General features: G+C 72.0%; 49 protein-coding genes, 1 pseudogene and 2 riboswitches (2 of these 52 cut by a window edge). Of the genes and pseudogenes, 26 read left to right on the top strand and 24 right to left on the bottom strand.

All coding sequences use genetic code 11. The annotated features are described in order from the left end of the window. Both AC3WSN_RS07570 and ggt read left to right on the top strand, forming a co-directional pair. Positions 1-603 carry the 3' portion of a 1-aminocyclopropane-1-carboxylate deaminase gene (locus tag AC3WSN_RS07570; protein WP_020095545.1) on the top strand. It extends 408 nt beyond the left edge of the window, so 603 of the gene's 1,011 nt are visible here — the last part of the coding sequence; the start codon falls outside the window, past its left edge; it ends in the stop codon at positions 601-603. Positions 604-854: 251 nt separating this feature from the next. Continuing rightward, on the top strand, positions 855-2,624 hold the full coding sequence (gene ggt, locus AC3WSN_RS07565; RefSeq protein ID WP_492537039.1) for a gamma-glutamyltransferase: 1,770 nt from the start codon (positions 855-857) through the stop codon (positions 2,622-2,624). A gap of 175 nt (positions 2,625-2,799) precedes the next feature. Here ggt and purD read toward each other — a convergent pair whose 3' ends face one another. The 3 genes from purD to AC3WSN_RS07550 form a co-directional block, all read right to left on the bottom strand. Then, positions 2,800-4,074, bottom strand: coding sequence for a phosphoribosylamine--glycine ligase (gene purD, locus AC3WSN_RS07560; protein WP_192711324.1), 1,275 nt, complete (start codon positions 4,072-4,074; stop codon positions 2,800-2,802). Between the two features lie 96 nt (positions 4,075-4,170). After that, entirely contained in the window at positions 4,171-4,485 is a 315-nt protein-coding gene (locus tag AC3WSN_RS07555; RefSeq protein WP_192711323.1) for a hypothetical protein, read from the bottom strand. Between the two features lie 72 nt (positions 4,486-4,557). Continuing rightward, positions 4,558-5,781 carry an oxalate decarboxylase family bicupin gene (locus AC3WSN_RS07550; protein WP_492537037.1) on the bottom strand — a complete coding sequence of 408 codons (1,224 nt, stop codon included), beginning with the start codon at positions 5,779-5,781 and terminating at the stop codon, positions 4,558-4,560. A 198-nt stretch (positions 5,782-5,979) separates the two neighbouring features. Here AC3WSN_RS07550 and AC3WSN_RS07545 point away from each other — a divergent pair, with 198 nt between their 5' ends. Both AC3WSN_RS07545 and AC3WSN_RS07540 read left to right on the top strand, forming a co-directional pair. Continuing rightward, entirely contained in the window at positions 5,980-7,251 is a 1,272-nt protein-coding gene (locus AC3WSN_RS07545; RefSeq protein WP_492537035.1) for an efflux RND transporter periplasmic adaptor subunit, read from the top strand. 137 nt (positions 7,252-7,388) lie between these two features. Then, positions 7,389-9,818: a membrane-bound PQQ-dependent dehydrogenase, glucose/quinate/shikimate family gene (locus tag AC3WSN_RS07540; protein WP_492537033.1), complete on the top strand. Its 2,430-nt coding sequence runs from the start codon at positions 7,389-7,391 to the stop codon at positions 9,816-9,818. 96 nt (positions 9,819-9,914) lie between these two features. Here the strand turns inward: AC3WSN_RS07540 and AC3WSN_RS07535 are convergent, their stop codons facing one another. The 6 genes from AC3WSN_RS07535 to AC3WSN_RS07510 form a co-directional block, all read right to left on the bottom strand. Then, positions 9,915-10,850: a dihydrodipicolinate synthase family protein gene (locus tag AC3WSN_RS07535; protein WP_492537031.1), complete on the bottom strand. Its 936-nt coding sequence runs from the start codon at positions 10,848-10,850 to the stop codon at positions 9,915-9,917. Positions 10,851-10,965: 115 nt separating this feature from the next. Next, positions 10,966-13,242, bottom strand: a complete 2,277-nt coding sequence (locus tag AC3WSN_RS07530) for a xanthine dehydrogenase family protein molybdopterin-binding subunit (protein ID WP_492537029.1) — start codon at positions 13,240-13,242, stop codon at positions 10,966-10,968. 174 nt (positions 13,243-13,416) lie between these two features. Beyond that, positions 13,417-14,460, bottom strand: coding sequence for an FAD binding domain-containing protein (locus AC3WSN_RS07525; protein ID WP_192711317.1), 1,044 nt, complete (start codon positions 14,458-14,460; stop codon positions 13,417-13,419). Beyond that, positions 14,457-14,951, bottom strand: a complete 495-nt coding sequence (locus tag AC3WSN_RS07520; protein WP_042673359.1) for a (2Fe-2S)-binding protein — start codon at positions 14,949-14,951, stop codon at positions 14,457-14,459. The genes AC3WSN_RS07525 and AC3WSN_RS07520 overlap by 4 nt, the downstream gene beginning before the upstream one ends. 116 nt (positions 14,952-15,067) lie before the next feature. Next, entirely contained in the window at positions 15,068-15,298 is a 231-nt protein-coding gene (locus AC3WSN_RS07515) for a hypervirulence associated TUDOR domain-containing protein (protein WP_492537026.1), read from the bottom strand. Positions 15,299-15,430: 132 nt separating this feature from the next. Further along, positions 15,431-15,694 (bottom strand): hypothetical protein, encoded by a 264-nt coding sequence (locus tag AC3WSN_RS07510; RefSeq protein ID WP_492537024.1) that lies wholly within the window; start codon positions 15,692-15,694, stop codon positions 15,431-15,433. 146 nt (positions 15,695-15,840) lie between these two features. On the opposite strand from AC3WSN_RS07510, the gene AC3WSN_RS07505 reads away from it, so the two are divergent. Both AC3WSN_RS07505 and AC3WSN_RS07500 read left to right on the top strand, forming a co-directional pair. Next, entirely contained in the window at positions 15,841-17,085 is a 1,245-nt protein-coding gene (locus tag AC3WSN_RS07505) for a sensor histidine kinase (protein WP_492537022.1), read from the top strand. Positions 17,086-17,205: 120 nt separating this feature from the next. After that, complete coding sequence (locus tag AC3WSN_RS07500) at positions 17,206-18,321, top strand: hypothetical protein (RefSeq protein WP_210332068.1); 1,116 nt, start codon at positions 17,206-17,208, stop codon at positions 18,319-18,321. Positions 18,322-18,347: 26 nt separating this feature from the next. Here the strand turns inward: AC3WSN_RS07500 and AC3WSN_RS07495 are convergent, their stop codons facing one another. Next, on the bottom strand, positions 18,348-19,241 hold the full coding sequence (locus AC3WSN_RS07495; protein WP_492537019.1) for an AraC family transcriptional regulator: 894 nt from the start codon (positions 19,239-19,241) through the stop codon (positions 18,348-18,350). A 97-nt stretch (positions 19,242-19,338) separates the two neighbouring features. Here AC3WSN_RS07495 and AC3WSN_RS07490 point away from each other — a divergent pair, with 97 nt between their 5' ends. Then, positions 19,339-20,085, top strand: coding sequence for an SDR family oxidoreductase (locus AC3WSN_RS07490; protein ID WP_492537017.1), 747 nt, complete (start codon positions 19,339-19,341; stop codon positions 20,083-20,085). 709 nt (positions 20,086-20,794) lie between these two features. Here AC3WSN_RS07490 and AC3WSN_RS07485 read toward each other — a convergent pair. The 6 genes from AC3WSN_RS07485 to AC3WSN_RS07460 all read right to left on the bottom strand — a co-directional run bounded on the left by AC3WSN_RS07485 (position 20,795) and on the right by AC3WSN_RS07460 (position 28,219). After that, on the bottom strand, positions 20,795-22,504 hold the full coding sequence (locus tag AC3WSN_RS07485) for a DEAD/DEAH box helicase (protein ID WP_192711311.1): 1,710 nt from the start codon (positions 22,502-22,504) through the stop codon (positions 20,795-20,797). 9 nt (positions 22,505-22,513) lie between these two features. After that, a complete protein-coding gene (gene cobF / locus AC3WSN_RS07480) occupies positions 22,514-23,302 on the bottom strand; it encodes a precorrin-6A synthase (deacetylating) (RefSeq protein ID WP_192711310.1) in 789 nt (262 codons plus the stop codon). A 49-nt stretch (positions 23,303-23,351) separates the two neighbouring features. Continuing rightward, positions 23,352-24,290: an ornithine cyclodeaminase family protein gene (locus AC3WSN_RS07475; protein ID WP_492537014.1), complete on the bottom strand. Its 939-nt coding sequence runs from the start codon at positions 24,288-24,290 to the stop codon at positions 23,352-23,354. A gap of 141 nt (positions 24,291-24,431) precedes the next feature. After that, on the bottom strand, positions 24,432-25,553 hold the full coding sequence (locus AC3WSN_RS07470; protein ID WP_492537012.1) for a DSD1 family PLP-dependent enzyme: 1,122 nt from the start codon (positions 25,551-25,553) through the stop codon (positions 24,432-24,434). A 43-nt stretch (positions 25,554-25,596) separates the two neighbouring features. Beyond that, positions 25,597-26,736, bottom strand: a complete 1,140-nt coding sequence (locus AC3WSN_RS07465; RefSeq protein WP_492537010.1) for a pyridoxal-phosphate dependent enzyme — start codon at positions 26,734-26,736, stop codon at positions 25,597-25,599. 154 nt (positions 26,737-26,890) lie between these two features. Continuing rightward, positions 26,891-28,219, bottom strand: a complete 1,329-nt coding sequence (locus AC3WSN_RS07460) for a D-amino acid dehydrogenase (RefSeq protein ID WP_492537008.1) — start codon at positions 28,217-28,219, stop codon at positions 26,891-26,893. After that, a riboswitch (glycine riboswitch) is annotated at positions 28,218-28,327 on the bottom strand. It overlaps the preceding gene by 2 nt. Before the next feature lie 3 nt (positions 28,328-28,330). Then, positions 28,331-28,433, bottom strand: a riboswitch (glycine riboswitch). Positions 28,434-28,584: 151 nt separating this feature from the next. Between AC3WSN_RS07460 and AC3WSN_RS07455 the strand changes: the two genes are divergently transcribed. The 4 genes from AC3WSN_RS07455 to AC3WSN_RS07440 all read left to right on the top strand — a co-directional run bounded on the left by AC3WSN_RS07455 (position 28,585) and on the right by AC3WSN_RS07440 (position 30,875). Continuing rightward, positions 28,585-28,920 carry a hypothetical protein gene (locus AC3WSN_RS07455; RefSeq protein WP_492537006.1) on the top strand — a complete coding sequence of 112 codons (336 nt, stop codon included), beginning with the start codon at positions 28,585-28,587 and terminating at the stop codon, positions 28,918-28,920. 416 nt (positions 28,921-29,336) lie between these two features. Next, positions 29,337-29,744 (top strand): hypothetical protein, encoded by a 408-nt coding sequence (locus AC3WSN_RS07450; protein ID WP_492537004.1) that lies wholly within the window; start codon positions 29,337-29,339, stop codon positions 29,742-29,744. Positions 29,745-29,916: 172 nt separating this feature from the next. Then, positions 29,917-30,162 (top strand): hypothetical protein, encoded by a 246-nt coding sequence (locus AC3WSN_RS07445; protein ID WP_192711303.1) that lies wholly within the window; start codon positions 29,917-29,919, stop codon positions 30,160-30,162. Between the two features lie 107 nt (positions 30,163-30,269). After that, a complete protein-coding gene (locus tag AC3WSN_RS07440; RefSeq protein ID WP_492537002.1) occupies positions 30,270-30,875 on the top strand; it encodes a glutathione S-transferase in 606 nt (201 codons plus the stop codon). Between the two features lie 21 nt (positions 30,876-30,896). Here AC3WSN_RS07440 and AC3WSN_RS07435 read toward each other — a convergent pair whose 3' ends face one another. Together AC3WSN_RS07435 and argE are read right to left on the bottom strand one after the other, a co-directional pair. Continuing rightward, positions 30,897-31,370 carry a DoxX family membrane protein gene (locus AC3WSN_RS07435; protein ID WP_192711301.1) on the bottom strand — a complete coding sequence of 158 codons (474 nt, stop codon included), beginning with the start codon at positions 31,368-31,370 and terminating at the stop codon, positions 30,897-30,899. 97 nt (positions 31,371-31,467) lie between these two features. Continuing rightward, the gene (gene argE / locus AC3WSN_RS07430) at positions 31,468-32,682 is read right to left on the bottom strand and encodes an acetylornithine deacetylase (RefSeq protein WP_192711300.1); all 1,215 of its coding nucleotides are present in this window, start codon (positions 32,680-32,682) and stop codon (positions 31,468-31,470) included. 181 nt (positions 32,683-32,863) lie between these two features. Here argE and AC3WSN_RS07425 point away from each other — a divergent pair, with 181 nt between their 5' ends. The 7 genes from AC3WSN_RS07425 to AC3WSN_RS07395 all read left to right on the top strand — a co-directional run bounded on the left by AC3WSN_RS07425 (position 32,864) and on the right by AC3WSN_RS07395 (position 38,738). Continuing rightward, complete coding sequence (locus AC3WSN_RS07425; protein ID WP_492537000.1) at positions 32,864-33,178, top strand: hypothetical protein; 315 nt, start codon at positions 32,864-32,866, stop codon at positions 33,176-33,178. A gap of 72 nt (positions 33,179-33,250) precedes the next feature. Next, the gene (locus tag AC3WSN_RS07420) at positions 33,251-33,736 is read left to right on the top strand and encodes a GlcG/HbpS family heme-binding protein (RefSeq protein WP_492536998.1); all 486 of its coding nucleotides are present in this window, start codon (positions 33,251-33,253) and stop codon (positions 33,734-33,736) included. A 66-nt stretch (positions 33,737-33,802) separates the two neighbouring features. Beyond that, positions 33,803-34,669 (top strand): alpha/beta hydrolase, encoded by an 867-nt coding sequence (locus tag AC3WSN_RS07415; RefSeq protein ID WP_492536996.1) that lies wholly within the window; start codon positions 33,803-33,805, stop codon positions 34,667-34,669. Positions 34,670-35,015: 346 nt separating this feature from the next. Continuing rightward, entirely contained in the window at positions 35,016-36,788 is a 1,773-nt protein-coding gene (locus AC3WSN_RS07410) for a sensor histidine kinase (RefSeq protein ID WP_492536994.1), read from the top strand. Positions 36,789-37,135: 347 nt separating this feature from the next. Next, the gene (locus AC3WSN_RS07405) at positions 37,136-37,447 is read left to right on the top strand and encodes a hypothetical protein (protein ID WP_492536992.1); all 312 of its coding nucleotides are present in this window, start codon (positions 37,136-37,138) and stop codon (positions 37,445-37,447) included. Between the two features lie 159 nt (positions 37,448-37,606). Next, positions 37,607-38,284, top strand: coding sequence for a carbonic anhydrase (locus AC3WSN_RS07400; protein ID WP_492536990.1), 678 nt, complete (start codon positions 37,607-37,609; stop codon positions 38,282-38,284). Positions 38,285-38,417: 133 nt separating this feature from the next. Then, positions 38,418-38,738, top strand: coding sequence for a hypothetical protein (locus AC3WSN_RS07395; RefSeq protein WP_492536988.1), 321 nt, complete (start codon positions 38,418-38,420; stop codon positions 38,736-38,738). A gap of 32 nt (positions 38,739-38,770) precedes the next feature. On the opposite strand, the gene AC3WSN_RS07390 is transcribed toward AC3WSN_RS07395, so the two are convergent. The 3 genes from AC3WSN_RS07390 to AC3WSN_RS07380 form a co-directional block, all read right to left on the bottom strand. Further along, entirely contained in the window at positions 38,771-39,007 is a 237-nt protein-coding gene (locus AC3WSN_RS07390; protein ID WP_238198977.1) for a hypothetical protein, read from the bottom strand. A 178-nt stretch (positions 39,008-39,185) separates the two neighbouring features. Next, positions 39,186-39,899, bottom strand: a complete 714-nt coding sequence (locus AC3WSN_RS07385; RefSeq protein WP_492536986.1) for a winged helix-turn-helix domain-containing protein — start codon at positions 39,897-39,899, stop codon at positions 39,186-39,188. Between the two features lie 122 nt (positions 39,900-40,021). Next, on the bottom strand, positions 40,022-41,119 hold the full coding sequence (locus AC3WSN_RS07380; RefSeq protein WP_492536984.1) for a replication protein RepA: 1,098 nt from the start codon (positions 41,117-41,119) through the stop codon (positions 40,022-40,024). A gap of 739 nt (positions 41,120-41,858) precedes the next feature. On the opposite strand from AC3WSN_RS07380, the gene AC3WSN_RS07375 reads away from it, so the two are divergent. From AC3WSN_RS07375 to AC3WSN_RS07360, 4 genes are all read left to right on the top strand, one after another. After that, a complete protein-coding gene (locus tag AC3WSN_RS07375; RefSeq protein WP_492536982.1) occupies positions 41,859-42,713 on the top strand; it encodes a TrmH family RNA methyltransferase in 855 nt (284 codons plus the stop codon). A gap of 169 nt (positions 42,714-42,882) precedes the next feature. Continuing rightward, positions 42,883-43,137 carry a hypothetical protein gene (locus AC3WSN_RS07370; RefSeq protein WP_492536980.1) on the top strand — a complete coding sequence of 85 codons (255 nt, stop codon included), beginning with the start codon at positions 42,883-42,885 and terminating at the stop codon, positions 43,135-43,137. 199 nt (positions 43,138-43,336) lie between these two features. Beyond that, positions 43,337-44,767, top strand: coding sequence for an MFS transporter (locus AC3WSN_RS07365; RefSeq protein WP_492536978.1), 1,431 nt, complete (start codon positions 43,337-43,339; stop codon positions 44,765-44,767). Positions 44,768-45,004: 237 nt separating this feature from the next. Beyond that, complete coding sequence (locus AC3WSN_RS07360) at positions 45,005-45,862, top strand: amidohydrolase family protein (protein ID WP_492536976.1); 858 nt, start codon at positions 45,005-45,007, stop codon at positions 45,860-45,862. A gap of 106 nt (positions 45,863-45,968) precedes the next feature. Here the strand turns inward: AC3WSN_RS07360 and AC3WSN_RS07355 are convergent. Together AC3WSN_RS07355 and AC3WSN_RS07350 are read right to left on the bottom strand one after the other, a co-directional pair. Further along, positions 45,969-48,017, bottom strand: a pseudogene (locus AC3WSN_RS07355) (methyl-accepting chemotaxis protein). Between the two features lie 101 nt (positions 48,018-48,118). Next, entirely contained in the window at positions 48,119-48,478 is a 360-nt protein-coding gene (locus AC3WSN_RS07350; RefSeq protein ID WP_192711287.1) for a winged helix-turn-helix transcriptional regulator, read from the bottom strand. 110 nt (positions 48,479-48,588) lie between these two features. Between AC3WSN_RS07350 and AC3WSN_RS07345 the strand changes: the two genes are divergently transcribed. Then, positions 48,589-49,608 carry a zinc-binding alcohol dehydrogenase family protein gene (locus AC3WSN_RS07345; protein ID WP_492536974.1) on the top strand — a complete coding sequence of 340 codons (1,020 nt, stop codon included), beginning with the start codon at positions 48,589-48,591 and terminating at the stop codon, positions 49,606-49,608. Between the two features lie 11 nt (positions 49,609-49,619). Continuing rightward, the gene (locus AC3WSN_RS07340) at positions 49,620-50,045 is read left to right on the top strand and encodes a cupin domain-containing protein (protein WP_492536972.1); all 426 of its coding nucleotides are present in this window, start codon (positions 49,620-49,622) and stop codon (positions 50,043-50,045) included. A 3-nt stretch (positions 50,046-50,048) separates the two neighbouring features. Here the strand turns inward: AC3WSN_RS07340 and AC3WSN_RS07335 are convergent, their stop codons facing one another. Further along, positions 50,049-51,227, bottom strand: a complete 1,179-nt coding sequence (locus AC3WSN_RS07335) for an MFS transporter (RefSeq protein ID WP_492536970.1) — start codon at positions 51,225-51,227, stop codon at positions 50,049-50,051. Positions 51,228-51,647: 420 nt separating this feature from the next. On the opposite strand from AC3WSN_RS07335, the gene uvrA reads away from it, so the two are divergent. Together uvrA and AC3WSN_RS07325 are read left to right on the top strand one after the other, a co-directional pair. Further along, entirely contained in the window at positions 51,648-54,761 is a 3,114-nt protein-coding gene (uvrA, locus tag AC3WSN_RS07330; protein ID WP_492536969.1) for an excinuclease ABC subunit UvrA, read from the top strand. A gap of 534 nt (positions 54,762-55,295) precedes the next feature. Next, on the top strand, positions 55,296-55,964 hold the 5' portion of the coding sequence (locus tag AC3WSN_RS07325) for a transporter (protein WP_492536967.1). Its footprint extends 312 nt past the window's final position; the window shows 669 of its 981 coding nt (coding positions 1-669); the start codon lies at positions 55,296-55,298; its stop codon lies off the right edge, out of view.

Below are 55,964 nucleotides of genomic sequence, written 5' to 3'. Positions count from 1 at the left end.
CGCGATTCGTGGAAGCGGGCGCTCGCCGAGGTCGAGGCCGAGGGCGGCAAGCCCTACGCGATCCCGGCCGGCGCCTCGGTGCACAAGTACGGCGGGCTCGGCTATGTCGGCTTCGCCGAGGAGGTCCGCAAGCAGGAGGCCGAGATGGGCCTGCGCTTCGACTACGTGGTGGTCTGCACGGTGACGGGCTCGACCCATGCCGGCATGCTGGTGGGCTTCTCGGCCGACGGGCGCGCCCGCAACGTCATCGGCATCGACGCCTCCTGCACCCCGGCCCAGACCAAGGCCCAGGTCCTCGACATCGCCCAGAACACCGCCGCCCTGGTCGGCGCGGGCGACATCGTCGCCGACGACGTGGTGCTCAACGAGGATTACGCCTACCCGGTCTACGGCGTGCCTTCCAAGGAGACCGTGGAGGCGATCCGGCTCTCGGCCCGGCTCGAGGGAATGATCACCGACCCGGTCTACGAGGGGAAGTCGATGCAGGGCATGATCGACCTCGTGAAGAAGGGCTTCTTCCCGAAGGGCTCGAAGGTGCTCTACGCCCATCTCGGCGGCGCACCGGCGCTGAACGGCTACAGCTACACGTTCCGCAACGGCTGAGGCGGAAGCGGAAGGCCTGCCCGGCCTCTCCCACTCACCCGCCCTCTTCCAGAGGTGCGCGAAGCCGCCTTTCGGAGGCGCCCTCCAGGGATCGCGAGACGTCTGGAGCCCTCCTTCGAGGCCTGCGTGCGCTCCGGCGCCTCAGGATGAGGTCGCGCGTGGGAATGTCGGCAGGCGACCGCATCGTCCCGTTCGCCCTATATGGCGGCCTGCGCCAGCAACGGCGCGGGACCCGCACCGGAGAGGGCAGGATGATCGCACCGGCACGCGCGCTGCTCCTGACAGCCCTGCTCGCCCTCGGCAGCCCACCGGCCTGGGCCGCCTCGGGGCCGGCCGTCGAGGCCGAGAACGGGATGGTGGTCTCGTCCCAGCGCCTCGCCTCGCAGGTGGGCGCCGACATCCTGAAGGCCGGTGGCAACGCCGTCGACGCCGCGGTGGCGGTGGCCTACGCCGAGGCGGTGGTGAACCCGTGCTGCGGCAATCTCGGCGGCGGCGGCTTCCTGGTGCTCCACAGCGCCGACGGGCGCAGCCGCTTCGTCAATTTCCGCGAGACCGCCCCGGCGGCCGCCACCCGGGACATGTATCTCGACGCCGCCGGCACCGTCGTGAAGGGCGCGAGCCTGCGCGGCTGGAAGGCGGCCGGCGTGCCCGGGACGGTGCTCGGCCTCAACACCGCGCTCGCCGCGTACGGGACCCTGCCGCTGGCGCGGGTGATGGCGCCGGCGATCGCGCTCGCCCGGGACGGGTTCGTGCTGACCCGGGGCGACACCGACATCCTCGAATCCGGCACCAAGCTGTTCGCCGGGCAGCCGAACGTCGCCCGGATCTTCCTGCGCCCGGACGGCAGCCCGTGGCGGCCCGGGGACCGGCTGGTCCAGGCCGACCTCGCCCGCACCCTCCAGGCCATCGCCGAGCACGGCGCGGACGCGTTCTACAGGGGCGCGATCCCGGAGGCCGTGGAGGCGGCCTCCCGGGCGGGCGGCGGCCTGCTGACGGCGTCCGACTTCGCCGCCTACACGGTGACGCAGTCCGAGCCGCTGACCTGCCGCTACCGGGGCGCGACGATCCTGTCGGCGCCCCCGCCCTCGTCCGGCGGGACCACGCTCTGCGAGATCCTCAACATCCTCGACGGCTACGACCTGCGGGCCGCCGGGTTCAACTCGGCCCGGACCGTGCACCTGATGGTCGAGGCGATGCGGCGCGCCTACGCGGACCGCAACCTGCTGCTCGGCGACCCGGCCTTCGTGGAAAACCCGGTCGACCGTCTCCTGTCGCCGGCCTACGCGGAGACGCTCCGGGCCTCGATCCGCCCGGACCGGGCAACCCCGTCGGCGGAGATCCGGCCGGATCCCGGCCCGGAGACGCGGGAGCGGCCCGAGACCACCCACATCTCGGTGATGGACAGGGCCGGCAACGCGGTCTCGCTGACCTACACGATCAACGGCTATTTCGGCGCCGGGGTGATCGCCGGCGACACGGGGTTCTTCCTCAACGACGAGATGGACGACTTCACGGTCAAGATCGGGGTGCCGAACCTGTTCGGCCTCGTGCAGGGGACGAAGAACGCGATCCAGCCGGGCAAGCGCCCGCTCTCGTCCATGGCGCCGACGATCGTGCTGCGCGACGGTCAGGTCGCGATGGTGGCGGGCTCGCCGGGCGGCTCGCGGATCATCACGATCAACGCGCAGACGCTGATCAACATGCTCGATTTCGGCATGGAGCCGCAGGAGGCGGTCGACGCCCCGCGCATCCACCACCAGTGGCTGCCCGACACGATCTACGCCGAACCCTTCGCGCTCTCGGCGGACACGCAGGGCCTCCTGCGGGGCATGGGCCACACGATCGTCGAGCAGAAGCCCTGGGGCGCACAGGAACTCATCGCGGTCCGCGCCGCGGCGCCCGTGCTGCCGGAGGCCGCGTCGTCCGGCAACGACGCCTCGCGCACGGGGCGGATGCGGCCGGGCCTGCTCTACGGCGCCAACGACAACCGCAGGCCGGCCGGCGCGGCGGTGGGGGAGTAGGGGGCGGACGGCTCGACCGGGGCGAGCCCGTCACTCCAGGCCGCGGCGCGGCGCCCGCGATCCGACGTCCCCACCGGCGCCGGACCCGGATCGATCGGCGGATCTCGGTGTCGGGCTCGCCCGCGTCGTCGCGGGAGAGCGGGGTGGGGCCGAGGCACCCGTCACGGAACGCGGGTCAGCCCTCGCCCGCCTCCCGCGCCACGGCACGGAACCCGATGTCGCGCCGGCAAAAACCCTCCGGCCAATCGATCCGGGCCACCGCCGCGTAGGCGCGGGCCTTGGCGTCGGTGACGCTGTCGCCCAGAGCCGTGACCGCCAGCACCCGGCCGCCATCGGCGAGCAGCTGTCCGCCCTCGGCACGGGTGCCGGCCTGGAACACGTGGACCCCGTCGCCCTCGGCGGCGTCGACCCCGCGGATCACCGAGCCCCGCACCACGGCACCCGGATAGCCGGCCGCCGCCATCACCACGGTGAGCGCGGCCCGGTGGGGGTCGAATTCGAGCGTCACCCCGGACAGGTCGCCCTCGCAGGCCGAGAGCAGGGCCGGCACGAGGTCGGATGCGAGGCGCGGCATCAGCACCTGCGCCTCGGGATCGCCGAAGCGGGTGTTGTACTCGATCAGCTTGGGACCGTCCGCCGTGAGCATCAGCCCGGCATACAGGATGCCGGTGAACGGGCAGCCCCGCGCCCGCATGCCCGCGAGCGTCGGCGCGATAATCTCGGCCATGACCCGGGCCTCGATCTCCGGGGTCACGACCCGGGCCGGGGAATAGGCGCCCATGCCGCCGGTATTGGGGCCGCGGTCGCCGTCGAACACGCGCTTGTGGTCCTGAGCCGTGCCGAGTGGGATCGCGCGGGTCCCGTCGCACAGGGCGAAGAAGCTCGCTTCCTCGCCGAACAGGCATTCCTCGACCACCACCTCGGCACCCGGCTCCTCGAAGAGGGCGGTCAGCGCATCCTCGGCCTGGTCCAAGGTCTCGGCGACCGTGACGCCCTTGCCGGCGGCCAGCCCGTCGGCCTTCACGACGATCGGGGCGCCCTGCTGGCGGACATAGGCGAGGGCCGGCTCCAGGGCGGTGAAGCGCGCGAAAGCCGCGGTCGGGATCCCGCAGGCGGCGCACAGGTCCTTGGTGAAGCCCTTCGAGCCCTCGAGGCGGGCGGCGTCCCGGGTCGGCCCGAAGGCGCGGATCCCGGCCGCCTTCAGGTCGTCGACCAGCCCGGCGACCAGGGGTGCTTCGGGCCCGACCACGACGAGGCCGATCGATTCCGCGGCGCAGAACGCCGCCACTGCGGCATGGTCGGTGACCTTGAGGTCCGGCCGGTTCGTGCCGTGGCGGGCCGTGCCGGGATTGCCGGGGGCCGTGAACAGGCGGTTACAGAGCGGGCTCTGGGCCAGACGCCAGGCCAGAGCGTGCTCGCGGCCGCCCGAGCCGATCAGCAGGATGTTCATGCGCACGCCACCATGGGCCCAGCTTCTGGGCGAAGCCTGCCGGCGGGAAAAGGTTTTTTTCGGGCTTTCCCCGCTCTGCGCAGAGTTCCGGGCCTCTCAGCAGCCGATGCACACGCTCGTGTTGATGCCCCCGCCCCGCGGCACGATGCCGTGTCGGCCGATATGGCGACCGACATGGACGCCCCGGTAGGGCAGGTAGGGTCCATAGGGCTGGAACTGGGCGTTCCGCTGGATCGACTGGTTCAGCGTGTTGTAGTCCGTGACCCGCTGCTGGTTGAGGGTCCGGATCTGGCTCTGCAGGGCGAACGACGCGTTGGCGGCGTTCGGGTCGTTCTGCTGCACCTGCGCCCAGGCGGTGCCCGCTGGGAGAGCGAGCGCCAGAGCGAGGAGCGCGCGTGACGCGAGGCGCATGACTCTCTCCGTGACGGGAACTGGCCTATACCGTCGTCGACGCGCCAGGATCGGGCCGGGTTCCGGGGTGCGTCAACCCGGAACGACCGGTGATTTCGTCTCCGGAAGGGCTTCGACGAGCTTGGGATCCAGCCCGGTATGGGCCTGGACCAGAGGATGGGGCGTCAGCGCCAGCCACTGGGTCAGCGAGATGTCGGCGTAGCGCGGGCTCTTGAACATCTCCAGGAAGGTCAGCGTCGTGTCGCCGGTATTCTCGATGTAGTGGCCCATGGCGAAAGGCACGTAGCCGACGTCGCCGGCCTGGTAGTCGAAGGTGCGGGCCTTCGATTCCGAGCCGAACACCGTCATCCGGCCCTGGCCCGAGAGGTAGTACTGCCACTCGTCGCTGTTGGTGTGCCAGTGCAGCTCGCGCAGGCCCCCGGGCTCGACCTCGACCAGGGCCGCCGCGATGGTGACCGAGGCCGGGAACACCGTGGAATCGGTGATGCGCACGCTGCCACCCCTGGTGCGGACCGGCTCCTGCGCCAGCATGCGGTGGCTGAAGGTCTTCGGCACCGGCCCGGAGCCGCCCATCTTGTCGGCCGCGAGCGGGCCGGGCTTCGGACCGGGGAAGATGTAGAGCTCCTTCTCGGGAATCTTCGCGAAGGCGCTCTCGGGCAGGCCGAAATTCTTGGCGAGCACGTCCTTGGGCGTGTGCGCCAGCCAGTCGGTCAGCAGGAAGGTGGAATCCTCCGAGAAGCCGCCATCGTCGAACACGAGCAGGAACTCGCAGCCGTCGACCCCGTCGGACGCGAGGCCCTGGATCGAGTGCGGGATGCCGCCCGGGAAGTACCAGAGATCGCCCTCGCCGACATCGTCCGCGAAGGTGCGCCCGTCCTGATCGACCGCGGTGATCCGGGCCTTGCCCTTGATCATGTAGGCCCACTCGGACTCCTTGTGCCAGTGCATCTCGCGCACCACGCCGGCCTTGAGGCGCATGTTGACCCCGGCCATGGCGGTGGAGACCGGCAGTTCGCGGGTCGTGGTCTGGCGCGCCCAGCCGCCCTCCTCGAGGCGCATGTGGCTGTCGGAGAAGGACCATTTCAGGTTCGGCATCGTGCCGTGGTCGGTGGCGGGCGGGGCCAGGGTGAACGGCTCCTCGGCGGCCCGGGGCTGGTTCCGGGGACCGAGGATGTCGGCGCCCTTGCCGCCGCGCTCGGGGAGGGGCGCGGCCGGCCCGGAGGATTGCGCGGCAGCGGGAGCCGCCATCATCGCACCGCCGGCGGCGATGATGGCGCGCCTGGAGATCTCGGTCATCGCATCTCGGTCCCTGACTTCTGGCAGGGTAACCGAAGGGGAGCCGGGTGGATCCGCGGCGAGTCCCGATCGTGCACCGCGGCATCTCGCCCGGAGCCCGGGCACGGCCTATGTATGGACGACAGGGCCAGATGCGTCCCGGCCGGTCGGCGGGCGCCATGTTCGACATTTGATGCGCGGCGCGACCTGAGGGCGAGGATGTCGGACGGGGACAGTTCAGCCGCGGGCAGGGCCGGCCGTCCAGCGTCCCACGGCCGCCTCTGGCTGGCCCTGCTGGCGCTGGCGGGCACGGGCTTCGTCGGATACCGGTCCTGGCCGGACCAGTCCCGGGCGGCGAGCCCGCCGCGCACGGCCGAGGCGAGGCCGCCGACCGTGCGGGTCGCCACCGCGGCGCGGGCCGCCGGCGCCCTGAGCCTGACCCAGACCGGCACCACCCAGGCCTTCGACACCGCCAGCCTCTATCCGCGGGCGACCGGCTACATCGTCGAGCGCAAGGTCGATATCGGCTCGCACGTGAAGAAGGGCGACCTGCTGTTCCGGATCAGCGCGCCCGACCTCGACCAGCAGCTGGTCCAGGCGCAGTCGCAGGTGCTGCAGCTCCAGGCGGCGCTGATCCAGGCGCGGGCGATGGTCGATCAGGCCGAGGCCAACCGCCACCTCGCCGACGTGACCAACCGGCGGACCTCGACGCTGGCCGGCACCGGGGTCGAGACCCGGCAGAACGCCGACACGTCCCAGGCCGGGGTGCTGGCGCAGACCGCCAATGTCGACGCCGCCAGGGCCGCCGTGAAGGTCGCGGAGGCCAACATCGCCGCCCAGGAGGCGCAGGTCGCGCGCCTGAAGGTTCTGACCGGCTTCGAGGAGATCCGCGCGCCCTTCGACGGGGTGGTGACGGCCCGCAACAACGATGTCGGCGACGCGGTCACGGCGGACACGAATACCGGTCCGCCGCTCCTGACGCTGAACCGGGACGACGTGCTGCGCATGGCGGTGAACGTGCCGCTCTACGCCGCGGACGGCGTCCGCGACGGGTTGCCCGCCAAGGTCGAGGTCGCGCAGATCCCCGGCAAGGTCTTTCCCGGCACGGTCTCGCGCTCGTCGACGACGCTGCTCTCCGCCGCGCGCACGCTGGTCACGCAGGTCGACATCCCCAATCCCGACGGCGCGCTGCGGCCGGGCCTCTACATCACCATCACGCTGGAGATTCCGCGGGTCTCGCCCGCCGTGACGGTGCCGAACGACGCCCTGATCTTCGACCAGCACGGGACCCGCGTGGCGGTGGTCGAGCCGGCGGGCGACGGGAGCGGCGTGGTGCGGATGCGCCCGGTCACGATCTTCCGCCAGACCCGCACGCTGCTGGAGCTGCGCGACGGCCTGAGCGGCGGCGAGCGCGTCGTCGTGGGTCCGGCGGCCTCGCTGCGCGACGGCGACAGGGTCAGCCTGCGTCCGGAGGACCGGGCCGGGGCGTGAGCGGCGGCGCCCGGCAGCCTTGTCCAGCCTTGGGACAGCTACGGCGGCGATAAGCCGTCGGGCATGCGGCGGCGCCGTGGGGGTTCAGCTCCCGGCGCCGCCGTGACTGGCTGGCTCAGGAAGCGGATACCACCGCCGTGGCACTTGGAACGATAGCGCTGTCGATCGCGCTGCTTGGCCTCGCTCTCGCGATCTTCGGTCTGACACTGGCCCTCGCGGGCGGGTCCTGGTTCTACGTCGCCCTGGGCTTGGGCGTGCTGGCCTCCGGCGTCGAGCTGGTCCGGCGACGCCAGAACGGCCTCCGGATCTACGCCCTGGTGCTGGCGGCGGCCTTCGTGTGGACGCTCGGCGAGGTCGGATTCGACAAGTGGCAATGGATCCCGCGCGGGGCCCTGATCCTCCTCGTCGGATTCGTGCTCTGCCTGCCCTTCGTCGTGCGGCGGCTGCGCGACGCGCCCGAACGGCCCTGGAAGCTCAGCCTCCGGAACGGTCCGCTCGTTCTCAGGGCCGTCGTCCTGCTGATCGCGGCCTTGAGCGCTGCGGCTTGGTTCGTCGATCCGGTCGAGACGCGCGGCCGTCTGCCGAAGGTCGCGGAGGCGGGTCCCGCCGCCGTCGATCCGAGCGGCGTCCCCTTCCCGGCCGACGATTGGGTCGCCTATGGCGGCACCAATCTCGGCCAGCGCTACTCGGCGCTCGCCGACATCACCCCCGGCACTGTCCGGGGCCTCACGGTCGCCTGGGAGCACCACACGGGCGACCTGCGCGGCGACAGCCGGACGGATTCGAAGGAATTCACGTTCGAAGCCACGCCGATCAAGGTCAACGGGCTGCTCTACCTCTGCACCCCGCACAACATCGTCGAGGCCCTGGAGCCCGAGACCGGCAAGCGGGTCTGGGCGTTCGATCCGCAGATGGCGCGGGACAGCCAGTACCAGCACCAGACCTGCCGCGGCGTGTCCTACAACGACTCGGCCGCCTACGCGCCGCCGGCGGGGACGGATCCGGCGGCGGCCGGGGCGATCGCGGCCGCCATCGCCGAATGCCCGCGCCGGATCATCGCCGCCTCGGTGGATGCGCGGCTCTACGCGCTGAATGCCGAGACCGGCGCCCTGTGCAGGACCTTCGGGGCGAACGGGTTCGTCGACCTGAAGGCGCAGATGCCGAACCTCAGACGCGCCAGCTATCAGCAGACCTCGGCGCCGCTGGTCACCCGGAACCTCATCGTTCTCGGCAGCGCGATCGCCGACAACTACTACGCGGACAACCCCTCGGGCGTGATCCGCGCCTTCGACGTGCGGACCGGCGCGATCGTCTGGAAGTTCGATGCCGGCAGGCCCGGCGAGACCGCGCCGCTGCAGCCCGGCGCGCTCTACGAGCCCAATTCGGCGGTGGCGTGGACGCAATTCTCGGCCGACGAGGCTTTGGGGCTCGTCTACGTGCCGTTCGGAAACCGGGCGCCCGATCAGGTCGGCGTGTCCCGGTCGAAGGCGGACGAGGCCCTCGGCGACGCCCTGGCGGCGCTGGACCTGGAGACGGGCAAGCTGACCTGGGCGTTCCGGACCACCTATCATGACCTGTGGGACCGCGATAACCCGTCCCAGCCGGTCCTCCTGACCCTGCCGCAGGGCGAGGGAACGGTGCCGGCAATCCTGATCCCTACCAAGGTCGGCAACGTCTGGGTCCTCGATCGCCGCACCGGCGCCCCGATCCGGCCGGTCTCCGAGGTCTCGGTCTCGACCCGGACCGACATCCCGGGGGAGGCGCCGTCTCCGGTCCAGCCGATGTCGTCGCTCAGCTTCGCGCCCGCGGCGCTGACGGAGGCCGACATGTGGGGCGTCACGCCCTTCGACCAGATCCAGTGCCGCCTCGCCTTCCGGTCGAACCGCTACGACGGCAACCCGTTCACGCCGCCCCAGGATTCGGGCGGCGCGATCATCTGGCCCGGCAATATCGGGGTGTTCAACTGGGGCTCGGTGGCGGTCGATCCGGTCCATCACTGGATGATCGCGACGCCGCAATACCTGCCCTACCTCTACCGCCTGCTCCCGCGCCCGCCGGGCGACCCGGAGAAGCGCCTCGTCACCGCCGACCCGGATTCCACCCCGGGCAACGAGAATCTCGGCGGTCCCTACGCGGTTTCCATCGCCCACATGCGCTCGGCCCTCGGCGTCCCGTGCAACGCGCCGCCCTGGGGCGTGCGGGTGGGGGTGAACCTCGCGGACGGCACCACCGCCTGGAAGCACCGCAACGGCACCGTCGCGGGGCAGAAGATCGGCGGGGTCGCGGTCCCGATCCCGTTCGAGATGGGCATCCTCGCCCATGGCGGCACCCTGACCACGGCCGGCGGCGTCGCGTTCACGGCCGCCACGCTCGACGACCGCATCCGCGGCTACGACATGCAGACCGGGGAGATCCTGTGGACCAGGACGCTGCCGGCCGGCGGCCAGGCCACCCCGATGACCTATCGCGGCAAGGACGGCCGGCAATACGTGGTGATCGCGGCGGGTGGGCACGGTTCGCTCGGCACCACGCCGGGCGACTCGGTCATCGCCTTCCGGCTCGATTGAGCCGCCGCGCACCTGTCGCGAGCCCGGGGATCGCCGGCCTCGCGGCGGCGTGAACTCTGCGCAAGGCCCCGGCCGTCCGGCCGGGGCAGGGGTATCCTAACCCGCGAGCCGCGCCCGCGCGTCGGTGCGGGCGAGACGCGCCAGCAGGTACTCGACCTCGGCCTTCGCGGTGGCGGTCAGCGCCTGCGAGGGCTTGCGCTGCGCGTCGGAGGCGAAGATGCCCCGCCGCATGAAGACGTATTTGCGCACCGCGAGCCCCAGCGGGCCCTGCTGCTGCTCGTAGCGGAGATAGGGGAGGTGGGCGTCGAACAGGTCGTGGGCGGCGTCGCGCTCGCCGGCCCGGCCGAGGCGGACCACATCGACCAGCATTTCCGGGAAGGCGTAGCCGGTATTGGCCCCGTCGGCGCCGCGCTCGGTCTCGAAATCGAGGAACAGGCCGCCGTTGCCGACCAAGATCGAGATGTGGCGCATCGACCCGTCGCGCTCAAAGCCGCGCAGCGTCGAGATCTTCTCCAGCCCCGGCCAGTCCTCGTGCTTGAGCATCACGCAGGACGGGTTTTCCGACACGATCCGGCGGATCACGCCCGGCGTCATCTGCACCGAGAAAGTGAGGGGGTAATCCTGCAGGACGAAGGGCACGTCCGTCCCGATCGCCTCCACGGCGTTGCGGTAGTAGCCAACGACTTGATCGTCGGTGCGCAGGGTGTTGGGCGGCGCGATCATCACGCCGGCCGCGCCCAGCTCCATCACCTCCCGGGCCAGCGACCGCATGGCCGCGAAGCCCGGCGCCGTGACGCCGACGATCACCGGCAGCCGGGTGCGCCCAAGGACGCGCCGCGCCACCGCGATACCCTCCGCGTGGTCGAGCTTGCCGGCCTCGCCGAGCTGGCCGAGGATCGTCAGACCGTCGACGCCGGCCGACCCGAAGAAGTCGGTCATCCGGTCGAGGGAGACCTCGTCGATCCGGCCGTCCGGATGGAACGGCGTCGGTGCGATCGGTACGACGCCGCCGATATCACAGGTGAGGGGCATGCCGGTCTCCGCGCTGCTGCGGCGGCCGCCGGCCGCCGGGTGGCATGCCCCATACTAAAAAATCCCGGGCGACGCGATGCGTCCGGGACGGGCTCCAGGCGATCGATCCGTTCGCTCAGCCCAGCAGCTTGTCGAGGGTGATCGGCATCTCGCGGACCCGCACGCCGGTGGCGTGCCAGATCGCGTTGGCGATCGCCCCCACCGTGCCGGTGATGCCGATCTCGCCGACGCCCTTCACGCCGAGGTTGTTCACCACCGCGTCGTCCTCGTGGACCAGGATCGCCTCCATGGCGGGCACGTCGGCGTTCACCGGCACATGGTACTCGGCGAGGTTGTCGTTGAGGAAGCGGCCGGTGCGCGGGTCCATCTCGGCCCGCTCGTGGAGCGCGAAGGACAGGCCCCAGATCATCCCGCCGTAATACTGGCTCTGGACGAGGCGCGGGTTGATCACCCGGCCGGCCGCGAAGGCGCCGACGAGGCGGCTCACCCGGATCTGGCCGAGATCGGGATCGACCTTCACCTCGGCGAAGACCGCGCCGTGGGCGTGCATGGCGTACGACGCCTGTGCCGCCGGATCGGCGCCGGCCTTGCCCTGGCCCTCGATGCTGGCCCGGCCGGCCCGCCTGAGGATGTCGGTGACGGATTCGCCCCGGCTCGGGTCGTCGCGCCGAGTCAGGCGCCCGCCCGCGGCGCTCACGCCGGCATTGCCGGCGCCGTAGAGCGGGGAGGCGGGGTCGTTGGTGGCCAGTTCCGCGAGCTGCCGGATCACGTCGGCGGCCGCCGCGTGGATCGCGCCGCCCGCCGTGGCGGTGTGGCCAGAGCCGCCCGCGATGCCGGCATTCGGCAAGTCGGACGAGCCCATCCGGAAAGTGAGGGCGTCCATCCCGATCCCGAGCCCGTCGGCGGCGATCTGGGCCAGCGCCGTCCAGGATCCCTGGCCCATGTCGATCGCCCCGAGCTCCACCGTGCCGGTGCCGTCGGCGCGGATCTCGGCCCGGGCCATGCCTTCGAAGATCAGCGCCGGGAAGGTGGCGGTGCCCATGCCGGTGCCGACCAGGAACCCGTCCTTGTCGCGCGTCTGGCGGGGCTGGAGCGGGCGCCCGGCCCAGCCAAAAACCTCGGCGCCGCGGCGGTAGCATTCCCGCAGGGCCTTCGAGGAGAACGGCTTGCCGGTGAGCGGCTCGACCTCGGCGTAGTTGGCGAGGCGGAAGTCCAGCGGGTCCATGCCGAGCTCATGGGCCATCTCGTCCAGCGCGCTCTCCAGGGCGACGCTGCCGGTGGCCTCGCCGGGCGCCCGCATGAACAGCGGCGTGCCGGTGTCGAGGCGCACGGCCTCGTGCCGGATGGCGATGGCCGGGCTCGCGTAGAGAGTGCTGGTCGCCCGACCGGCCGGCTCGAAGAAATCGTCGAAGCTCGACGAGGCGGTGCGGATGTGGTGGTCGAGGGCCGTCAGCTTGCCGGACGCGTCGGCGCCGAGCCGGAGTGTCTGCCGGGTCGGTCCGCGATGGCCCATCGGGCCGTACATCTGGGTGCGGGTCGGCACGAGCTTCACCGGACGGCCCACGAGCTTCGCCGCCATGCAGGCGAGCACCTGCGGCCCGGCGGGGACGCCCTTCGAGCCGAAGCCGCCGCCGAGATAGGGGCTCTCGATGTGGATGTCGTCGGGGCTGATGCCGAATAGTCCGGCGAGCCGGGCCTGCGACATGGCGAGTGCCTGGGTCGGCATGAACAGCGTCAGCCGGTCCCCGTCCCAGCTGGCCACCGCCGCGTGCGGCTCCATGGCGTTGTGGTACTGGGCCGGCGTCTCGTAGGTGGCGGCGATCGTCTTCGACGCGGACGCGAGCCCGGCCTCGACATCGCCGTCCGTCTCGACCGGCGGCGCGCCGACGCCGACCGAATCCGGCGTGAAGGCCTCGCCGGAATCGAGCCCGATCCGCGGCGTCTCGGCCGCGTAGGTCGGGGCGAGCAGCCGGGCGCCCTCGGTCGCTGCTTCCAGGGTCTCGGCGATCACCACGGCGATGGGCTGGTTGGCGTAGCGGACGCGATCGTTCTGCAGGAGGTCGAGGCGGAAGGTGAACGGGCCGTCCTTGGCGTCCGGATCCTTGGCGAGCGTCGGGGCGTGCCCCGGCCGCATCACCGCGACGACGCCGGGATGCGCCTCGGCGGCGGCCACGTCGAGGCCGGTGACGCGCCCCTTCGCGATCCGGGCGACGCAGAGCGCCGCGTGGAGGGTTCCGGGCGGCAGGTTGTCGGCGGAGAAGCGGGCCTGGCCCGTCACCTTGAGGGGGCCGTCGCGCCGGGTCAGCGGCTGGCCGATGCTGGAGCCGTGCCGGATCGGGCCGGCGGGGAGGTTCGAGGCGGGCGTGTTCGATGGCGTGGAGGTCGCGGTCATGCGGGTCTCCTCAAGACGGGTTCCGGTTGAAGCCTTCGGTTGCGGTGACCCGCTCCGTCATCACGGGCGGCGCGAAGTGACCCAGGGCAGCGCGACATCGAAGGTCGCGGCGTCGCCTGGGCTGCTTCGCGCCGCTCGCAAAGACGGCGCCGGCGCCGTCGACCGGGGGCGGGGTCAGACGATGCCGAACGGGGAGGCGGGGAGCGCCGGGATCCGGGCGGGCGTGCCCGCGGCGGCCTGGCTCAGGGCGCGGATCGCCACCCGGCGGGCGAGTTCGATCTTGAAGGCGTTGGCCTCTCCGGTGGGCTTGGCGCCGGCGAGCGCCGCGTCGGCGGCCTTCGCGTAGGCCTCGGGGGAGGGCGCCTGTCCGGCGAGCGCGGCTTCAGCCTCCGCCACCCGCCAGGGCTTGAGCGCGAGCCCGCCCAGGGCGAGCCGGGCCTGCCCGATCCGGCCGCCGGCCTCCAGGGTCAGGGCGGCCGCCGCCGAGACCACCGCGAAGGCGTAGGAGGTGCGGTCGCGGACCTTGAGGTAGCGGGCGTTGGCCCGGAAGGACGCCGCCTCCGGAGGTAGCCGCAGGGCGATGATCAGCTCGCCGGGCCGCAGGGCGGTCTCTCGCTCCGGATGGTCGCCGGGCAGATGGTGGAAGTCCGTGAGCGGCACCTCCCGGGCGCCGTCCGGCCCGGCGATCTCGACCACCGCGTCCAGGGCGGCGAGCGGCACGCAGAAGTCGGACGGGTGGGTGGCGATGCAGTGCTCGCTCCAGCCCTGGACGGCGTGGATGCGGGTGGCGTGCCCCAGGGCCGCGCAGCCGGAGCCGGGCGCGCGCTTGTTGCAGGGCGAGACCGCATCGGTGAAATACTGGCAACGGGTGCGCTGCATCAGGTTGCCGCCGACCGTGGCGGCGTTGCGCAGCTGCGCCGAGGCGCCGGCCAGCAGGGCCTCGGCCACCATCGGGTAGGCCTTGGCGAAGGCCGGATCGTGGGCGAGATCGCTGTTGCGCACCAGGGCGCCGACCCGTGCGGTGCCGTCCGGCAGCCGCTCGATCGCCGAAAGGCCGGGGAGGCGGCTGATGTCGACGATCCGCTCCGGGGTGGCGACGCCGCCCTTCATCAGATCGACCAAGTTGGTGCCGGCGGCGAGATAGGCGGTGCCCGGCTGCTGGCCGGCCGCCACGGCCTCGGGCACGCTCGCGGGGCGGATGTAGTCGAAGGTCCTCACGCCGCGTCCTCCCGCTGCTCCGAGGTCCGGGCGGCCGCGTCCTGCACGGCGTCCAGGATGCCCGCGTAGGCGCCGCAGCGGCAGAGGTTGCCGCTCATGCCCTCGCGGATGCGCTCCGGATCGGTGCCGGCCTGGCCCTCGCGGATCAGACCGACCGCACTCATGATCTGGCCGGGGGTGCAGAAGCCGCACTGGAAGCCGTCATGGGCGATGAAGGCCGCCTGGACCGGGTGCAGCCGGTCGCCCTCGGCAAGCCCCTCGATGGTCAGGATCTCGGCGCCGTCGAGGCTCGCGGCGAGGGTCAGGCAGCTGTTGATCCGACGCCCGTCCACCAAGACCGTGCAGGCGCCGCACTGGCCGCGGTCGCAGCCCTTCTTGGCGCCCGTCAGACCGAGGCGCTCGCGCAGGAGATCGAGGAGGGTAACGCGCGGATCGTCGAGGGCGATCTCGCGCGGCTGCCCGTTCAGGGTGAGCCTGAGGGGAATGGTCATGCGGGGGTCCCGGCTTCCAAGGCTGGAACCGTTACAGATAGCCGCCGCCACGCTCCCGGCGAGACCTTAAGCAGAGAGCGATGTGCGCAAGATCACGGCAGGCGCAGGTTGCGGGCTTATGCTGACTTGACCGTGACTTCGGAGGCCGACTTCAGCACCGTCTTGCCCTTGGCGGTCTTGATTTCCAGGGCCGGCTCCGCCTTCGAGGCCTCGCGCTTCACCGTGTTGCCCTTGATGGTCTTCTGGACGTCCTGCGTGTGGACCTTGGTCACCGCGCCCGAGACGGTGCCCTTGCCCCATCTGTAGGTGACGTCGTCCCCGGTCTTCACCTTCGCCTTGGCGGTCATACGCGTCTCCATCGTGGATGCGGGGAAAGGCGCCCGGGGGCGGGCGCGTTCCCGGGTTTCCACGGCCGGGATGCCGCAGCCGGAGCGACCCAGTTCCGCCCGGCCTGCGCCTCGACCAATGTCACCCGCCCCTCAGCGCCCGACCTCCCGACGTAAGGCTGTGACCATCGTCTCGACCGCCGCCTGCGCGGTGTCACCGAGGTCGATATCGTTCTCGCCGGCGGTGACGAGGCCGCGCTCCTCCAGCTCCTTCACGCCCTCCGGATCGGCCTCATGGCCGGCGCCGTCCCGGCGAATCACCGAGGTGACTTTTTCGCCGCTGACGAGGCGATGATAAGCCGCAAAGGCAAAGATCGAGAGGGCCTTGTCGGTAAGTCCGTTCAGGTCGTCGGCCATGCGTGCGTTCCTCGCGTCGTGCTCACGGACGAACGCCGAACGGGGCCGGGGGGTCCGGACGGCGGCAGGGGTGCGACGACGGGTGCTCCCCTACGAGCGGCGACGCTTCGCGCCGGGGCCGCCTTCCTGCTACTCTGTCACCATCCATGAGTGCGAACACCGACCAGACCGAAGTGGAACCGAGCCCCGAGCCGCACCGCGCGCCCGCGCCGCCCGATCTCGACTATCGCCTGCGCCAGCAGGCGATCCTGTCGGAGTTCGGCGTCGAGGCCCTGCGCGGCACCGATGTCGATCACCTGCTGCAGCGGGCCGCGGAGCTGTGCGCGCAGGGCATGGGCGCCGAGTTCTGCAAGGCCCTCGAATATCGGCGCGGCGCCGACACCCTGCTGGTCCGGGCCGGCGTCGGCTGGGGGCCCGACGTGATCGGCAAGGCCCGGATCGGGGCGGACCTCGCCTCCCCGGCGGGCTTCGCCCTCAAGACCGGCCGGCCGGTGATCTCCAACCACCTCGCCGACGAGACCCGGTTTCGCACCCCGCAGCTCATGGCCGAGCACGGCATCCGCCGGGCGATCAACGTGCTGATCGAGAACCGGGACGGCGCCTTCGGGGTGCTGGAGGTGGACGACACCCGCGAGGGCATGTTCGAGGAGGCCGACATCGCCTTCATGCAGGGCTTCGCCAACCTGCTCGGCGGCGCCATCGAGCGCCAGCGCACCGAGAGCCTGCTGCGGGCCGCCCTCGCCCGCCAGGACCTGCTCGCCCGCGAGATGAGCCACCGGGTCAAGAACAGCCTTGCCATCGTGGCGAGCCTGCTGGCCCTTCAGGCCCGGGCCGCCGAAGACCCGGCCGTGCAGACGGCCCTGGCGGATGCGCGCAGCCGCGTCGAGGCGATCGCGGGCGTCCACGACCAGCTCTGGCGGCAGGGTGACAAGGACGGCGACAAGGCGGAGGGTGAAGGGGAGGGGGTCCCGGGCGAGCTCGACCTCGCGCCCTTCCTGGAGAAGCTGGTGGCCAACCTCGCCAGCGGCGTTCCGGGTCAGCGGCTCGCCTGCACGGCCTGTCCGCAGCGGATCTCGGCCGACCGGGCGATTCCCATCGGCCTGCTGGTCAATGAACTCGTCACCAACGCGCTCAAATACGCCTACCCGCCCGAGACGCACCCGGCGGGCGGCGAGATCCGGGTCCGCGCCGAGCGTCGGCCCGAGGGGCTCGTGGTCGAGGTTGCCGACGACGGAATCGGCCTGCCGGCGGGGTTCGAGATCGGGCGCAGTTCGAAGAGCCTGGGTATGCGGGTGGTCGGCAGCCTCACGCGCCAGCTCGGCGGCAGCCTGACGATTCCGGCCCGGGAGAAGGGCGCCTGCTTCCGTCTGGAGGTGCCGCTTGCCGGTTGAGCGCGCCGCCCGGCCGGGGCGGGGACTGGACAAAGGCCCTGCCCCGTCGCGATCCGGGCGCGACGGTCTCGGCGCGACTGGGCGCGGGCGTGAGTGGATGCAGTGACCGGGCTCAGGACGATGGCGGCGCTCCTCGCCGAACGGCTCCACGCCTTCCGGAGCCTCGGCGACAATTGCGAGTTCGGGTTCGTGCAGCGCTACGGCGGGGTCGAGCCCTCCGGCCTGCTGCGCTTCTCCTACACGCCGATGGCGGACCTGATCCGCGGCCTGCGCTGCGGCTTCGCGGATTTCGGCGTGCCGGGGGACCTGCGGCTCTCCGTGAGTTCCGGCGGCACCTATTACTGCCACAGCGTGGCCTACAACATCTGGGCGAACACCGGGCACCCGGCCGGCTCGATCGAGCCGGAGGTGCTGCTGGAGCGGGAATACGGCCGGCTGGCCCATCTCAAGCGCAAGATGCTGGATGACCTCGCCGACGGCTCGAAGATCCTGGTGCGCAAGGTCGGCCGCGACGAGCCCGAGGCCGACTTCGCCCGTCTCGCCGAGGCGGTCTGGGCGCACGGGCCCTCGACGCTGCTGCGCGTGACCGAGGCCGGCCCGGACTGGGCTCCCGAACCGGCCCGGCGCGTCGCCGACCGGCTGATCGCGGGACAGGTCCGCCGCTTCGCGCCGGTGGAGCAGGCCTGGGACGTCGACCTCGAACCCTGGATGCACCTCGTGGACAGCGCCTACGCGCTGGAGCGCGGCGCGGCGCCGACCCGCCTCGACGCCGCCGCCTTCCCGGAGGCGCTGCGGCTGCCGGGGCGCCTGCGCCGGCATGTCGGCCGGCACCGGGCGACGGCGCTCAGCGCCTACACGCGGGCGGTGGACCCGGCCGGCCTCCGCGCCGACACGGTCCACGTGTTCTCGAGCTGGGTGTGGATCCCGGAGGATTTTGCCGGGGACCGGGTCTTCGCGGCGGCCGGCTATGCCCGGCTGGGCTGGCGGGATGCCGACCTGTCGCGGCGCCGGTGCTGGCAGCGCGTCTGGGCGGCAGGGCGGCTGCGGCCCGACGCGACGCGCGAGCCCGTCGGGCTCGGCATGATCGGCACGCGGCGGGACGGGTTCTGGTCCGCCGGGGCGCGCTTCGCCGAGGGGCCCATCCCGGGAGATGAGCCGGCGCCGGATCTGCCGATGCCGCCGTTCCGGTTCCCGGGCCGGGATCTCCTCGGCCGGCTGCGGCCGCGGTTCCTGTAAGAGCAGACGCTCCGCTCTTTCGCCCCTCAAGCTCCCCGCGCGTAGAGGGCGGGCGGCGTCCCCACATGGCGTGTGAAGGCCACGCTGAACGTGCTGGCGGAGCTGTAGCCCACCCGTCCGGCCGCCTCCGCGACGGTGATCCCGTCCCGGCGGAGGAACGCCTTGGCCAGCGCCATGCGCCAGCCGGTGACGTAGGCCATCGGCGCGACCCCGACCGCGCGCTGGAACCGGTCGAAGAAAGCGGACCGCGAGAGCGCGGCCTCCCGGGCGAGGGCGGCCACCGTCCAGGCCTGAGCCGGCCGGTCATGGATGCATCGCAGGGCGGCGGCGAGATGATCGTCGTGAAGACCGCGCAGGAGCCCGGCCGATGCGGACGGACCCGCGGCCGAACGCAGCGCCTCGATGAGAAGAACTTCGAGAAGCCGCCCTAGGATCGCCTCCCGACCTGGCCGGTCCGAGCGCGTCTCGTCGTTCACGAGTTCCACCAGCGCGATCAACCGCGGCTCGCCGCGCACATGCACATGGTGCGGCAGGAGCGAGACCAGCAGGCCGGCGGCGTCCGAGGCGAAGGCGCAGTGCCCGACCAGCATCCGGATGTCGGGCTCGGCGTGCTCCTGCCCGAGCTGGAACAGGCCGGGACTCGTCTCGACGCGCGCCGTCGGCGCGTCTGCTGGCGGCGGCTCCAGACTGGAGACCGCGAAGGCGCGGGCCGCCGGAACCAGGATGAAGTCGCCCGCTTCGAGCACGATCGGCGCGCATCCCGCCACGTCCAGACGGCACCGCCCCTCCAGGATCGCGCCGTAGAAGGGCCGGCCGGCATCCGCGCGCGTCACCCGCCACGTGCCGCCCGCAACGACGCGCTTCGCGATGTCGGGCTCGGGCCGGAGCAGCCCGACCATCTGGCTCAGGGGATCCGTCATATCTGGACGATCGCAAATGTGATCCGGACTTTCAATCATAGATCGTCCGGCTTTGGCCGCCTACTCTCGGGGCGCCACCGTCCGGAGATCATCGTCCATGTGCACCATCCTCATCACCGGCTGCTCGTCCGGCTTCGGCCTGGAGACAGCCCGCTTCTTCCTCGACCGGGATTGGTCGGTCGTCGCCACCATGCGGACGCCGCGCCCCGACATCCTGCCCGTTTCTGACAGGCTCCGCGTCCTGCCGCTCGACGTGACGGAGGCGGACAGCATCGCGGCGGCGGTTGGCGCGGCGGGCACGATCGATGTCCTCGTCAACAACGCCGGCGTCGGCCTGCTCAACGCCCTCGAGGGCGTGACACCCGACAGGGCCTACGCGGTCTTCGCGACCAACACGCTCGGGACCATCGCGGTGACCCGGGCGGTGCTGCCGCAGTTCCGGGAGCGGCGCTCGGGCGTCATCGTCAACGTCACCTCGGCCGTGACGCTCCGGCCGCTGCCCTTCCTGTCGGTGTACACGGCCAGCAAGGCGGCGGTGAACGCCTTCACCGAAGCGCTCGCGACGGAACTGGAACCGTTCGGCATACGCACGCGCTTGGTCATCCCGGGGCGGGCCCCCGACACGGCATTCGGCGAGAACGCCCGCGCCCGCATGGGGATGGACATTCCCGAGGCCTACGCGGACCAGGCAGCGACGCTCTTCGCCGGAATGCGCCGTTCCACTGAGCCCCTGACACGGCCGCTGGACGTGGCGGCCGCGATCTGGCGGGCGGCGACCGATCCGGCTTGCCCGATGCGCCTTCCGGCCGGCGCGGACGCCGAGGCCTGGGCCGCGGCTGCCTGACGTTGCTTCGCTTTCGGCGTCGAACGAGATCCAACGGCCTGCCTCGGGGAGGGCGGGCCGGGCAGAGGACGGCCGGGCGCGCCGATACGGGCCATCCGCGCCGATCGCGCGTCCACGCGGGTCGAAGTCCGCGCAGCCGAGGCCAGCGGACGGGCGAGCGTGGCGCGTTCGCGGGGAGGGGGCCCGGACCGCCCTCGCCCGGTCCGGCTGGCAGGGACCAGCCGGTGGTCCGCGGTCATCACCGCCCGAGGCGAACCCAGCATAGGCCGGTCATCCACCCTGTCGCGTCGAGGATCGAGGCGCGACCGGCTCCCAGGCATCGGTGTCTCAAAGGCACGGATAGCCGCGGTCACGAAGCCTCCGGCGGGAGCCCGCCATGTATCGTTCGTCTTTTATTCTTTTTTTGTTCCAAGGATGACAACTCCGTACCGGCTCCAGCAACCCTCGCGCGCCTTTCTCCATTATTCGCATAAGATATATTATGGAACATTAGGATCGATTGGATCGGGCGAGGGGGCTGGCATGCCAGTTTGGTCGCCAGATTGCGAGCCCCGCTGAGATGCCGCTTCGTACCGTGTCCAGTTCCGTGCAGCACGACCTCCAGACGACGCGACTTCGGCGTTGCCAGGTGTGCCGCCCTGATCGAGCCCCGATCGGGTGAGGGCGGTCCGAGCCCCCTCCCCGCGGCGGCTTGCACCAATGCGTGGTCTCACGCGGCGCGGCTCGCCAGGCGGCGCACATCGCCGAGGATCCGGCCGTCCTGCGTCCGACAGTCGATGTGCTCCGACAATCGGCCGGACCGGATCCGGATCGCCGCCGGCCGGGCCAGAAGCGCGGCGCGCTCCAGGAATTCCGCGGCGCGCATCGGCGCGTCCCGGCCGCCGCCGAGACCGCGCCACCAGGACACCGCCTTCTCCCGCTCGTAGCCGCTGCGCTCGGGCCGCAGGCGGACGCGCCACGCTGCCTCGGCGGGGCCGTCCCGCCAGCCGAGGACGAGGTCGAGCCCGTCCGGCGCGGCCTCAAGCTTCAGGGCCGTGACCGGATGCCAGACGGCCTCGTGCCAGCCGGTCTCCGCCATCGGGGTAGGGCCGGCCGGTTCTGGACCGGGTCGGCCGGGGTCCGCCGAGAGGATCGCCAGCTCGTCATCGGCTGCGGCTTCGTGCGGCGCCTCGGCATCCGGGTCTGCCTCCGGCTCGATCCAGCAGGCCTCGCAGGTGGAGGCGTTCAGCGCGATCAGGGCGCCGCAACCGGGGCAGGGCTTGGCGCGCGAGGCCCCTGCCCCGCCCAAGCCCTGGGTGGCGCTCCGCACCGTCACGGCGTCCACGGGCCCGTGCATCCGCACCAGCCCGGCATAGTCGAGGATCAGCGCGTTTTCCTTGCCCGGGGCGCGGCGCAACGCCCGGCCGACCTGCTGCACGTAGAGCCCGGTGCTGCGGGTCGGGCGCAGCAGCGCCACCAGATCGACCTCGGGCACGTTGAAGCCGGTGCCAAGCACACCGACCGAGGTCAGGCAGCGGATCTGTCCGGCCCGGAACGCCGCCACGATCCGGTCGCGCTCCCGGCGGGGTGTCTCGCCCGAGACGCTCTCGCAGGAGTACCCTTCCGCCCGCACCGCGTCGCGCACGGCGTCCGCGTGGGCGAGCCCGGCGCAGAAGGCGAGCCAGGCCCGTCGGGAGCGCCCGTATTCCGCGAGTTCCGCGACCGCTGCGCGGGTGATCCAGTCGCGGTTGACCGCCGCCTCCAGCTCGCCGGGGATGTAGTCGCCCCCGCGCCGGCCGACCCCCGACACGTCGAGCTGGGTGAGCGTCGCCTTGGAGACGAGGGGCGCCAGGAAGCCGTCCCGGATCAGCGTGAACGTGTCGGCCTCGTAGGCGATGCCGGAAAACAGCCTGTGCTCGCCTTCGTCGAGGCGGCCCGAATCGAGCCGGTAGGGCGTGGCCGTGAAGCCCGCCACCCGCAGCCCGGGTGTCAGCGCCCGCAGGCCGGACAGGAAGCGGCCGTAGCGGGTATCGGCGGCGCGGGGGATCAGGTGGGCCTCGTCGACGATCACGAGGTCGCGGGCTCCCACCGCGTCGAGCCGGTCGGCCACCGACTGGATGCCGCAGACCAGCACCTGCGCTCCGGCCTCGCGCCGCCCGAGCCCGGCCGAGAAGATTCCGGCCGGCGCCTCCGGCCAGGAGCGGGTCAGTTCGGAAAAATTCTGGGCGACCAGCTCGCGGCTGTGGGTGACGATCGCCACCCGGGCGAGGGGGTTTTCGTCCAAGACCTCCCGGGCGAGGGCCGCGATCACGAGCGCCTTGCCGGCGCCGGTGGGCAGCACGATCAGGTGGCCGAGCGCCGCGTCGTCCGCCCCTCCCCGCGCCCAGGCGGCCGAGAGCGCGTCGAGGCTGGCGCGCTGATAGTCCCGCAGGCGCAGCATGGCGGCGGTCTAGCCGGCCGCGCCGGCGCTGTCCGTGGCGGCGCGGTCACGGCGCAGCAGGTAGATGTCCATGATCCAGCCGTGCCGCGCCCGGGCCTCGGCACGGACCCGGCGAATCTCGCCGCCCGCGTCGCCCAGCCGGCCGGAGACCAGGATTTCGTCCGGGCTGCCGAGATAGGCGCCCCAGTAGATCGTCAGGTCCGGGTCGAGATGCGCGAAGGCCGGGTCGCCGTCGAGCATCACCACGACGCTCTCCGCCTCCGCCGGCCACCCCGCGGCGAGGCGACGGCCGGTCGTGATCAGCACCGACCCGCCGATGCCGTTCAGCGGCACGCCGTGGCGGGCGGCGAGGACCTGCACGCTGGACAGCCCGGGCACGACGAGGCGCCGGAACGGCACCCGTCCGCGGGCCAGGATGTGGTCGAGGATGCGCAGGACGCTGTCGTAGAGGGCCGGGTCCCCCCAGGCCAGGATCGCCCCCACCTCCCCGGCCCCGAGATGGGCCGCGAAGGCCGCCTCCAGCCGCTCGGCCCGGGCCGCGTGCCAGGCCTCGACGGTGCGCCCGTAATCGGCCGGGCGGCGCTCCCGGGGCGGGTCCTCGACCGTAACGACCCGGTGGGGTTTTCGGATATGGGCCGCGCAGATCCGGCGGCGGATCTCGACGAGGTCGGCGGTCTCGGCGCGCTTGTCGAGGACGAACACCGCGTCGACGTCGGCGAGCGCCCGCACCGCCTGGAGGGTCAGGTGCTCGGGATCGCCAGTGCCGATGCCGATGACCCGGATCTGCCTGTCCTGCATGCCGTCCTGTCCTCCGCCGGGGCGGGGGGAGGGCCGGCGCCGGCCTCCCCTACAAGCGCGCGTCGGCTTTGGCGAGGATCGCCCGCGCGATGGTCAGGTCCTGCAGGGCGATGCCGGAGGAATCGAACACGGTGATCGCATCCGGATGCGCGCGCCCCCCCTCCCCGCTCCGCAGCACGTCGCCGAGCGCCGTGAGGCCTCCTTGAGCCTGCGCGGAGGCGTGCTGGAACTCGCCGATGGTGCGCGACTGCTCCGGCAGGTCGCAGAACAGGGCCGCCCGCTCCAGCAGGGCCGGGGGCAGCTCCTGCTTGCCCTTCGCGTCCGCGCCCATGGCGGCGACATGGGTGCCGGGACGGACCCGATCGGCCTCGAACAGCGGCGCCCGGGCCGGCGTTGCCGTGACGATCACGTCGGCCGCTTCGCAGGCCTCCCGGGCGGAGGCCGCCCGCACGTCGAGCACGGACGCCCCCTGCCCCGCCAGGCGCTCGGCGAAGCCCGCGACCTTGGCGGGGTCCCGGGCAACGACCAGCACCGTCCTGATCGGCAGGACCCGGGCGAGCGCCGCGCACTCGAACTCGGCCTGGTTGCCGGCCCCGAACACGGCGAGCACCGCGGAATCCGGCCGCGCCAGGACGCTCGCCGCCACCGCGTCGGCGGCGGCGGTCCGGTAGGCGTTGACGCGGCCCGCCTCGATCACCGTGTCGACCCGGCCGACATCCTGGTCGAACAGCAGGATCACCGAATTGTGCCGCGGCAGGCCCCGGTCGGGGTTGCCGGGCCAGAACGAGCCGACCTTCAGGCCGGCATAGTCGGCCGTGGAGCCCGACTTGATCGAGAACCGGTTGGCCGGCTCCGAGCCGTGGCCGAGCACCGCCGGGAACAGGGTGGTGCCCGCCGCCACCGCGGCGATCAGCGCCTCGCGAGCCGCGTCGAACGCCATGGCGTGATCGACCAGGGCGGCGGATTCCTCCTCAGAGATGAAGCGCATGGATTCAGGGACCTTCCAAGTCATGGTTTCAAAAGGTCGAGACCTTTGCGGGTGCAGGGCAGAGCCCTGCCCTCGGGCGGAGCCCGATGTCGGGGCGCCGCCCCGACATCCCGCCGAAGGGCTTCAGCCCTTCGGAATCCCCTACAGGGTCATGCCGCGGGCGGTGACCGGCCAGATCGCCTCGACCCGGCCGTTCCGCACGCCGACATACCAGTCGTAGACGTTGACCGTCGGGTCGCAATGGCCGGGGATCAGCTTCAGGCGCTCGTTGAGCTTCAAGACGTTGCCGGGGTCGCTGATCACCCCGTGCTCGTCCGAGCACTTGATGTACTCCACGTCGTCCCGGCCGAAGACCACCGGCAGGCCGCTGTCGATGCTCTGCGCCTTCAGGCCGGCATCGCAGATCGCGACGTCCGCCTTCGCCTTGCTCATGATCGCCGTGTAGATGAACAGGCTGTTCTCGAAATCCGCGATCGGCCGGCCCTCGGCGTCCTTCACCCGCTGGTAGTCCGCGTCCATAAAGACGTAGGAGCCGCATTGCAGCTCGTTGTAGACGCCGCTGCCGCCCTCCATGGCGAAGCTGCCGGTGCCGGCCCCCGCCACGATGGCGCAGTCGAGGCCCGCTCCCTTCAGCAGGTCGACGGTGCGCCGGGTCTCGTCGATCGCCGTCTGGATCAGGGCCTTGCGCTCGCCGAAGTCGCGCACGTGCTGAGCCTTGCCCTGGTAGGCCTGCAGCCCCGCGAAGCTCAGGCCCGGCGACGCCGCGATCTTCTGCGCGATCGCCACAGCGGGCTCGCCCGGGGCGACGCCGCAGCGGCCGGCGCCGACGTCGATCTCCACGAGGCACTCCAGGATGACGCCGTACTTGACCGCCGCCGCCGAGAGGTCGTCGACATTGCCGAGGTCGTCGACGCAGACCAGAACGCGCGCTCGGGTGGCGAGCGCCGCGAGCCGCTCGATCTTCTTCGGCGCCACCACTTGGTTGGAGACCAGCACGTCGCGGATGCCGGCGCTCACCAGCGCCTCGGCTTCGCTGACCTTCTGGCAGCAGACGCCGCAAGCCCCGCCCCGCTCGATCTGCAGGACCGTGATGTCGGACGATTTGTGGGTCTTGGCGTGCGCCCGGTGGCGCAGGCCGTGCTCCTTTATGAAGCGGCCGAGCTTGTCGACGTTGCGCTCGAGGGCGTCGAGGTCGACCAGCAGGCAGGGGGTGTCCACCTCCTCGACCGGCATCCCGACGGTGGCGGGAATGTTGTTGCGCATGGTGTGTCCTCCTGATCGTGCGGATCTCGTGGCGGGGCCTGGATTACGGGGCGAGGCCCAGAAGCTCGGCGATGCGCGGCGTCGCCTTGATGCCGGTGCCGGTGAGCACCACCACGGTGGTCTCATCGGGCCGGATCGCGCCGCGCGCGGTGAGATCGGTGAGCGCCGCCGCCGCCATGGCGCAGGTCGGCTCGACGTAGAGGCCCGATCGGGCGAGCTCCATCAGGGCCGCCTCGATGGCATCCTCGGAGACCGCCACGGTGCCGCCGCCGGAGCGGCGGAGCGCCGCCAGCACCTCCCGGCCGCGGACCGGCTGGGCGATCGAGGCACCCTCCGCGAGGGTCGGGCGGGGCGTCACCGGCAGGAAATCCTCCGCGCCAGCCTCGAAACCCGCGTGCAGGGGCGCGCAGTGGGCCGGCTGGACCGCGTAGAGGCGCGGCAGGCGGGCGATCTCCCCCCGGCGCAGCAGCTCCGAGAAGCCGATATCGCAGCCGAGGATGTTGCTGCCGGCCCCGCACGGGATGATCACGGCGTCGGGCGCGGTGAAACCCAGATCCTCCCACAGCTCGTAGGCCAGCGTCTTGGTGCCCTGGAGGAAGTGGGCCTGCCAGTTGTGGCTGGCGTAGAAGATCGACTCCGCCTGGCCGACCGCGGCGTCGGCCGTGTCCTGGCGGGAGCCGGGGACCAGCTCGACTTCGGCGCCGGCGGCCCGCATCTGGACGGTCTTGGCCGGCGAGGTCGAGGCCGGGACCAGGATCTTGGCCCGCATCCCGGCCGCGGCCGCGTAGGTCGCCACCGCGGCGCCGCCGTTGCCGGAGGAATCCTCCAGCACCGCGTCGATCCCCTGCTGGCGCAGGATCGACAGCATGACGGACGCGCCCCGGTCCTTGAAGCTGCCCGAGGGCGCGAACCACTCGAGCTTGAAATGGGCGTGGCCGCCGCGCCAGGGCCGGCGCACCAGCGGGGTGCAGCCCTCCCCCAGCGTGACCGGGTCGGCGACGGCCACTGGCAGGGCGGCAGCGTAGCGCCAGAGGGAGCGCTGGCCCGTGTCGATCTCCGCCCGCCCGATCCCCGGCAGGTCGGTGATCATCAGCGGACCGCCCGTCTCGGAGCGCCAGCGCGGCGTCTCGATCGGGTAGGTCGTCCCGGTCGCGGGGTCGAGATAGGCGGGAGACGAGGGCATCGCGGCTCGGGTTCCGGGGTGGTTCGGAAAGAGAATACAAAATAATCTGCAACGGCGCGCCCCCCAGTTCGGGGATGGAACGGCGCGCCGCGCTGCGCGTCAGGGCTCCGCCCTGACAACCCGCCAAAGGGCTTCAGACCCTTGGAAACCCGGGTCAGGCGGCGAGCGGCAAGACCGTCGGCTCCGGGGCGTGCTCGGCGGCGATCGACTCGGCGACGAGTTCGGCGGTGGCGCCCGAGAGGGTCCAGCCGAGATGGCCGTGCCCGGTGTTGTAGAAGATTCCGGGCCGGCGACCGCGGCCGACCTTGGGCAGCATGTTCGGCAGCATCGGCCGCAGGCCGCTCCAGGCCACCACCCGGTCGGTATCGACGCGCGGGAACTGCTCCCGGGTCCAGTCGACCAGCGGCTGGATCCGGTCGTGGCGGATGTCGCGGTTGAAGCCGTTGAACTCGGCGGTGCCGGCGACCCGCAGCCGCTCGTCCCCGAGGCGGCTGGTGACGATCTTGGCCGCCTCGTCGAGGATGCTCACCTCCGGGGCCGCCGCCTGCGCCTCCGGGGTCAGCAGGTTCACGGTGATCGAGTAGCCCTTCACCGGGTAGACGTTGACCCGGTCGCCCAGCATCGCCGCGAAGTGCCGGCTGGCGCAGCCCGCGCAGATCACCACCGCGTCGGCCCGCAGGACCCGCGCGTCGCCGGCCATCTGGCCCGCGTCACGCCAGCGAACCGCGTAGCCCCCCTCCCCCGGCGCGATCGTCTCGACGCTGGCGTCCTGGACGAAGCGGACGCCCTTGCGCGCGCAGGCGGCCGCGAGACCGCGGGTGAATTTGTGGATGTCGCCGGTGGCGTCCGAGGGCGTGAAGTAGCCGCCGTGATAGCGCCCGGCCAGCGTCGGCTCGATCGCCCGGATCTCCTCGGGGGTCACGGCGTAGCGCTCCAGGCCGCCCTCCCGCAGCAGGGCGTTGACGGCAGTGGCCTTCTCGAAGCTCGCCCGGTCCCGGTAGAAATGCAGGATGCCGCGGGTCTTCAGGTCGAAGTCGATCCCCTCGGCCTCGGCCATGGCGAACAGGGCCTCCCGGGCCTTCAGGGCCAGCCGCACCGTCTCCACGGTGTTGGCGCGATAATGGGCGATCTCGCGGACGAACTCCGCCATCCAGGACAGCTTGTGCCAGGAGGGCTTGGGATTCATCAGCAGCGGCGCGTCCCGGCGCAGCATCCAGCGCAGGCCCTGCACCACCGTGGAGAGCTTGTTCCAGACCTCGGCGTTGCAGGCCGAGAGCTGGCCGCCGTTGGCGAAGGAAGTCTCCATGGCGGCGTAGCGCTGCCGGTCGAGGACGGTGACGCGGTAGCCGCGCTGGGCGAGCGCGTAGGCGGTCGTCACGCCGGTGATGCCGGCGCCGATCACGGCGATGTGGGTCATGGGTGGAACTCCGGAACGAGGACGCGTGGAGGCCGCCTCAAGCGGTCGGCCGGTTGCGCGCCCCATCTGTCCCGGTGCCTGAGAGCTTGATCCGGTCCGGCCCTGGCGAGGCCTTTCGCGGACGTCCCCTTCGGCGGGTGCCCACGGGCTTCCCCGCTGCACCGCTCTCCAGATCGCCCTGACGACACGGTTCCGGTGCCTGAGAGTTTCCGGGGCGGTTGCTCCGTCGGCGCCGGGTCCCCTCTGCTGGGAAGATCCCGGTCTCTCCCGCATCGTCGCGATGGGCTGCTCCACGGATACGCCGGTCAGCCGCCGGGGAGAAGCCCGCTCGTCCCGGCCGGGACGGATTTCGCCGACAGCCGATCCCGGTTGTCACCGCCGGGAGCGATCCCGGCCGCCGTCTGTTGACGGAGGATTTCAGGGAGCGACCGATGCTGACGAGGACCGCGATCTACGAGGGCACGGTGCGCGACGGTCGCGAGGAGGAGTTCTTCCGCCGGGTCCGGGATGAGCTGGAGCCGTTCTGGCGGCGCTTCCCGGGCGTCACCGCGGTGCGGGTGCAGCGCCTCGTCTCCAAGGACGCCGACGCCCGGCCGATCGCCATGATCCTCGAGATGGACTTTCCCGATCAGGCGACGCTGGACGCCTGCCTCGCCTCCCCGATCCGCCCGGAATCGCACGCCGCCACCGAAGCGGTGATGCAGATGTTCGAGGGGCGCTTCTATCATCTCGTCAGCGAGGGCCGGACCCTGCCGCCAAGCCATTAGGGCCTGGTGCGGAAACACGGGATCGGGCTTCTCCGATCCCACGCCGACAGAGACCCGGCCCTGCCGCCGTTCCCGTGGGTCGGCGGCGGGCGCTTCGGATCGAGCGCAGATCGCCATCGGCGGTGCACGCCCCCTGGAACCCGCGCCCCTGGAACCCGCGCCCCTGGAACCCGCGCCCCTGGAACCCGCGCCCCTGGAACCCGCACCCCTTGGAATCGGCGCCTTGGAAAAAGCCGCGTACCGGTAGCGTTCTCTCAGTGCGCCGAGGCCGTTCGCTCCCATATCGCCGTCTCGGGACGCTGCCTGACAGCCTCTCGAAGCCCGGCGCCCTGTCGTCGTTGTGCCGGGCGCGCCCATCCGGTTCGACCCGGACGCGATGAGCCGCGACTTCGTCTCGAGAACTTGCAGAGGAGACCATGAACCGACTTCGTGATGCGGTGCTCGCACCGGCCCTGATCCTCGGCCTCGCCTCGGGGGCAGCCCACACGTCGAACCGGTTCGATGGGGCTTGGTCGGTCGTGGCTATGGCCGAGAGCGGGACCTGCACCGGGCCCTATCGCTACCCCATCGCGATCCGGGACGGACAGGTGGATGAGGCCGGGGGCAACGGCGTTGATGCCTCCGGCCGTGCCGGAGAGGACGGCCGGATCACCGGCACAATCCGCAGGGGTCTCGCCAACGTCGCGGTGTCCGGCCGCCTCAGCGGGGCCGCGGGACGGGGGCGCTGGACGCTCTCCGGTCTGGGCTCGTGCTCGGGACGCTGGACGGCCCGCCGCACGGGGTCGCGCGGGTCGGAGGTCGGAGCGCCTGCGACGCAAGATTAGGCAAGCCAAGTCAATGCAGGATCTGTATTTACCGTCTATAAACCTCGATCAACCGATTGAACTACCACGATAACAAATCTCAGCACGATCGCTTCAGTCGCGCCAACTTCTTAAGGGTCTCGGGTCAACTTCTGTCGACACGACAGCACCTTCAAATTTGGTAGGCGGCGTGATGGCGAAGTGGATACCCGGCGCGGCCGTTTTCGGCCTGCTGTGCCTGATGATCATCCCGGCTCCCGGGATCTGGGGCGTGCTGATCGGGGCCGCCTGCGTGCTGGCGATCGTCGGCAGCCTGTGCATGCTCGCCCTCGATCGGGTGGCGAGCGCCATCCTGGCCTGGCGCGAGCGGGTGCGGGCGCGACGCCTGGGCCGGGCCCGGGCGGTCCGTGCCGGCTTCGGGGTTATCCGGAAGGTCTGAGCGCCAGAAGGGGCGCTCGGCGGGGCGGTGGGGACTGGATTCCCCGCGGCATCGGTGCAAGGTCCCGGCGCCACGATCGCGGCGCCAAGACCAACCGGGACGGTCCGATGAAGCTCCTGTACTCCCCCGCCTCTCCTTATGCGCGCAAGGTGCTGGTCCTCGCCCACGAGGCGGGACTGATCGACCGGATCGACGTCACCGTCGCGGGGGCCTCGCCGACCGGCCCCTCCGCGGAGGTCGCCGCCCACAACCCCCTGGGCAAGATCCCGGCCCTGGTGCTGGAGGACGGCACCGCCCTCTACGACAGCCGGGTGATCTGCGAGTATCTCGACGGTCTCTCGGCCGGGCCGCGCCTGTTCCCCGAGGGCGCTGCCCGCTGGGACGCACTGACCCGGCAGGCGCTCGCCGACGGCCTGCTCGATGCGGCGTTGCTGACCCGGTACGAGCGCGTGCTGCGCCCGGAACCGCTGCGCTGGGACGCCTGGGAGGCCGGCCAGATCGGCAAGATCCGGTCGGCGCTGGACCGGTTCGAGACCCTGGTCGCCGGGATGCCGCCGCTGGATATCGGCACCGTCGCGCTGGCCTGCGCCGTCGGCTACCTCGATCTGCGCTTCCCCGACCTCGCGTGGCGCGAGGGTCGTCCGGCCATCGCCGCGTGGTACGCGGATTTCGCGCGCCGGCCGTCGATGGAAGCCACCGTGCCGAAGGGCTGAGGATCCCGCCCGCGGGCCCGGCTACGGCCGGGCCCGGTCGGCGGTCGCGTAGGGGTGCGTGGAGCCGAGCGGGTCGGCGAAGAAGGTCTCCACCGTCCCCGCCCCCGTGCCGAAGGTGATGAGCAGGAAGCCGCCCGCGAGCGCGAAGTTCTTGAGGAAATCCCAGAACAGCTCGCGGCCCTTGCCGCCGGTCCGGAAGTCGCCCGGCACCCAGAACTGCTTCCACAGGAGCGCCGTGACCCCGCAATAGCCGGCCATCACGAAGGCCGCCGCCCGGTCGGCGGTGCCGGTCAGGATGCAGAGCGACATCCCGATCTCCACGCAGAGCCCGATCAGGATCAGCGCCGTGGCGGGCGCCGTGGCGTGCACGGCCTGCCGCGCCTGGCCGACCGCGCCCTTGAAGTTCAGGATCTTGTCGAGCGCGCTGAACGGCAGGAACAGCAGAACCAGGAGCAGGCGGGTGCCGAACGCGATCGCGACGCTGAGGCTGGCCATGCGCTGAGACGACTCCCGACCCGGCCCGCTTCGGGCCGCTGATCCAAGCCGCGAGCGGCGCAAAAGTTTCTTCCCCGCCCCCGCCCGTCGGCGCGCCTTAGCCCCGGCAATCCCGGATCAGCCGCCGCACGAAGCCCGCGCAGGCTTCCAGTTCGTCCCGGGTCACGTACTCGTCGGCCTTGTGGGCGCGGGCGATGGAGCCGGGGCCGATCACCACGGCGGGCACGCCGCCGAGCCGCTCGAACAGCCCGCCCTCGGTGCCGTACGAGACCTTGGCGTGGCCGTTCCGGCCGGCGAGCCGCTTGGCCAGGGTCACGATCGGCGCCTCCGGGTCGGTGTCGAGGCCCGGATAGTCGATCAGCGGCTCGACCGTCACGCCGCACGCCGCGTCGACCGCCCGCATCAGCGGCACCAGGGTATCAGTGGCGTAGGCGATGGCCGCGGCCGCGAGCGCCCCGGCATCGTCCGCGCCGATCGCCCGGTACTCGAACGCGACGCTGCAGGTGTCGGGGACGATGTTGAGGGCCGTGCCGCCCTGGACCACGCTCGACAGGCCGGTGGTGTGGGGCACGTCGTAGAGCGGGTCGCGGGCGCCGTCCCGGGCGAGCGCCTCCGCGGACAGGCGGACATGCTCGATGAAGCGGGCGGCATATTCCACCGCGTTGACCCCCTGAGGCGCCAGGGCCGAATGGCTGGCCCTGCCCCGGAAGGTGAGGCGGGCGGCCGACTTGCCCTTGTGGCCGACCACCACCTCCATCCCGGTGGGCTCGCCCACGAAGCAGCCCAGCGGGCGGGGAATGCAGGCCAGCATCCGGTCGATCAGCGGCCGCACCCCGAGGCAGCCCACTTCCTCGTCGTACGAGATCGCGAGGTGGATCGGGGTGGTGAGTTCCGCCGCCGCCATCTCGGGCAGGAGCGCGAGGCAGACCGCCAGGAACCCCTTCATATCGGAGGTGCCGCGCCCGTAGAGACGGCCCTCGGCCTCCCGCAGGATGAACGGGTCCGACGACCAGGGCTGGCCCTCGGCCGGCACCACATCGCTGTGGCCGGAGAGCACGTAGCCGGGCCGGCTCGCGAACGGACCGACGCTGACGAGGAGCGCCGCCTTTAGCCCGGTCGGGTCGACGACCCGTTCCACCACGGCGCCGTGGCGGCGGCAATAGGCCTCCACCCAGTCGATCAGCGGTAGGTTCGAGCGGGCGCTCACCGTGTCGAAGGCGACGAGCCTCTCCAGCAGCGCCACCGGATCGGGCGCATCGGAGGGCGGGGGAGCGGCGTTCCGTTCGGGCTTCGTCGGTCCGGGCTCTGACATGGTTGCTCGCGCGCGAATCGTCTCGGGGAAAGCCTGCGGCTTCTACGGGGTTTTCGGCGATCCGGGGATGCCGGGAAACGCCTTGGTTGCCCGCTTGATCCCGAAAAGCGCAGGTCCCGGAACCGGAGCGGCTGCCGGAGCGTAGCTGCCGGTGACAGCCTCCTCCCCTTGAGCCCGAACCATGCACGCCGGCCCGAACACGATCTCCGCGATGGTCATCGCCGCGATCCTCATCGCCGGAATGCTGGCGAGCGGCCCGGCCGGGGCGCGCCCGCATCCCGGCCGCCACCCCGGGCCGGCCTCCGGGTCCGACATGGACCGGACCCTGGCCCGCATGGCCGCGCGCGACCGGCTCCGGGGCTGGCGGGAGAGCTGGCAGGAAACCCGGCCGCTCGCCCTGGTCTTCGCACCGGCCACCCGGGAGCGCGTCGCCGCCCCACCCTTCTCGGGCTGGGGCTACGGCGGCACGATCCCCGGCGCCGGGCCCGGATTCTGAGCCGCCGGGATGGCCCGGGCCGTGCCCGGATGCCTCGTGCGGCCCGCTTCATGATCGCCCGATGATCACGCCATGACCGACAACCCTGCCGCCGCCACCCGCCGCGTCCCGCAGCTCACCCATGCGGCCGCGCTGGCCGCCCTGCAGGCGGCCGTCGCCCACGCGGAGGCGATCGGGGTGCCGGAGAACGTGGCTGTGGTGGACCAGGGCGGCAACCTGCTGGCCTTCCTGCGCATGGACGGCGCCAAGCTCCTGTCCCGCGAGAGTGCGCTGGCCAAGGCGGTGACCGCCGCCTCCAACGGCGTGCCCACTGGCCGTCTGCCCGCCGATCTTGCCGTGACCGTGGCCCTCGCCTCCGGCGGACGGCTCACCAACCTCCCGGGCGGCTTGCCGATCCTGATCGACGGCGCCTGCCTGGGCGGCATCGGCGTCGGCTCGGGAACCAGCGACCAGGACGTGGCGGTGGCCCGCGCCGCCCTGCGGGCGATCGGCGCGCAAGATTTGGATGTGCGAGATCCGAACGGGCAGGCTCGGGGCGCGGACGGCCCGGAGCCCTGATCCGCCTCGACCCCGGCCCGGCACCCTGCCATGGTGCGGCGGACTGGGCGCCGGAGACAACCCACGATGGTTCTGGATTTCCGTCTGGACGACCCGACCCCTGCGGATCCGCGCCGCCGCTGGGCCGACCTCGACCAGGCCGGGCGGGACGCCTGCTACGACAACACCCGGGCGGTGGCCGACAGCGCGCGGCAGGTGGAAGCGCGGGACGAAGCCTCGGCGGCCTACCGGGCCGCCCATCCGGCCGGCCTCGACATCGCCTACGGCGCGGGCGCCCGCAACGCCCTCGACCTCTACCCCGCGCGGGACGGAGCGGCGCCCTGCCTGGTCTTCCTTCATGGCGGCTACTGGCAGCGGGGCGCCCGGGAGCTGTTCGCCTGCTTCGCGGAAGGTCCGAACGCCGCCGGCTGGTCGGTGGCGATGGTCGGCTACACCCTGGCCCCGGAGGCGAGCCTCACCCAGATCGTGGCCGAGACCGGCGCGGCCCTCGACTGGCTCGCCGCGAACGGCGCCGCGCACGGGATCCGCGGTCCCCTGATCCTGTCGGGCTGGTCGGCGGGCGGATTGCTCACCGCGATGCAACTCGCCCATCCGGCGGTCGCCGCGGGACTCGCGATCTCGGGCGTCTACGACCTCGCGCCGATCCGCCAGACCTATCTCGATGCCAAGCTCGGCCTCACGGATGCCGAGATCGCGGCGCTCTCGCCCCTGCGCCTGCCGGCAGTCGGCAAGCCCCTGTGCATCGCCTACGGCACCCGCGAGCTGCCGGCCCTGGTGCATGACGCCCGCAACCTGCACGCCCTGCGGGCGGCGGCCCACGCCCCCGGCCCCCTTCTGCCGGTGCCCGGCGCCGAGCATTTCTCGGTGCTCGACGCCCTGCGCCGGCCGGACGGGATCCTGGTCCGGGCGGCCCACGCCCTGCTGGGGGCGTGACCGGGACGGGCCCGGCCGGAGCTCGATGGGGGTCCAAAGGCGTGGCGGCCCAAGGGCGAGACTGACATCGCCGGCTGCATATTTGCAACTCTCGATAGCAATAGTGCATCGCCGGGAGCCGAACCTGTCTTGCTGAGCCTTCCGGCGCGTGCTCAGAACGTGTCTTGAGCAGGCTTGGTGGGCGCGATCTCCGGAGGCGGGCGCGATCTCCGGGAGCGGAGGGTCCGGGGGGCGGATGCAGGCGGGCGCGCAATCGGAATTGCCTGCAGCGGCGCGTGCGGCGACGTCTCCGGCAGCTCCTATCGGTCGGACCGTGCCGCGCCGCGGGGCGCCGCGGCTGCGTGTCGTGCTGGCGGTGAGTTTCGGCGCGATCGGCTTCCTGGCAACCCTGGCGCTCGCCGCCCTGGTCAGCCGCGAGGCGAGCCGCCGGCTCGAGGCGGAGGTCGGCGGCCAGCTCGCCGAGATCGCCGGCCAGATGGCGCGCGGCCTCGACCTCGGCATGTTCGAGCGCTGGCGCGACATCCAGATCGCCGCCGCCTCAGAGAGCCTGCGCGATCCCGGGGTGGGGGCGGCCGCCAAGCGCGGCCTGATGGAGCGGCTCCAGGCGACCTACCCGGCCTACTCGATCATCGGGCTGATCGACCCGGACGGCCGGGTCGCAGTGACCAGCACCGGCGCCCTGGAGGGGGCCGACGTCTCGGGCCGCGATTATTTTCGGGCCGGCCGCGAGCGGCCTTTCGTGGGCGACGTGCACCCCGCCAAGCTCCTGCAGGCGCTGCTGACCCCGGACGCTGCGAGCGGGGGCGCCACCGCCCGGGAGCCGCTTCGCCTCCTCGACGTCGCGGCCCCGGTCCGGGCCGCGGACGGGCGCGTCCTCGGGGTGCTGGCCGCCCATCTCGACTGGACCTGGGCGCGCGACATGGCGCGCATCCTCGAGAGCTCGCTGCGGGGTCATCGCCAGGGCGCCGAGATCCTGATCCTCGCCCAGGACGGAACCGTGCTCCTCGGGCCACCTGCCCTGCAGGGCGGGGCCCTGCCCCCGTCCGTGCTGACCGGCGGCCAGTCCCTCGATCCGCAGGGCACGAGCCGGGTCGGGCACTGGCCAGACGGCCCTGCCGCGTATCTCAGCGCGCGGGCATCCACGGCCGGCTACCGCGACTATCCCGGCCTCGGCTGGCAGGTGGTGGTGCGCCAGACGGCCGACCGGGCCCTGGCCTCGGTCGCGGCCCTGCGCTGGAGCATCCTGAGTGCGGGCAGCGCCGTGGCTTTGGCTTCGGCGCTGCTGGCGTGGCTGCTCGCCGGCCTGATCGCCCGGCCTCTGCGGGACCTGGCGGCCGCCGCAGGGGCGCTGGGCCGCGACCAGAAGCTGCCGCCCCTCCCCCGCTCCCTCGTGCGCGAGGGCGCGATGATCGCCGACGCTCTCGGCGCGGCGGCCGACGAGCTCGCCCGGCGCGCGGATGCCCACCGGCTGCTGGTCGATGAACTCAACCACAGAGTGAAGAACACCCTCGCCACCGTGCAGTCGATGGCGGCGCAGAGCCTGAAGAATCTCGGGGGCGGTGCCGCGGCCGGGCGCGACGCCTTCGAGGCGCGGCTCCTCGCCCTGTCGCGGGCCCACGACATCCTGACCCGCGAGAGCTGGGCGAGCGCGGACCTGCGCGGCATCGCCGATCAGGCCGTGCGCCCCTTCCTCGACCAGGCGCATCCAGGCGCGCCGACCCCGCGCATCACCCTGGACGGACCCGACCTGCGGCTGCCGCCCGAGGGGGCGCTCGCGCTCACGATGATCCTGCACGAATTGTGCACCAACGCGGTCAAGCATGGCGCCCTCTCGGTTCCGGGCGGCCGGGCGGCGCTGGCCTGGACGCTGGAGCCCGGCCCGGAAGCCCGAATCCTGCGGATGAGCTGGCACGAGCGGGGCGGCCCTCCGGTGGTCGCCCCGTCGCGGGTCGGATTCGGGAGCCGCCTTCTGGAACGGGGTTTCGCGGGCCGGGACACCGCCAGCCTCGCCTACGAGACCTCAGGCCTGATCTATCGGGCGGTCTGTCCCCTGCCCCCTGCCACCCGCATGGAGGCCGGTTCGGCCCCGGCGCGGTGGATCCGGGCCGGAGGGGCCTGAGGACGGTTCCGGCGAACGCCGTCAGGGCGGTCTCCGCCGGGATGGTCCGGGTGCGTGGCCGCCGGACTTGAGAGCCCCTCATAAACGGTCCGCGGTGCCGACATCGCCCCGGGGAGGGACTCCCGGTGATCGGGCGCCTCGCGAGGCGGTCTTAATCCCGCTGATCTGATGCTGCCGGGACCCTGTTGTGCGTGCCCGCACCAAGTATATCCGAAGACAAGGATTAAATTTTACGCTTATCGACTGTGCCTATCCGCACATAAACTCTGCGCACTCACGGTTATGTTCTGGCTATCGGTCAGGGGCAGGGTGTTCCCGACCAGAAGACGAACATGTGAGGAAGCGCCATGACGAAGACACGGCACCGTTTGGCCCTCGGCCTTGCTCTCCTGGCCGGCGCATGCGCGCTGCCCCTGGCCGCCCAGGCTGGCGAGGGCGGCGGCGGAAGCCGCCAGGCCGCGGGGGGCGGCCATATGAGTTCCTACATCAGCGATCCCCATCACGATCCGCGCTCGCTGCACTCGCAGCGCCTCGGCACCGGGCAGATCCTCGGCGCCCCGATGGTTCACGAGCGGGCCGGAGCCCTGGTCGCGCGCCGCCGCGTGGTCGATCCGCATTGGGCCTCCGGGTCCGCCGAGCGCCACCGGGGCCGCCGCTGAGATCCGCCGCCCGCCCGGATGGGGCTCCCGGTCTCCAGCCGGGCGGCCGGGCGCGACGGCCCCTGCCATCCGGACCGGCCGGCGGCGCGACCGACCGCGCGGGCTGCGCACCGCGCCTCGCTCCGACTTCTCGTTTCGTCCAGCGTCAGGGATTCCTTCATGAACAGCCTCATCCAGGGCATCGCGACCTTCCAGGGCAGCGTCTTCCCCGGCCAGCGCCAGATGTACCGGCAGCTCGTGCGGGACGGTCAGCACCCGAGCGCGCTGATCATCGCCTGCGCGGATTCCCGCGTCGCGCCCGAGCACATCACCCAGGCGGGTCCCGGTGAGCTGTTCGTCTGCCGCAACGCCGGCAACATCGTGCCCCCGGCCTCCGACGTGGTCGGCGGCGTCTCCTCGGCGATCGAGTACGCCGTCGTGGCGCTCGGCGTGCGCGACATCGTCGTCTGCGGCCATTCCGACTGCGGCGCCATGAAAGGCCTGATGAACCGGGACCTGCTCAAGCGGATGCCGAGCGTTGCGGCCTGGCTGCGCCACGCCGACGCCGCCGAGCGGATCGTCTGCGAGGCTTATCCTGAGGGGATGGACGCGAAGGACCGCCACCACGCCCTGGCCCTGGAGAACGTCGTGGTGCAGCTAGCCAACCTGCGCACCCATCCGAGCGTCGCGGCCGCCCTCGCCAAGGGCGCCCTGCGCCTGCACGGCTGGTTCTTCGAGATCGAGACCGGCGAACTCCTGGCCTATGACGGCGCGCGCGGCCGCTTCCGGCCGGTCGCCGAGGCCGACATGCCGGTGGCCGAGACGTCACACGCCGGCAGCCGCCTGCGGGCCGCGTGAGCGGCGCGGGCTTCAAGATCGGTTAATCCTGAATCTTCGGACGCCTTTAACGCGGGACTACCAGACTCGCCCCGTCGGCCGGTCCGCCGCGCGGGCTCGGTTCGGCGGATCAATTTCGGCAGGAGCTTCGTCGATGCTCAGGTTCCTCGCGGCCCCGGCCGCCTGCCTGGCCCTGTGCGGCGCCGCCACCGCGCAGGACATGCCCGGACTTGCGATCTTGAGCCCGCCCGATCTGGCGCAGTCAACCCTCACGCCGGCCCCCACGCCGGGCGTCGCGTCCGGGCCGGCGAGCCCGGAGGCCGGACGGGCGAGCGTCGCCAGCCTGACGCTGCGCGGCGGCGATCCGGGCCCGGCACGGATCGCCGATCTGAAGACCCCGCCCGGTCCGGCGAAGCCCTGGTGCGCCCAGGAACGCCGCGTCGGGACCGGAGCGGGCTTCTGCTTGGTCAATTGAGGCGGCCGGCCCGGAAGGCTAAGGCTAGCGGCTCACGAGGCCGCGTAGACCGAGACCTCGTCGAAGGTCTCGTCCGGCCCCGGCGCGTAATCCAGGGACGCGGCGAGCAGAACCAGCACGGCTGCCGCGATCGCCACCGCGGCGAGCAGCCGCGTGAGGATTGCGGCATGCGCGCGGGCGGCATGAATCACCGCGCAGCCGAGCACGAAGGCGCAGGCCTGCGCGGCCGGGCTCACCAGGGCCGCCGTCACCGCCCGTCCCCGGAGCACCGATCCCGGTCGATCCTGCCGACGCCGTCCATGACATGCCCTCCCCGGCCGGGACGGACCGCGCCCGCCCGCTGCGGCCGGCACGATGCAGGCTTTCCGGACGCGCTCGACCCCAATATGGGGGATGCCCCCGTCCGGCCGGCACAGCGTCACGCGTTCGTGACCGGCCCGCCGCAGCTCACGCCGGCGACGGACCCGGCCCCGCCAGCGCGTAGGTGGCCTCGCCGACACGGCACAACGGGCCGCCGGGGCCCGTCCGCTTCCACAGGCGGGTGTTGAGCGCCGCGACCGGATCCCGGCCCGGCAGGGTGAAGCCCTGCTTCAGGAGGACCTCCAGGATCTCGGCGGCATGCAGCGGCCGGCCCGCTTGCGCGATCGCCCGACAGGCCGCCTGCACCACGGCCCGGCCGTAGCGGCGGGCCCCGGCGGCATCGTCCGTGAAGGCGACCGGCGGCGGGATCGCCCCGGGTGGCCCGTCATCTTCGGTCTCGGTCCGGGCATGAGCTTCGGGCCACGCCTGGGGCCACGCCTCCGACAGAACGGCCGACGGGCGTTCGGAGCTCCGAACCGGAGGCGCAGCCCGCGGAACCGGCACCGGGTCGTCCGCGGGATCGGATCGCCCGACCGCGGCCTGATCGGGGACCCGGCTCGGGTCCGGACTTGGAGGCCGACTTGGAGGCCGACTTGGAAGCCGACTTGCGGCCGGCGCGGCCTCGCGCGGGTCGTCCGAGCGGGCAGGCCGGGGTGCCGGGTCGGGGATCATCCCGGCGGCACCCAGGCGGCGGCCGAGCTCCAGGTAGAGCACGAGATCGGCGATCTCCCGATCGAGTGCCTCACGCTGGCGTCGCAGGGCGGCGAGCCGCGCCGTGATCTCGGATTCCGAAAGGCCCACGCCATGTTCCCTCCCCACGGTGAGAACGTCTAGCGGGTTCCGTCACTGTAGGGAACGGCCAGCCGCGATATTCCTTATCCTTGCTGAGCGAAAAGATCTTATTCCCTCAGGTCATTCCGAGTTTACGTTCCCTGTCGCCGGATCCGTGTTCCCTTCCCTGCCGGGCGCGGCGGCACCAGCAGCGCTCCCGGATCGGCCGGATGGAGCGTCAGCCCGCCGTCGTCGAGCACCAGGGGCAGGCGCGGGAAGACCTCGCGCAGGTGGGCGAGATCCGCCTTGAACGCCTGCCGGAAGCTGCGGATCGACGCGTTCTCGGCTCCGAACTGCGCGTGTAGGTTGGTCCAGGTCAGCCGCAGCGGGCGCTGCAGCGACCGCAGCCGGTAACCGGTCCAGAACAGCAGGTCGAGCTTGCGCGCCGAGCCCGAGAAGGCCCGGGCCGCCCGCACGTCCACCGGCAGGGCGTGTCGGATCAGGGTCTCGTAGAATTCGGGGTCGAAGCGCACCGTGCGCCCCGCCTCGTCGTCGCCCTCCCCGGCCCGGGGGCGCCACAATTCCAGGCTGCGGAATGGCGGGACGTTGAGGGTGGTGGCGCTGTCGCGCCCGTCCCACAGGCCGATCTGCATGGAACAGGCGGCCAGCCGGTTCAGCTGCTCCTTGAATTGCCGGATGGTGCCGCGCTCGCCGCCGGTGACCGCGAAGCCCATCTCGCGCATGAAGCCCGACAGGGTCTCGGCGACCTTCACGGTGGGGCTGCGCTGGCGTACGGCCTCGGTGCAGAGATGGAGCAGCACCAGCCGGGCTTTGGGCCCGTAGGGCAGCCCCTGCGGCGCGAAGGCGCCGGTCTCCGGATCCTTGATCCGGCCGGCGATCAGGCTGAGCGAGTTGCGCCCGTAGGTGCGGGTGAACTCGCGCACCGGCCCGGGATCGCGGTAGGGCAGGCCGCACAGGGCCAGCACCGAGTGGATGTGCTGAAGGCTCGACGGCAGCGCCGGCTCGCTCTCGATCACGAGGCGCACCGCGTCACGGCGGCGCTGGTCGCGCGAGAGCCCGGCGCGGCGGCTCTCCTCCTCACCGAGGAGCGCGGCCTGGGCGTCGCGCTCGCGCTGACGATGCAGCACATGCTCGACGATCTGCGCGAACAGGAAGCCGCCGCGCGCCGCCTCGATCTCCGCCCGCAAGTCCGGGTCGTGGATCCCGGCGATCTTCTCCTCGATGCTCATCGCCCCTCGGCCCGCGTCAGACGGGGTCCCCTCCGGCGAACGGGAGGGCGGCCCGATCCTGCCATGCCACGATTCGGCCACCGGGATCCCGGCCCGGTCCGGCTTGTCCCGGCAATCCACGCTTCCCCAGGCAGGGTGTGCGGCCGGCACAGGAGGCCGCCTGCGCAGAGTTGCATACGGGCCACCGCGCCCGGTTCGACCCGCGCAGAGTCCGATACGCCAGGATCCGCCCGTTCCGTCCCCGTTATCCACCGCGTCAAGCCGGAATCCGCGCCGAGTCCGATACGCGACCGCGCAGACTCCGATACGCCGACCCGCCGATCCCGCGCAGATTCCGATACGCCGCCACGCAGAGTTGGATGCACCATCGCGCAGAATGGGATACGGAAAACCCGACGAAATCACTGAGACAAAAAGCGAATTCGACAGACCATATAACCTGCTGAACTGACTCTCTGAAAGACTCTTCTAGATAACTTTCCTAGTGCGGACAGGCCTGTTCGTTCTGACGAACGAACGCCGGACGCGTCGGCGTGCACATGGTTGGAAGGGAATATCCAGGATTTTTCCACATTCCGAGCCGCGTCGCGGGGCCGATCGGCAGGGCTGTCTCGGACCGTGTCAGGTCGGTCCGTGCGGATCCGGCTTGACGCGGACCATGCCGCCCGGTTTGTCGGGACTTCCCGACAGGCCCGCCAGAGAAGGCCGTGCCGATGCCCCGCTTCCCGATCGCGCTTCGATGACCGACCGCCGCAACGACGGACGCCCGCCGCAGGGCCGGCCGCCCGGCCCACACCGGCCGGGCTCACGGCCCGGACACCGGCCCTTTTCGGCGGGTCCCCGGCGGGACGCCGGCGGCCGAGCCGGAAACCAAGCCGGCGCCGACGGATCCGCCGTGCTCTACGGCTGGCATCCGGTGGTGCAGGCCCTGGGCAACGCCGCGCGCGGGCTGCACCGCCTGCTGGCCACCGAGAATGCGGCGGCGCGGCTCGAGGCGGAGTTCGGCGGCGTCCTGCGGATCACCCCCGAACTGGTGCGGCCGAGCGAGATCGGCCGGCTGCTCGGGCCCGACGCGGTCCACCAGGGCCTGTATCTCGAGGCGGAGGCCCTGCCCGCCCCAGGCCTCGACGACCTGCCCGCCGACGCCCTGCTGCTGGCGCTCGACCAGATCACCGACCCGCACAATGTCGGGGCGATCGTGCGCACCGCCGCGGCCTTCGGGGTGGCGGGGATCGTCACCACGGCACGGCACGCACCGGGCGCCACCGGGGTCCTGGCGAAATCCGCCTCCGGCGGCCTTGAGCACGTGCCGTTCGTGACCGTCCGGAACCTCGCCGAGGCGCTGATCGCCTTGGGCGAGCGCGGCTTCACGCGGGTCGGACTCGACTCCGATGCGCCCGAAAGTCTCGACGCGCTGACGGTCGCCCGGCCGCTGGTGATCGTGCTGGGTGCCGAGGGCAAGGGCCTGCGCGAGCGCACCCGGAGCTGCTGCGACGTCCTGGCCCGGATCCCGTTCTCGGGGGCGATCCGCAGCCTCAACGTCTCGAACGCGGCGGCCATCACCCTCTACGCCCTGGGCCGGATTCCGGCTTGAGGCGGCGTCCGGGACACAATCCTCGGTCAATGCCGGGTGCCTGTCTGCCGACCGGATACATCCGGAAACACGGAAGCGGCAGCGGAGCTGGTCGCTCTACCTAGTCAATATCTGCAACCTGCCGTAGAGTGACTGGCGAGGGGGGCGTAGCCTTGCGGGCGTGCGCCGGATGCTGGACGATGCATTGACCTACGGGGGCTGGGCTTTGAGCCTGTTCGCCCTCCTGGTGTGGGTGTGGCTCGCCCGGCGGGCCTTCCCGAACTTCGACGCCTTCGTGAAGGGGTTCGACGACGAGCTGCATCTGGGTGCCAGCCCGGAGGAGCGCGCGCGCAGCGCCCGCTGGTATCAGGTCCGGCAGGCCGCCGTGGCCCTGACCGCCGTCGCCGCCCTATGCCTGTCGATCGGCTTCGCGATCCCCGACTGATCGGACTGCTCCGGGACCCGCGCGCTCAGCCGCCGGGATGGATCCGCGCGACGATCGCGCCCTCCGCGGCGACCCAGATCCGGTCCCGCCTGGCGGTTCCTGCCCTCGCCTCTATCCCTGTTCCGGCGGCCGGGGGTGATGTACCGGGTCCCCACGAGCGCCCCGGGACGATCCGGGGCGCGGAGGACGAGAGCCCGCCGTGCCACCCACCGTCGACATCCCGGCCGCCCGCCCTCAGGAGGACGCGCGGCCGCGCGTCTCCGATATCGCGGCCCGTCTGGAGCGGCTGCCCATGTCGGGCTACCAGCGCAGGATCTTCGCGATCATCGCCTCCGCGTGGCTCGTCGACCAGATCGACGTGGCGCTCCTGACCTTCCTGCTCGGCTCGATCGTGGTGGCGTTCGGCCTGACCCCCACCGAGGCCGGCCAGCTCGCCGCCATGACCTTCGCGGGCCAGCTCGTGGGCAACATCCTGGCCGGCACCGCCTCGGACCGGTTCGGCCGCAAGGCGGTGTTCCAGGTGACCATGGTGGTCTGGGGCATGGCGAGCCTCGCGGCGGCGGCGTCCTGGAGCCTGCCCGTGCTGATGGCCTGCCGGTTCCTGATCGGGGTCGGGGTCGGCGGCGAGGCCCCGGTGGCCCAGGCCATGGTCTCGGAGATCGTCCCCGCCTCCGTGCGCGGCAAGTACATCGCGATCATGGAGGGGTTCTGGGCGGTGGGCTACGTCCTGTCGGGGGCGATCAGCTTCTTCGTGTTGCCCTATCTCGGCTGGCGCTGGGCCTTCGTGGTGGTGGGGCTGCTGTCGCTGGTGGTGCTGGCGGTCCGCCGGTCCATGCCGGAATCGCCTCGCTGGCTCGCCGAGGCCGGACGCGGAGCGGAGGCGGAGGCCGTGATGGCCGCGATGGAGCGGGCCGTGGAACGCGCCACCGGCCGGCCCCTGCCCCCGGTCGCCGCCACGATGGCCGCGGCCGCGGTGAGGCCCGCCCCGCGGCTCGGCGCCGTCGCGACCCTGTTCGCCCCCGAATACCGGCTGCGCACCGTGATGGCGTTCGGCCTGTGGTTCTTCGCGCTGATCGGCTTCTTCGGGCTCAATTCCTGGATCGCCGTGCTGCTCAAGGAGCGCGGCTTCTCGATCGTCGGCTCGGTGGGCTTCGTCACCCTGATCACGCTCGGCGGCATCCCGGGCTTCGCGGCGGCGGCGCTGCTGCTCGAGCGGGCCGGCCGCAAGCCCACCACCGCCCTGTTCCTGGTCTGCGCGGCGGCGTCGGCCTACCTCTACGGCAATGCCGGCGGGGACGCGGTGCTGACCGTCGCGGGGGTCGCGGTGACGTGGCTGTTCGTCGCCGGCTTCGTCATGCAGTTCTTCATGTTCGGCATGTGGAGCTGCCTCTACGCCTACACGCCGGAACTGTACCCGACCCGGGCCAGGGCCACGGGTGCCGGATTCGCCTCGGCCTTCGGGCGGATCGGCGCGATCCTGGGGCCGATGATCGTGCCGGTGCTGGTGCGCGATCACGGCCCGGCCACGGCCTTCCAGGTCGGCGCGGGCGGCTTCCTGATCGCCGCCCTGCTGGTCCTGATCCTCGGTGTCGAGACCCGCGGCAAGGTGCTGGAGGCCGTCTCGCACTGATGGTGGCCGGCTTCACGCGGTCGGGCCGAACGGCTCCAAAGTCTTGAGCCGAAGAAAACTGGTTTCGAAAGGTCCGGGACCTTTCACGGGAGCAGGGCAAAGCCCTGCCCGTCGGGGCTCCGCCCCGAGACCCCGCCAAAGGGCCCGGCCCTTTGGAAACCCGGGACTTTTTAAAACCCCGGACTTGCCGGTACACACCGGACGATCCCCCCAGCCTCACTGGAGAGTCGCAAAAAAATGCCCGTCGTGGACATGCGCAGCCGGCCGACCTTCCTGCACCGGTTCTTCGGCGCCGAGCCCGACACGCCGGAATTCGGCGTCGCCCGCTGGCTGAACGCCCGGGTCGGCAGCCGGGAGGTGGAGCACTTCACCCGCGGCACGACGATCGCGGGCTTCCGCGCCGAGATGGACGGCGCCGGCATCGACGTCGCCGTCATGGTCGCCCGCTCGGTGCCGGGCGTGCGGATCACCAACGACGCGCTGGCGGAGGCCGCCCGGCACGACCCGAAGCGCCTGATCGGCATCGCCTCGGTGGATCCGGTGAAGCTCGGCCGCAAGGCCGCGGTCGCGGAGGCGCGGCGCGCCGTGACCGAGCTCGGCTTCAAGGGCATCAACCTCGATGCCGGCTTCTACCGCGAGGCCATGACGGCCGACGACGAGCGCCTGATGCCGCTCTACGAACTGTGCCAGGATCTCAAGGTCCCGGCCTTCGTGATGTCGGGGCCGACGACGCCGGACCTGCGCCTCAACGACCCGCTCGCGGTCGACCGGGTCGCCCGGACCTTCCCGAAGCTGCCGATCGTGTGCTGCCACGGGTTCTACCCGCGCGTCGCCGACATGGTGACGGTGGCGTTCCGCAACGAGAACGTCTTCGTCTCGCCGGACATGTACACGTTCGCGCCGGGCGGCGGCCTCTACGTCGAGGCGGCGAACGGGTTCATGAAGGACCAGTTCCTGTTCGGCTCCTCGTTCCCGTTCCGCCCGATGGTCCAGGGCGTCGCGGATTTCCGCGGCCTGGGCCTGTCCGAGGAGGCCCTGGACGCCGCCCTCTGGCGCAACGCCGACCGGCTCCTCGGGCTCGGCCTCGCCGCGTAGGGACAGTCCGGTTTCGAAAGGCCGAGACCTTTCGCGGGCACGGCCCGGATGTCGGGGCGCCCCCCGACACCCCGCCGAAGGGCCGAGCCCTCCGGAAATCCCGTCCTCAGGCCGCCCGGACCTGAGCCAGGAAATCCTCCACCGCGCCGCGCAGGTCGCCCGCCTGCCGGGAGAGGTCGCCGGCCGCCTGAAGCACCTGGGCCGAGCCCTGGCTCGCCGTGCCGGCCGCCGCGCCGACGCCCGCCATGTGCTTCGAGACCCCGCCGGTGTCCTGCGAGGTCTGTGCGGTGGTCCGGGCGATCTCCGCGGTCGCGGCGCCCTGCTGCTCGACCCTGGCGGCGATCTCGGCGCCGATCCGCGCCAGGGTGCGGATCACCTCGGTGATGCCGCCGATGGACCGGACCGAGGCCTCCGTCGATCCGGTGATCTCCGCGACCTTGGCGGCGATCTCCTCGGTGGCCCGGGCCGTCTGCTCGGCGAGGTGCTTCACCTCGGCGGCCACCACCGCGAAGCCGCGGCCGGCCTCGCCCGCGCGCGCCGCCTCGATGGTGGCGTTGAGCGCCAGAAGGTTCGTCTGGCCGGCGATCTGCGAGATCATCGCGACGATCTCCCCGATGCTGCCGGCGGCCTGGGCGAGGCGGTGCACCTCCCCGGCCATCCCGTCCGCATCCCGGGTCGCCGCGGCGGCGAGGTCGGCCGAGGCCCCGACCTGCACGCCGATCTCCCGCACCGAGGCGGTGAGCTCCTCAGTGGCTGCCGCCACCGTGTCGGCCGAGCGCGCGGCGGAATCCGCGGATTCTGCGACCGTGCGGCTGAGATCGGTCGTGTCCTGCGCGGCCCGGGCCATGCCGTGCGCGGCGGCCTCCAGCCGTCCGGCCGCCGCCGAGACCGCCGCCACGATGCTGCCGACCTGGCGCTCGAAGCTGTCGGCGAGGCCGCGGGCGGCCGCCTGCTGGGCGGCGCGGGTCTCGGCGGCCAGCCGCTCCTGCGCGGCCCGGGCCGCCCGGCGCTCGGCGACGCTGTCGCGGAAGGCGAGCGCGGCGGCGGCGATCGCCCGGACTTCGCGCGGGCCGCCGGACGGGATCGCCAGATCCTCCGTCCCCGCGTCGCGGCCGATCGCCGTCAGCACCCGCGCCATCCGGGTCAGCGGCCGGGCGATCGCGGTGCCGAGCCAGGCCGCGAGGCCGGCCGAGAGCGCGAACAGGACGAGCCCTCCGGCGATCCAGAGGGTCAGCATCCGGTCGGCCCGCGCGCGCACCGCGCCGGCGGCCGCCACGAGGTCGGTGGTCAGCCGGTCCTCCACGCCCTTCAAGGCGTCGATCCGCTGCGTGGCGAGACGGAACCAGGCGGGTGCGTCGCGGAAGGCCAGTGGCGTCCCCGGCATCGTTGCGTGCACGCCCTCGCGCAGGCGCGCCACCGCCCGGGCCGGCTCGGTCGCCTCGGCGTCGTCGAGCAGGGCCGCCTGTCCGGCCTCGGCCCCGGCCCGGAACAGGGCGGCATGGGTCGCCTGCTCGGCCGAGAGCGTGACGAGCCGGCGCGCGGCCGCGAGGTCCAGGCTGCCGGACGCGAAGGCGGCCGAGACGGCGGCCCGCTCCTGGCCCGCGGCCTCCTTGAGCGCCAGGAAGGCCGCGTAGGCGTTCGCCCGGGCGGCGAGGCCGGCCTCGTCGATCACCCCGCCCATCGCCCGCACCAGGCCCAGCCCCTCGCCGATCAGACCGGTGTAGAAGGCGGCCGCCTGCGGCGCGCTCGGGCCGAGCGCATCGATGGCCCGGCGCTGCGCCGCGAACCCGGTCAGCGCCGTGGTGAACCCCCTGCCGCGGGCCGCGAAGACCGGGCCGAAGCCGGTCGCGCCCGCCATGGCCTCGGGCAGGCCGGCCAGCGCCGCGTCGGTGCGCCCGCGCTGGGCCACCAGCTCCGGCCCGAACTGCGCACCCTTCGCGCCCAGGAACAGGCTGGAGGCGCCGCGCTCGCGCTGGGCCTCGTGCACGAAGGCGCTGATCCGCGAGGCGAGGTCGACCAGGCTCTCGACCCGGTCCATCTCGGCCCGCCGCGCTCACTGGTCCGATACCGCGAGGCCCGCCGCCCCCGCGAAGGCGAGGCACGGGGCGAGCGCCACCGCCAGGATGCGGGCGCGGAGCGAGGCGAGGATCGGCATCGGTGGATCTGGAAGTGTCCGAAAGGAGACACTTCACCATCCGGCCAAGTCTTAAAGAACCCGTTATAGATTTGCCGCCGTCGCCGGCCCGATCTGCCCAATCAAGCGGCGTCGTGGACGGTCTCTGCCTGATCGGCGTGCAGGTCCCCCCAGGTCTTCAGGGCGCGGATGACCGGTTCCAGGGAGCGCCCGCGCGCCGTCAGGCTGTATTCGACCTTGGGTGGGACTTGAGCGTAGACCGTCCGGGTGATCAGGCCGTCCGCCTCCATTTCGCGCAGCTGGTTCGTGAGCATGCGCTGGGTCACGCTGGTCAGCCGCCGGCGGATCTCGTTGAACCGCAGAGTCCCCTCCAGCAGGTGATAGAGGATCACGCCCTTCCACTTGCCGTCGATGAACCGGAGGGTCGCCTCGACGGCGCAGCCGGGGCTGCAGGCGCCGGCGTGATGGCGGGTGCGCGGCATGGCGATGTCTCCGACGGTATCGTTTTTGGCACTATCGGCGTTTTATGTGCGTACTTGCGGTTCGTGAAGGCGGGCGGCATCTCCTGCGGCGACAGCCCGAGGAGACCACGATGCGCGCCGTCGGCTACCGCAAGTCCCTGCCGATCACCGATCCCGAAGCCCTGGTCGATTGCGACCTGCCGCAGCCCGAGCCCGGCCCGCGCGACCTGCTGGTGAAGGTCGAGGCGGTCTCGGTGAACCCGGTCGACACCAAGGTCCGGCGTCGGGCCGAGCCGGAGGAAGGCGGCGTCAAGGTGCTCGGCTGGGACGCGGCCGGCACCGTCGTCGCCGCGGGCGCGGAGGTCGCGGGCTTCGCCGCGGGCGACGCCGTGTACTACGCGGGCGACCTCACCCGGCCGGGGACGAACGCCGCGTACCATTGCGTCGATGCCCGCATCGTCGGGCACAAGCCCGCAAGCCTCGACTGGGCGCAGGCCGCCGCCCTGCCGCTCACCGCGATCACCGCCTGGGAGACCCTGTTCGACCGGCTCGATGCGGGAAAGCCCGTGCCCGGGGCCGCCCCGGCGATCCTGATCGTCGGCGGCGCGGGCGGCGTCGGCTCGGTGGCGATCCAGCTCGCCCGGGAGCTCACCGACCTCACCGTGATCGCCACCGCGTCGCGGCCCGAGACGGCGCAATGGTGCCGGGATCTCGGCGCCCACCACGTGGTCGATCATTCCAGGCCGCTCGCTGCCGAGGTCGCGTCCCTGCGGCTCGGCGCGCCGGGTCTGGTCTTCTCCACGACCAACACCGACGCCCACCTCGCCGCGATCGTGGATCTCATCGCCCCGCAGGGCCGCCTCGCCCTGATCGACGACCCGGAGCGCCTCGATGTCGGGCTCCTCAAGCGCAAGAGCCTGTCGCTGCACTGGGAGTTCATGTTCACCCGGTCGATGTTCGCCACCGCCGACATCGCCGCCCAGGGTGCGCTGCTCGACGAGGTCGCCCGCCTCGTTGACGCGGGCCGCCTGCGCACCACCCTGGGTGAGCATTACGGCCGGATCGACGCCGCGAACCTGAAGCGCGCCCACGCGCTGATCGAGAGCGGGCGGGCCAAGGGCAAGATCGTGCTCGAAGGCTTTGCGGACTGAGGGGGGACGCGATGGCGGAAGCGGCGGGGACCGGGATCTTCGACGTGGCGGCGCTGGCGGCAACGCTGCCCGAGCGGGCGCAGACCCTCCTGGTCGACACCTACCTGACCAACCGGGAGGCCGCGAGCGCCCGGGTGTTCCGGGTCTACCGGCCGACCCCGCCGCACTATCACGCCACCTGCGACGAGTACCTCTACTGCCTCTCGGGCCGGGGCCGGGTTTGGCTGGGCGATCCGGCTTCCGAGACGGCGTTCGGCCCCGGCCAGCTCCTGTTCTTCGAGAAGGGCACGGTCCACGCGATGCCGGAGATCGCGCCCGGGGCGCCGGTGGTGTTCCTGTCGATCGACACGCCCCGGCGGGCGCCCACCGACATCATCTTCGTGAACCCGGAGGACGGCAGCCCCGCCACCTTCATGGCGCGCAACGCCGAGGCGTGAGCCTCACACCCGCAGGGACCGCCCGGCCGCCGCTACGCCGAGGAGCAGGGCCGCCACGATCAGGAGCGCTGCGGGCAGGCCGAGCGCCTGCGCGGCGAAGCCGATCAGCGCCGGACCCGCCAGCACCCCGGCATAGCCCAGCGTCGTCACCGCCGGCACGGCCACGCGCGCGGGCATTGCCCTCTGGCGGCCGGCGGCCGTGAACAGGACCGGGACGATATTGGCGCAGCCCGCCCCGACCAGGGCGTAGCCGGCCAGCGCCGCCTCCCAGGCCGGCACCAGGACCGAGAGCGCGAGACCTGCGGCCGCCAGCAGGCCGCCGAGGACCACCACGCGCCGACGGCCGAGCCGGGCCACCACCCGGTCTCCGCCGAGTCGCCCGGCCGTCATGGTCACCGAGAAGGCCGCGTAGCCCAGCGCCGCCCAGGCCGGGTCGAGACCGCGCTGCTGAATCAGGAACACCGCGCTCCAGTCGAGGGCCGAGCCCTCGGTGAGGAACACCACGAAGCACAGCAGGCCCAGCACCAGCACCGGGCCGCGGGGCAGCGCGAAGGCGGGCCCGCCGCTTCCCCCTGCCCCGCCGGCCGGCAGGATGCCCGGCCAGGCGGCCGCGAACAGGGCCACGATGCCGGCGACCAGGATCAGCACGCTCCAGCCGGCGCCGAGACCGGTGCCCAGCAGGACGCTGGCCAGCAGCGCCCCCAGGATGCAGCCGAGGCTGTAGAGGCCGTGGAAGCCCGACATCATCGGGCGCCCGGCGGCGCGCTCCACCGCGACGGCCTGCAGGTTCATGACACAGTCCACCGCCCCCATCCCGGCCCCGAACAGCAGCAGCGCCCCGGTGAGCGGCACGAGCCCGGAGCCAACGGCCAGCACCGGTAGGGCGAGGCCGATCGCGAGCGTGCCGGCGAGCAGGACCGGCCGGAAGCCGAGCCGCGCGGCCGCCACCCCGGCGCACGGCATGGTCAGGATCGAGCCGATGCCGAAGGTGAGGAGCAGCAGCCCGAGCCCGGCCGCATCGAGGTCGGCGCGGTCCTTCACCAGCGGCACCAGCGGCGCCCAGGTGGCGTTGGCGAGGCCGACGATCAGGAACAGCAGCCGGGTGGACAGCCTCTGCTGGGCTGCGGCCCGGTCGTCGGCCCCAGGGATGGCGACCGGATCGGTCAGGTCGAGCGCTGGCATCGCTACCGGTCGGGGTGTGGATCTGAGGGCGGGATTTGGCGACGTGGATCTCAGCCCCGCGGTGCAACACCGAAGGTGGGCCAAGGTTTGGCGAACATAGGGCCGCCGGACTCTGGTCTCGGCCGTTGGCTGCGCCGCGTCCGCGCGAGCGCTGCGAGGTGGCCCAGGGTAGCGCGCGACTGGTCTGCGTGGCGCGCTCTCCGGATTGCTTCGCTGCGCTCGCCAAGACGGGTGATCGTTCACCGAGTGGTTGCCGCCGTACGCGTTTCGTTCTAGCAAGGGCGGCGCATGACGGGCCTGCGTCCCGCCGGCCGCATCTTGCCGTGAGCCTTCTCGGGCTCGACATGAGGCCGTTGCGGCGGCTGGCCCGCGCGCGAATCCGATCTGACCGCGTCGACGCCTCGAAAGACCGCCGCCCTCATGGCCAAAGCCCAAGCTGGAAGTCGTGCCGCAAGCCGCGCCGACGCCGCCAAAGCCGCTCCCAAGTCGCCCGTCAAGGCGGTCCCGGCCAAGACAGCTCCTGTGAAGGCAGCCCAGCCCAAGCCGGCCCGCGCGAAGGGCGAGGCGTCCGCTGCCCGGACCGAGGCCGCCGTCGACGCCAAGCTGGCCGCCCTGTTCGATGCCGCGCCGGCTCCTGCCGAGGACCGGCGGGTCATTGCGATCCGCGGCGCCCGCGAGCACAATCTCAAGAACGTCGACCTGACCATCCCTCGGGACAAGCTCGTGGTGTTCACCGGGCTGTCGGGCTCGGGCAAGTCGTCGCTGGCCTTCGACACGATCTACGCCGAGGGGCAGAGGCGCTACGTCGAGTCGCTCTCGGCCTATGCCCGCCAGTTCCTGGAGATGATGTCCAAGCCCGACGTCGACCAGATCGACGGGCTGTCGCCGGCGATCTCCATCGAGCAGAAGACCACCTCCAAGAATCCGCGCTCCACCGTGGGGACGGTCACCGAGATCTACGACTACATGCGCCTGCTCTGGGCGCGGGTCGGCATCCCCTACTCGCCGGCCACCGGCCTGCCGATCGAGAGCCAGACCGTCCAGCAGATGGTCGACCGGGTGCTGGAGCTGCCGGAGAAGACCCGGCTCTACCTGCTCGCGCCCGTGGTCCGTGGGCGGAAAGGCGAGTACCGCAAGGAGATCGCCGAGTACCAGAAGAAGGGCTTCCAGCGGCTGCGCGTGAACGGCGAATATTACGCCATCGATGACGTGCCGAAGCTCGACAAGAAGTTCAAGCACGACATCGACGTGGTCGTCGACCGCATCGTGGTCCGCGCCGATATCGGCTCCCGGCTGGCGGATTCCTTCGAGACCGCGCTGGAGCTCGCCGACGGCATCGCGGAGGTCGTGTTCGCGGACGCGCCCGAGGGCGAGACGCCCCGGACCATCACCTTCTCGTCGCGCTTCGCCTGCCCGGTCTCGGGCTTCACCATCGCGGAGATCGAGCCGCGGCTGTTCTCGTTCAACAACCCGTTCGGCGCCTGCCCGACCTGCAGCGGCATCGGCCACGAGATGCGGATCGACCCCGAGCTGGTGATCTCCGATCCGGCCTTGAGCCTGAAGCGCGGCGCGGTCGGCCCCTGGGCGAAGTCGACCTCGCCGTATTACGGCCAGACGCTCGACGCGCTGGCCGAGCATTTCGGCTTCAAGACGAGCGTGCCCTGGCAGAGCCTGTCGGAGACGGCCCGCGCCATCGTGCTGTACGGATCGAGCAGCCAGGCGATCCGCTTCGCCTACGACGACGGGTTGCGCAAGTACACGGTCACCAAGCCGTTCGAGGGCGTGATTCCGAACCTGGAGCGCCGCTACAAGGAGAGCGATTCCGACGCCGTCCGGGAGGAGATCGGCCGCTTCATGAGCGAGACGCCCTGCGCCGCCTGCGGCGGCAAGCGGCTGAAGCCGGAGGCGCTCGCCGTGAAGGTCGCCATGGCGGACATCGCCGACGTGACGGCCCTGTCGGTCTCGGAGGCCCATCGCTGGTTCTCCGAGCTGCCGGGGAAGCTGACCACGAAGCAGAACGAGATCGCGGTCCGAATTCTGAAAGAGATCCGCGACCGACTGACCTTCCTGGTGGATGTGGGCCTGGAATACCTGACGCTCGCCCGCGGCTCCGGGTCGCTCTCGGGCGGCGAGAGCCAGCGCATCCGGCTCGCCTCGCAGATCGGCTCCGGGCTGACCGGCGTGCTCTACGTGCTGGACGAGCCCTCGATCGGCCTGCACCAGCGCGACAACGAGCGACTGCTCGGCACGCTCAAGCGCCTGCGCGACCTCGGCAACTCGGTGATCGTGGTCGAGCACGACGAGGACGCGATCCTGCAGGCCGATTACGTGGTCGATGTCGGCCCGGGCGCCGGCATCCACGGCGGCGAGATCATTGCGCAGGGTACTCCGGCCGAGGTGCTGGCGAATCCCGCCTCACTCACCGCGAAATACCTCACCGGCGCGATGGCGGTGCGCACGCCGACCGCCCGGCGGAAGGGTCGCAAGGGCAAGCTCGGGCTGTTCGGCGCGCGGGGCAACAACCTGAAGGACGTGGATGTCGAGATCCCGCTCGGCACCTTCACGTGCATCACCGGCGTCTCGGGGGGCGGCAAGTCCACCCTGGTGATCGACACCCTCTACAAGGCCGTCGCCAAGAAGCTGAACGGCGCCCTGGAGCACCCGGCGCCCTACGGGCGGCTGGAGGGGCTGGAGCATCTCGACAAGGTCATCGACATCGACCAGTCGCCGATCGGGCGCACGCCGCGCTCGAACCCCGCCACCTATATCGGCGCCTTCACGCCGATCCGCGACTGGTTCGCGGGCCTGCCGGAGGCCAAGGCGCGGGGCTACCAGCCCGGCCGCTTCTCGTTCAACGTCAAGGGCGGGCGCTGCGAGGCCTGCTCGGGCGACGGCGTCATCAAGATCGAGATGCACTTCCTGCCGGACGTCTACGTCACCTGCGACGTCTGCAAGGGCAAGCGCTACGACCGCGAGACCCTGGAGGTGAAGTACCGGGCGAAGTCGATCGCCGACGTGCTCGACTCCACCGTCGAGGAGGCGGCCGAGCTGTTCAAGGCGGTGCCGGCGATCCGCGACAAGCTCGAGACCCTGAAGCGGGTCGGCCTGCACTACGTCCATGTCGGCCAGCAGGCCACGACCCTGTCGGGGGGCGAGGCGCAGCGGGTGAAGCTGTCCAAGGAGCTGTCGAAGCGCGCCACCGGCCGCACCCTCTACATCCTCGACGAGCCGACCACCGGCCTGCACTTCCACGACGTCGCCAAGCTCATGGAGGTGCTCCACGAGCTGGTCGACCAGGGCAACACGGTGGTGGTGATCGAGCACAACCTCGAAGTGATCAAGACCGCCGACTGGGTGATCGACATGGGTCCCGAGGGCGGCGACGGCGGCGGCAGGGTGGTGGCGCAGGGCACGCCGGAGCAGATCGCCCGCTCGACCGCGAGCCATACCGGCCGGTTCCTGCGCGAGGTGCTGGAAAGGCGCCCTGCCCCGCAGGCCGCGCCCCGCGCCGCCCGCCGCAGCGCCGCCGAATAGGCCCGGGCGTCCACGTCCCCCGACAAGCCCGAAGCGAGGCGGCAAATTCTGCCCGGTCCAGGCCGCCAAGGCCTGGCCGGGCGCCCGCGGCCGAACCTGATTCGGGCTGTCGGATACCAGTCCGGGTCCCGCACGGCCCATTTCGGGCGGCCGGTCCGGTCCCGGCGCCCGGTCGCCCCGGCGGCGTCCCGCCCGCGCCGGATTTGCCGGATTCTCCCGTGACTCGGGGGGACAACAGCTTGACCATTCAACGATATTTTGCCGAACCGATGATCGCGGCTCGGGCCTGTGGACAGTGTTGCATCGCCGCAAAAATGCGGCTTTTGCGCAACGGTTCGGCCAGTTTTGCCGTTTCGGCGAGCATTCCACTGTCTTTCCGCAGGTCTCTGTAGAATAGTCGCAGACGTTGAGACGGGCAGGCTCCGTGGGGGTGCTCGGCAGGTCCGAAGCCGGCAGCCGCGATAGGCGAGCAGACCGGCAGGGAAGTGCCGAATGCGGGACGGATGCCTTGAGACCTTGGGAAGGAATGAGAAAATGATGAAGAACTGGCTCGCGGCCGGCACGGTCGCGCTCACGGTCGGCATGACTTCGACGATCGCGCAGGCGCAGTCCACAACGGTTCCGGGCGAGCAGGTCGGCCTCGCCGTCGGCGCGCCGCTGCCGGAAGGCATCTACGCCATCAACACATTCACCTTCCGCCGCACCGACGGCCGGAACGATCCCGACACGTCCGTCAACATCCCGGTCCTCGTGTGGTCGACCCCGTTCGTGCCGTTCGGCGGCCGCCTTGAGCTGCTCGTGGCGGCGCCGACCGTGTTCGCCTTCTCCCGCAACCCGGCGGGCGTAGCCAATAAGGACATCTCGATCAACGTCGGCACCTTCGTCGGCGGCATCTGGGCGTTCGACCTCGGCAACAACTTCGGCGTCAGCTTGCTCGGCGGCGTGTACCTGAACGACCTCAACGGCGACCGCGGTTCGATTATCACGCCCACCGGCGCGACGGCCACCCCGGTCCTGCCGCAGCTCTCCTCCAACACCTACCGCTTCGGCGTCGCCGGCAGCTACACCGGTGACGGCTGGAACCTGACTGCCAACCTGACCGCCAACATCTACGACTCGCCCGGCCGTTTCCCCGGCCAGGTTGGCGCGCTGCTCGGCCCGATCCGCCTCTCGGACGCCCTGAACTTCGACCTCACGGCAACC

It is taken from the genome of Methylobacterium sp. FW102-HT35C08 (assembly GCF_058790235.1).
The sequence above is the reverse complement of the archived record's forward strand: the minus strand, read 5'-3'. Positions and strand labels throughout refer to the sequence as shown.

Coding starts and splice junctions, on each gene's coding strand:
- ggt (WP_492537039.1), top strand. CDS start 855: ATGATCGCACCGGCACGCGCGCTGCTCCTGACAGCCCTGCTCGCCCTC.
- purD (WP_192711324.1), bottom strand. CDS start 4,074: ATGAACATCCTGCTGATCGGCTCGGGCGGCCGCGAGCACGCTCTGGCC.
- AC3WSN_RS07555 (WP_192711323.1), bottom strand. CDS start 4,485: ATGCGCCTCGCGTCACGCGCGCTCCTCGCTCTGGCGCTCGCTCTCCCA.
- AC3WSN_RS07550 (WP_492537037.1), bottom strand. CDS start 5,781: ATGACCGAGATCTCCAGGCGCGCCATCATCGCCGCCGGCGGTGCGATG.
- AC3WSN_RS07545 (WP_492537035.1), top strand. CDS start 5,980: ATGTCGGACGGGGACAGTTCAGCCGCGGGCAGGGCCGGCCGTCCAGCG.
- AC3WSN_RS07535 (WP_492537031.1), bottom strand. CDS start 10,850: ATGCCCCTCACCTGTGATATCGGCGGCGTCGTACCGATCGCACCGACG.
- AC3WSN_RS07530 (WP_492537029.1), bottom strand. CDS start 13,242: ATGACCGCGACCTCCACGCCATCGAACACGCCCGCCTCGAACCTCCCC.
- AC3WSN_RS07520 (WP_042673359.1), bottom strand. CDS start 14,951: ATGACCATTCCCCTCAGGCTCACCCTGAACGGGCAGCCGCGCGAGATC.
- AC3WSN_RS07515 (WP_492537026.1), bottom strand. CDS start 15,298: ATGACCGCCAAGGCGAAGGTGAAGACCGGGGACGACGTCACCTACAGA.
- AC3WSN_RS07510 (WP_492537024.1), bottom strand. CDS start 15,694: ATGGCCGACGACCTGAACGGACTTACCGACAAGGCCCTCTCGATCTTT.
- AC3WSN_RS07505 (WP_492537022.1), top strand. CDS start 15,841: ATGAGTGCGAACACCGACCAGACCGAAGTGGAACCGAGCCCCGAGCCG.
- AC3WSN_RS07500 (WP_210332068.1), top strand. CDS start 17,206: ATGGCGGCGCTCCTCGCCGAACGGCTCCACGCCTTCCGGAGCCTCGGC.
- AC3WSN_RS07495 (WP_492537019.1), bottom strand. CDS start 19,241: ATGACGGATCCCCTGAGCCAGATGGTCGGGCTGCTCCGGCCCGAGCCC.
- AC3WSN_RS07490 (WP_492537017.1), top strand. CDS start 19,339: ATGTGCACCATCCTCATCACCGGCTGCTCGTCCGGCTTCGGCCTGGAG.
- AC3WSN_RS07485 (WP_192711311.1), bottom strand. CDS start 22,504: ATGCTGCGCCTGCGGGACTATCAGCGCGCCAGCCTCGACGCGCTCTCG.
- cobF (WP_192711310.1), bottom strand. CDS start 23,302: ATGCAGGACAGGCAGATCCGGGTCATCGGCATCGGCACTGGCGATCCC.
- AC3WSN_RS07475 (WP_492537014.1), bottom strand. CDS start 24,290: ATGCGCTTCATCTCTGAGGAGGAATCCGCCGCCCTGGTCGATCACGCC.
- AC3WSN_RS07470 (WP_492537012.1), bottom strand. CDS start 25,553: ATGCGCAACAACATTCCCGCCACCGTCGGGATGCCGGTCGAGGAGGTG.
- AC3WSN_RS07465 (WP_492537010.1), bottom strand. CDS start 26,736: ATGCCCTCGTCTCCCGCCTATCTCGACCCCGCGACCGGGACGACCTAC.
- AC3WSN_RS07460 (WP_492537008.1), bottom strand. CDS start 28,219: ATGGGGCGCGCAACCGGCCGACCGCTTGAGGCGGCCTCCACGCGTCCT.
- AC3WSN_RS07455 (WP_492537006.1), top strand. CDS start 28,585: ATGCTGACGAGGACCGCGATCTACGAGGGCACGGTGCGCGACGGTCGC.
- AC3WSN_RS07450 (WP_492537004.1), top strand. CDS start 29,337: ATGAACCGACTTCGTGATGCGGTGCTCGCACCGGCCCTGATCCTCGGC.
- AC3WSN_RS07445 (WP_192711303.1), top strand. CDS start 29,917: ATGGCGAAGTGGATACCCGGCGCGGCCGTTTTCGGCCTGCTGTGCCTG.
- AC3WSN_RS07440 (WP_492537002.1), top strand. CDS start 30,270: ATGAAGCTCCTGTACTCCCCCGCCTCTCCTTATGCGCGCAAGGTGCTG.
- AC3WSN_RS07435 (WP_192711301.1), bottom strand. CDS start 31,370: ATGGCCAGCCTCAGCGTCGCGATCGCGTTCGGCACCCGCCTGCTCCTG.
- argE (WP_192711300.1), bottom strand. CDS start 32,682: ATGTCAGAGCCCGGACCGACGAAGCCCGAACGGAACGCCGCTCCCCCG.
- AC3WSN_RS07425 (WP_492537000.1), top strand. CDS start 32,864: ATGCACGCCGGCCCGAACACGATCTCCGCGATGGTCATCGCCGCGATC.
- AC3WSN_RS07420 (WP_492536998.1), top strand. CDS start 33,251: ATGACCGACAACCCTGCCGCCGCCACCCGCCGCGTCCCGCAGCTCACC.
- AC3WSN_RS07415 (WP_492536996.1), top strand. CDS start 33,803: ATGGTTCTGGATTTCCGTCTGGACGACCCGACCCCTGCGGATCCGCGC.
- AC3WSN_RS07405 (WP_492536992.1), top strand. CDS start 37,136: ATGACGAAGACACGGCACCGTTTGGCCCTCGGCCTTGCTCTCCTGGCC.
- AC3WSN_RS07400 (WP_492536990.1), top strand. CDS start 37,607: ATGAACAGCCTCATCCAGGGCATCGCGACCTTCCAGGGCAGCGTCTTC.
- AC3WSN_RS07395 (WP_492536988.1), top strand. CDS start 38,418: ATGCTCAGGTTCCTCGCGGCCCCGGCCGCCTGCCTGGCCCTGTGCGGC.
- AC3WSN_RS07380 (WP_492536984.1), bottom strand. CDS start 41,119: ATGAGCATCGAGGAGAAGATCGCCGGGATCCACGACCCGGACTTGCGG.
- AC3WSN_RS07375 (WP_492536982.1), top strand. CDS start 41,859: ATGACCGACCGCCGCAACGACGGACGCCCGCCGCAGGGCCGGCCGCCC.
- AC3WSN_RS07370 (WP_492536980.1), top strand. CDS start 42,883: ATGCTGGACGATGCATTGACCTACGGGGGCTGGGCTTTGAGCCTGTTC.
- AC3WSN_RS07360 (WP_492536976.1), top strand. CDS start 45,005: ATGCCCGTCGTGGACATGCGCAGCCGGCCGACCTTCCTGCACCGGTTC.
- AC3WSN_RS07350 (WP_192711287.1), bottom strand. CDS start 48,478: ATGCCGCGCACCCGCCATCACGCCGGCGCCTGCAGCCCCGGCTGCGCC.
- AC3WSN_RS07345 (WP_492536974.1), top strand. CDS start 48,589: ATGCGCGCCGTCGGCTACCGCAAGTCCCTGCCGATCACCGATCCCGAA.
- AC3WSN_RS07340 (WP_492536972.1), top strand. CDS start 49,620: ATGGCGGAAGCGGCGGGGACCGGGATCTTCGACGTGGCGGCGCTGGCG.
- AC3WSN_RS07335 (WP_492536970.1), bottom strand. CDS start 51,227: ATGCCAGCGCTCGACCTGACCGATCCGGTCGCCATCCCTGGGGCCGAC.
- uvrA (WP_492536969.1), top strand. CDS start 51,648: ATGGCCAAAGCCCAAGCTGGAAGTCGTGCCGCAAGCCGCGCCGACGCC.